General features: G+C 68.4%; 53 protein-coding genes and 1 riboswitch (2 of these 54 only partly in view). Of the genes, 39 read left to right on the top strand and 14 right to left on the bottom strand.

The window, feature by feature from the left end; translation table 11 throughout:
* From folK to M3C25_RS00490, 9 genes are all read left to right on the top strand, one after another.
* Positions 1–256 carry the 3' end of a 2-amino-4-hydroxy-6-hydroxymethyldihydropteridine diphosphokinase gene (gene folK / locus M3C25_RS00530; protein ID WP_259854526.1) on the top strand. Its footprint begins 713 nt before the window's first position, so 256 of the gene's 969 nt are visible here — the last part of the coding sequence; the start codon falls outside the window, past its left edge; it ends in the stop codon at positions 254–256.
* Complete coding sequence (locus M3C25_RS00525; RefSeq protein WP_102161292.1) at positions 253–714, top strand: DUF3180 domain-containing protein; 462 nt, start codon at positions 253–255, stop codon at positions 712–714. Before folK ends, M3C25_RS00525 begins: the two co-directional genes overlap by 4 nt.
* Complete coding sequence (locus tag M3C25_RS00520; RefSeq protein ID WP_165884587.1) at positions 711–1265, top strand: PH domain-containing protein; 555 nt, start codon at positions 711–713, stop codon at positions 1263–1265. The genes M3C25_RS00525 and M3C25_RS00520 overlap by 4 nt, the downstream gene beginning before the upstream one ends.
* The gene (locus tag M3C25_RS00515) at positions 1265–3100 is read left to right on the top strand and encodes a PH domain-containing protein (protein ID WP_170273207.1); all 1836 of its coding nucleotides are present in this window, start codon (positions 1265–1267) and stop codon (positions 3098–3100) included. Before M3C25_RS00520 ends, M3C25_RS00515 begins: the two co-directional genes overlap by 1 nt.
* Positions 3097–3996, top strand: a complete 900-nt coding sequence (locus tag M3C25_RS00510) for a Rossmann-like and DUF2520 domain-containing protein (RefSeq protein ID WP_170273208.1) — start codon at positions 3097–3099, stop codon at positions 3994–3996. Before M3C25_RS00515 ends, M3C25_RS00510 begins: the two co-directional genes overlap by 4 nt.
* Positions 3997–4093: 97 nt before the next feature.
* Positions 4094–5626 carry a lysine--tRNA ligase gene (gene lysS, locus M3C25_RS00505; RefSeq protein ID WP_259854524.1) on the top strand — a complete coding sequence of 511 codons (1533 nt, stop codon included), beginning with the start codon at positions 4094–4096 and terminating at the stop codon, positions 5624–5626.
* Positions 5627–5758: 132 nt separating this feature from the next.
* On the top strand, positions 5759–6019 hold the full coding sequence (locus tag M3C25_RS00500; RefSeq protein WP_102161302.1) for a hypothetical protein: 261 nt from the start codon (positions 5759–5761) through the stop codon (positions 6017–6019).
* A 22-nt stretch (positions 6020–6041) separates the two neighbouring features.
* A complete protein-coding gene (locus tag M3C25_RS00495; protein ID WP_102161304.1) occupies positions 6042–6383 on the top strand; it encodes a histone-like nucleoid-structuring protein Lsr2 in 342 nt (113 codons plus the stop codon).
* Between the two features lie 236 nt (positions 6384–6619).
* On the top strand, positions 6620–9241 hold the full coding sequence (locus M3C25_RS00490) for an ATP-dependent Clp protease ATP-binding subunit (protein ID WP_259854521.1): 2622 nt from the start codon (positions 6620–6622) through the stop codon (positions 9239–9241).
* A 61-nt stretch (positions 9242–9302) separates the two neighbouring features.
* Here M3C25_RS00490 and M3C25_RS00485 read toward each other — a convergent pair whose 3' ends face one another.
* A complete protein-coding gene (locus M3C25_RS00485) occupies positions 9303–10334 on the bottom strand; it encodes a hypothetical protein (protein WP_259854519.1) in 1032 nt (343 codons plus the stop codon).
* Between the two features lies 1 nt (position 10335).
* A complete protein-coding gene (locus tag M3C25_RS00480) occupies positions 10336–13155 on the bottom strand; it encodes a hypothetical protein (RefSeq protein WP_259854517.1) in 2820 nt (939 codons plus the stop codon).
* 223 nt (positions 13156–13378) lie between these two features.
* Here M3C25_RS00480 and M3C25_RS00475 point away from each other — a divergent pair, with 223 nt between their 5' ends.
* Both M3C25_RS00475 and M3C25_RS00470 read left to right on the top strand, forming a co-directional pair.
* Positions 13379–14155, top strand: a complete 777-nt coding sequence (locus M3C25_RS00475) for a hypothetical protein (RefSeq protein WP_257995050.1) — start codon at positions 13379–13381, stop codon at positions 14153–14155.
* A gap of 257 nt (positions 14156–14412) precedes the next feature.
* On the top strand, positions 14413–14913 hold the full coding sequence (locus M3C25_RS00470) for an amino-acid N-acetyltransferase (RefSeq protein ID WP_257995082.1): 501 nt from the start codon (positions 14413–14415) through the stop codon (positions 14911–14913).
* Positions 14914–14947: 34 nt separating this feature from the next.
* Here M3C25_RS00470 and M3C25_RS00465 read toward each other — a convergent pair whose 3' ends face one another.
* Positions 14948–15949 carry an iron-sulfur binding domain-containing protein gene (locus M3C25_RS00465; RefSeq protein ID WP_259854515.1) on the bottom strand — a complete coding sequence of 334 codons (1002 nt, stop codon included), beginning with the start codon at positions 15947–15949 and terminating at the stop codon, positions 14948–14950.
* Between the two features lie 38 nt (positions 15950–15987).
* Between M3C25_RS00465 and M3C25_RS00460 the strand changes: the two genes are divergently transcribed.
* Positions 15988–16746, top strand: coding sequence for a hypothetical protein (locus M3C25_RS00460; protein ID WP_259854513.1), 759 nt, complete (start codon positions 15988–15990; stop codon positions 16744–16746).
* 57 nt (positions 16747–16803) lie between these two features.
* Here M3C25_RS00460 and disA read toward each other — a convergent pair whose 3' ends face one another.
* Together disA and radA are read right to left on the bottom strand one after the other, a co-directional pair.
* A complete protein-coding gene (disA, locus tag M3C25_RS00455) occupies positions 16804–17916 on the bottom strand; it encodes a DNA integrity scanning diadenylate cyclase DisA (protein ID WP_259793665.1) in 1113 nt (370 codons plus the stop codon).
* A 143-nt stretch (positions 17917–18059) separates the two neighbouring features.
* Entirely contained in the window at positions 18060–19451 is a 1392-nt protein-coding gene (gene radA, locus M3C25_RS00450; RefSeq protein WP_259854512.1) for a DNA repair protein RadA, read from the bottom strand.
* Between the two features lie 367 nt (positions 19452–19818).
* Here radA and M3C25_RS00445 point away from each other — a divergent pair, with 367 nt between their 5' ends.
* Positions 19819–22011: an HNH endonuclease signature motif containing protein gene (locus M3C25_RS00445; RefSeq protein ID WP_259854508.1), complete on the top strand. Its 2193-nt coding sequence runs from the start codon at positions 19819–19821 to the stop codon at positions 22009–22011.
* Positions 22012–22135: 124 nt separating this feature from the next.
* Here M3C25_RS00445 and amaB read toward each other — a convergent pair whose 3' ends face one another.
* Both amaB and M3C25_RS00435 read right to left on the bottom strand, forming a co-directional pair.
* Positions 22136–23668 (bottom strand): L-piperidine-6-carboxylate dehydrogenase, encoded by a 1533-nt coding sequence (gene amaB / locus M3C25_RS00440; RefSeq protein ID WP_259854505.1) that lies wholly within the window; start codon positions 23666–23668, stop codon positions 22136–22138.
* Positions 23669–23719: 51 nt separating this feature from the next.
* The gene (locus M3C25_RS00435; RefSeq protein WP_259854504.1) at positions 23720–24877 is read right to left on the bottom strand and encodes an NAD(P)/FAD-dependent oxidoreductase; all 1158 of its coding nucleotides are present in this window, start codon (positions 24875–24877) and stop codon (positions 23720–23722) included.
* Between the two features lie 243 nt (positions 24878–25120).
* On the opposite strand from M3C25_RS00435, the gene M3C25_RS00430 reads away from it, so the two are divergent.
* On the top strand, positions 25121–26011 hold the full coding sequence (locus M3C25_RS00430; protein WP_239557130.1) for a LysR family transcriptional regulator: 891 nt from the start codon (positions 25121–25123) through the stop codon (positions 26009–26011).
* A 4-nt stretch (positions 26012–26015) separates the two neighbouring features.
* Positions 26016–26615: a class I SAM-dependent DNA methyltransferase gene (locus M3C25_RS00425; RefSeq protein ID WP_170273221.1), complete on the top strand. Its 600-nt coding sequence runs from the start codon at positions 26016–26018 to the stop codon at positions 26613–26615.
* Between the two features lie 12 nt (positions 26616–26627).
* Here M3C25_RS00425 and M3C25_RS00420 read toward each other — a convergent pair whose 3' ends face one another.
* The 4 genes from M3C25_RS00420 to M3C25_RS00405 form a co-directional block, all read right to left on the bottom strand.
* Positions 26628–27431, bottom strand: coding sequence for an energy-coupling factor transporter transmembrane component T family protein (locus M3C25_RS00420; protein ID WP_165884607.1), 804 nt, complete (start codon positions 27429–27431; stop codon positions 26628–26630).
* Positions 27428–28912 (bottom strand): ABC transporter ATP-binding protein, encoded by a 1485-nt coding sequence (locus M3C25_RS00415; protein WP_259844191.1) that lies wholly within the window; start codon positions 28910–28912, stop codon positions 27428–27430. The genes M3C25_RS00420 and M3C25_RS00415 overlap by 4 nt, the downstream gene beginning before the upstream one ends.
* Positions 28912–29553 (bottom strand): ECF transporter S component, encoded by a 642-nt coding sequence (locus tag M3C25_RS00410; protein WP_257995052.1) that lies wholly within the window; start codon positions 29551–29553, stop codon positions 28912–28914. Before M3C25_RS00410 ends, M3C25_RS00415 begins: the two co-directional genes overlap by 1 nt.
* 29 nt (positions 29554–29582) lie before the next feature.
* A riboswitch (TPP riboswitch) is annotated at positions 29583–29688 on the bottom strand.
* A complete protein-coding gene (locus M3C25_RS00405) occupies positions 29689–30228 on the bottom strand; it encodes a DUF4916 domain-containing protein (protein ID WP_102161330.1) in 540 nt (179 codons plus the stop codon).
* A gap of 100 nt (positions 30229–30328) precedes the next feature.
* On the opposite strand from M3C25_RS00405, the gene M3C25_RS00400 reads away from it, so the two are divergent.
* The 11 genes from M3C25_RS00400 to proC all read left to right on the top strand — a co-directional run bounded on the left by M3C25_RS00400 (position 30329) and on the right by proC (position 40910).
* The gene (locus tag M3C25_RS00400) at positions 30329–31270 is read left to right on the top strand and encodes a hypothetical protein (protein ID WP_170273225.1); all 942 of its coding nucleotides are present in this window, start codon (positions 30329–30331) and stop codon (positions 31268–31270) included.
* A gap of 270 nt (positions 31271–31540) precedes the next feature.
* Entirely contained in the window at positions 31541–33037 is a 1497-nt protein-coding gene (locus M3C25_RS00395; RefSeq protein ID WP_217006953.1) for an MmgE/PrpD family protein, read from the top strand.
* Positions 33037–33942 (top strand): methylisocitrate lyase, encoded by a 906-nt coding sequence (prpB, locus tag M3C25_RS00390; protein ID WP_165884613.1) that lies wholly within the window; start codon positions 33037–33039, stop codon positions 33940–33942. The genes M3C25_RS00395 and prpB overlap by 1 nt, the downstream gene beginning before the upstream one ends.
* Positions 33939–35063 carry a bifunctional 2-methylcitrate synthase/citrate synthase gene (locus tag M3C25_RS00385; protein ID WP_259854503.1) on the top strand — a complete coding sequence of 375 codons (1125 nt, stop codon included), beginning with the start codon at positions 33939–33941 and terminating at the stop codon, positions 35061–35063. The genes prpB and M3C25_RS00385 overlap by 4 nt, the downstream gene beginning before the upstream one ends.
* Before the next feature lies 1 nt (position 35064).
* Positions 35065–35856 (top strand): enoyl-CoA hydratase/isomerase family protein, encoded by a 792-nt coding sequence (locus tag M3C25_RS00380; protein ID WP_102161340.1) that lies wholly within the window; start codon positions 35065–35067, stop codon positions 35854–35856.
* Positions 35857–35976: 120 nt separating this feature from the next.
* Positions 35977–36351, top strand: a complete 375-nt coding sequence (locus M3C25_RS00375) for a GntR family transcriptional regulator (protein ID WP_102161342.1) — start codon at positions 35977–35979, stop codon at positions 36349–36351.
* Positions 36348–37271 (top strand): ABC transporter ATP-binding protein, encoded by a 924-nt coding sequence (locus M3C25_RS00370; RefSeq protein WP_259854502.1) that lies wholly within the window; start codon positions 36348–36350, stop codon positions 37269–37271. The genes M3C25_RS00375 and M3C25_RS00370 overlap by 4 nt, the downstream gene beginning before the upstream one ends.
* Positions 37268–37963 (top strand): hypothetical protein, encoded by a 696-nt coding sequence (locus tag M3C25_RS00365; protein ID WP_259854500.1) that lies wholly within the window; start codon positions 37268–37270, stop codon positions 37961–37963. Before M3C25_RS00370 ends, M3C25_RS00365 begins: the two co-directional genes overlap by 4 nt.
* Before the next feature lie 179 nt (positions 37964–38142).
* On the top strand, positions 38143–39120 hold the full coding sequence (locus tag M3C25_RS00360; protein ID WP_259854495.1) for a Ppx/GppA family phosphatase: 978 nt from the start codon (positions 38143–38145) through the stop codon (positions 39118–39120).
* A 22-nt stretch (positions 39121–39142) separates the two neighbouring features.
* Entirely contained in the window at positions 39143–40072 is a 930-nt protein-coding gene (locus tag M3C25_RS00355) for a sugar phosphate isomerase/epimerase family protein (protein ID WP_259833880.1), read from the top strand.
* 22 nt (positions 40073–40094) lie between these two features.
* Positions 40095–40910 carry a pyrroline-5-carboxylate reductase gene (proC, locus tag M3C25_RS00350; RefSeq protein WP_259833877.1) on the top strand — a complete coding sequence of 272 codons (816 nt, stop codon included), beginning with the start codon at positions 40095–40097 and terminating at the stop codon, positions 40908–40910.
* 28 nt (positions 40911–40938) lie between these two features.
* On the opposite strand, the gene M3C25_RS00345 is transcribed toward proC, so the two are convergent.
* From M3C25_RS00345 to M3C25_RS00335, 3 genes are all read right to left on the bottom strand, one after another.
* Positions 40939–42600: a SulP family inorganic anion transporter gene (locus M3C25_RS00345; RefSeq protein WP_375545084.1), complete on the bottom strand. Its 1662-nt coding sequence runs from the start codon at positions 42598–42600 to the stop codon at positions 40939–40941.
* Positions 42601–42740: 140 nt separating this feature from the next.
* Positions 42741–43418 carry a potassium channel family protein gene (locus tag M3C25_RS00340; protein WP_259793641.1) on the bottom strand — a complete coding sequence of 226 codons (678 nt, stop codon included), beginning with the start codon at positions 43416–43418 and terminating at the stop codon, positions 42741–42743.
* Complete coding sequence (locus M3C25_RS00335; protein WP_259854487.1) at positions 43411–44814, bottom strand: TrkH family potassium uptake protein; 1404 nt, start codon at positions 44812–44814, stop codon at positions 43411–43413. The genes M3C25_RS00340 and M3C25_RS00335 overlap by 8 nt, the downstream gene beginning before the upstream one ends.
* Before the next feature lie 112 nt (positions 44815–44926).
* On the opposite strand from M3C25_RS00335, the gene M3C25_RS00330 reads away from it, so the two are divergent.
* The 13 genes from M3C25_RS00330 to resB all read left to right on the top strand — a co-directional run.
* Positions 44927–46129 carry an acetoin utilization protein AcuC gene (locus tag M3C25_RS00330; protein ID WP_170273236.1) on the top strand — a complete coding sequence of 401 codons (1203 nt, stop codon included), beginning with the start codon at positions 44927–44929 and terminating at the stop codon, positions 46127–46129.
* Between the two features lie 143 nt (positions 46130–46272).
* Positions 46273–46371 carry a 30S ribosomal protein bS22 gene (locus tag M3C25_RS00325; RefSeq protein ID WP_005504750.1) on the top strand — a complete coding sequence of 33 codons (99 nt, stop codon included), beginning with the start codon at positions 46273–46275 and terminating at the stop codon, positions 46369–46371.
* Between the two features lie 90 nt (positions 46372–46461).
* The gene (locus tag M3C25_RS00320; protein WP_102161359.1) at positions 46462–46728 is read left to right on the top strand and encodes a glutaredoxin family protein; all 267 of its coding nucleotides are present in this window, start codon (positions 46462–46464) and stop codon (positions 46726–46728) included.
* A gap of 60 nt (positions 46729–46788) precedes the next feature.
* Complete coding sequence (locus tag M3C25_RS00315) at positions 46789–47502, top strand: redox-sensing transcriptional repressor Rex (protein ID WP_259854485.1); 714 nt, start codon at positions 46789–46791, stop codon at positions 47500–47502.
* Positions 47499–50000 carry a glutamyl-tRNA reductase gene (hemA, locus tag M3C25_RS00310; protein ID WP_259854484.1) on the top strand — a complete coding sequence of 834 codons (2502 nt, stop codon included), beginning with the start codon at positions 47499–47501 and terminating at the stop codon, positions 49998–50000. The genes M3C25_RS00315 and hemA overlap by 4 nt, the downstream gene beginning before the upstream one ends.
* Positions 49997–51601, top strand: coding sequence for a bifunctional uroporphyrinogen-III C-methyltransferase/uroporphyrinogen-III synthase (locus tag M3C25_RS00305; protein WP_259854483.1), 1605 nt, complete (start codon positions 49997–49999; stop codon positions 51599–51601). Before hemA ends, M3C25_RS00305 begins: the two co-directional genes overlap by 4 nt.
* A gap of 8 nt (positions 51602–51609) precedes the next feature.
* Positions 51610–52659, top strand: a complete 1050-nt coding sequence (hemB, locus tag M3C25_RS00300) for a porphobilinogen synthase (protein ID WP_259854481.1) — start codon at positions 51610–51612, stop codon at positions 52657–52659.
* Entirely contained in the window at positions 52656–53186 is a 531-nt protein-coding gene (locus M3C25_RS00295) for a MarR family winged helix-turn-helix transcriptional regulator (RefSeq protein ID WP_259854480.1), read from the top strand. Before hemB ends, M3C25_RS00295 begins: the two co-directional genes overlap by 4 nt.
* Before the next feature lie 65 nt (positions 53187–53251).
* Positions 53252–54592 carry a glutamate-1-semialdehyde 2,1-aminomutase gene (gene hemL / locus M3C25_RS00290; RefSeq protein ID WP_259854479.1) on the top strand — a complete coding sequence of 447 codons (1341 nt, stop codon included), beginning with the start codon at positions 53252–53254 and terminating at the stop codon, positions 54590–54592.
* Positions 54589–55263, top strand: coding sequence for a histidine phosphatase family protein (locus M3C25_RS00285; RefSeq protein ID WP_259854478.1), 675 nt, complete (start codon positions 54589–54591; stop codon positions 55261–55263). Before hemL ends, M3C25_RS00285 begins: the two co-directional genes overlap by 4 nt.
* Entirely contained in the window at positions 55260–55856 is a 597-nt protein-coding gene (locus M3C25_RS00280; protein WP_259854477.1) for a TlpA family protein disulfide reductase, read from the top strand. Before M3C25_RS00285 ends, M3C25_RS00280 begins: the two co-directional genes overlap by 4 nt.
* Positions 55853–56617 (top strand): cytochrome c biogenesis CcdA family protein, encoded by a 765-nt coding sequence (locus tag M3C25_RS00275; RefSeq protein ID WP_102161374.1) that lies wholly within the window; start codon positions 55853–55855, stop codon positions 56615–56617. The genes M3C25_RS00280 and M3C25_RS00275 overlap by 4 nt, the downstream gene beginning before the upstream one ends.
* Before the next feature lie 33 nt (positions 56618–56650).
* A protein-coding gene (resB, locus tag M3C25_RS00270) for a cytochrome c biogenesis protein ResB (RefSeq protein ID WP_259854474.1) crosses the window boundary here: on the top strand, positions 56651–57671 show its 5' portion. 533 nt of this gene lie beyond the right edge of the window; the window shows 1021 of its 1554 coding nt (coding positions 1–1021); it begins with the start codon at positions 56651–56653; its stop codon lies off the right edge, out of view.

Here is a 57671-nt window from a genome sequence, read left to right as displayed (position 1 = left end):
CGACATCGACCTCATCCGCTGCACCCGCACCGGCAGCCTCGACGACGCGGCCGCCGAGATCACCTGCGAGACCGGCCAGCTCGTCCTGCCTCACCCGCGGGCCGCCGAACGCGCCTTCGTGCTTGCCCCCTGGGCCCAGCTGCGCCCTGATGCCACGGTGGCCACCGCCTCGGGCACGGTGCCGCTCAGCACCGCCCTCACCCGCGCTGACGACGGCGGCGGGCTGCGCGATACCGGTGAGGCGATCGGGTTATGACGCAGACGAAACCGGCCCAGCTGCTGACCTGGGGGATCCTCGGCATCATAGTGGCGCTCGGCTTCAACTACATCTGGGAGTCCCTCGGCCAGGCGCTGCCGGGCCTGCCGTGGCCGGCGATCATCGGCATGCTCGCACTGTCGATCGTGCTGCTGATCCTCGGCTGGCCGATCAAGAAATGGAACGACGGTGACCGCACCAAGGAACTCGACCACGTCAAAGCCGCCCGCGTGGCGATGATGGCCAAGGCCGCAGCACTTGCCGGGTCGCTGCTGACCGGCTGGTACCTCGGAGGCACCATGTACCTCGTCGTCAGCGCCGCCGGCGTGCGCGCCGAACAGGCCGGCGGGATGCTGCTGGCCGTCGCAGCCGCCGCCATCGTCATGGTCGTCGGGCTCGTCGTCGAGTCCTTCTGCCAACTCCCACCCGACGACACTGCAGGAGCAGATACCGCATGAGCATCCCCGCCCCACCACCGCAGCCGCCCCGCCAGCCGGAGCCACCCCAACGCCCGGTGCAGCCGGGCCCGCTGCCCCCGCCCGAGGCCGGGGTCGCCTTCCAGCCGGTGGACCGCAAGTACGCCTACGCCCGGCTGCTGACCGAGGCGATCTTCCTGGTCGGCGCACTCATCGTCGTCCTCGTCGTCGGCATCCTGTTCTGGAAGCCGCTGATGTGGATCGGCCTGCCGGTCATCGCCGCCTGGGCGATCTTCGCCGTGTGGCTCATCTTCCGGCAGACGAAGGCTCTCGGTTACGCCGAACGCGCCTCCGATCTGCTCGTGCGCCACGGCATCATGTTCCACACCACCTCAGTCGTGCCCTACGGCCGGCTGCAGTACGTCGAAGTGTCCTCCGGGCCGATTGAGCGGATGTTCGGCCTGGCTGGCGTCGAGCTGCACACCGCCTCGGCCTCAACCGACGCGACGATCCCCGGCCTGCCGCGCGCCGAGGCCGAACGGCTGCGCGATGAGCTGGCCACTCGCGGTGAGTCCCAGCTGGCAGGCTTGTGATGGCCCATCCCGAACCCGGCCAGCCCCAGAACGTCCAGCCGGACGTCCCGCCGTCGGTTGTCGACGCCCCGACCGGTGACGCCGGCTGGACGCGCGTCCACCCGCTGACCCCGGCGATCAACCTCGTCGCGATCATCGTGGCGGTCATCGCCGGCCTCATCGCCTTCGGCCAGTCGGTCCTCGACTCGATCATCCGGGCGATCCGCGAAGGCCGCCCACCGGACATGGGCTTCTTCGCCTGGATGGGCCAGAACGGGCTGCTGTGGGTGGCCGCGGCAGCACTGGCTGTCCTGCTCATCATCGGGCTGCTCAACTACCTGCTGTGGCGGGCGATGGCCTACCGCGTCGACGACGAAGCCGTCTACCTGCGCGAGACCCTCATCAGCCGCAAACTGCGCTCCGCCCGCCTCGACCGCGTCCAGTCGATCGACGTCTACCAGAAGATCCTCCCGCGCATCTTCGGGCTGGCCGGCCTCGTCTTCGACGTCGCCGGCGGCTCGGATTCGAAGATCGAGATCGCCTACCTCACCCGCAGCCAGGCCGAGAGCCTGCGCGCGGAGATGCTCACCCGGGTGCGGGCAGCCAAGCAACGCACCGCGCCCGAGGCGCCGGGCACCCAGGCAGGCGCGCCCACCCCCGCAGACGGTGCCGTCGACGGCCAGGTGCCCACCGCCTCGGGAACGGGGGAGGGGACCGCGATCACCCAGCCGGATGTCCATGCCCGTGAGCTGCGCACCGGCGACACGCTCGGTGCGCGCGTCATGCGCGCCGTGCACGGGGCCGCCGGCGAGGTGACCGCCGATGCCGAGCAGACGCTGCACGAGGTGCTCGCCCCGTACCGGGTGAGCCCGCGCACCGATGCCGAGGGGCGGATCGTGCGGATCCCCGCCCACATCGTCATCCTCTCCCAGCTCTTCACCCTCGGGGTGATCCTCTTGGGGCTGCTGCTCATCGCCGCGGCCGGGTTCTTCATCGTCATGGCCGTCTTCTTCCCCGGCCGGATCAGCCTCACGATCGCGCTGAGCTTCCTGCCGGCGATCTTCGGCCTCCTCGCCTACGCGCGGAGCACCTTCACCAACGCGAACTTCTCCGCCAGCCTGTCCGAGGACGGCCTGCAGGTGGCCCGCGGGCTGCTGTCGACCTCCCGGCGCACGATCCGGCTTGAGCGCATCCAGGCGGTGCGGATGAGCCAGCCGCTGCTGTGGCGGCTGACCGGCTGGTGGAAGGTCGAGTTCAACATGGCCGGCGGGGAGACCGGCGACGGGGACGGCGACAACGTGCTGCTGCCAGTCGGCAGCCGCGAGCAGGCGCTCATGATGCTCGCCCTCGCCCTGCCCGATCCGCAGCCGTCCGACGGCATCGACGCCCACACTCTCTTCGCCGCCGCGATGTACGGCGATGAGGCTGCCAAGATCACCGATGCCGACCCGGCTGCGCTCGCCACTGTCGAGCAGCGCTTCGTCGGCCAGCCGCCCTCCAGCCGGTGGCTCGACCCGCTGACGTACAAGCGCAACGGGTGGACGGTGACCGGTTCGATGCTCATCATCCGCTCCGGCTGGCTCACCCGCCAGGTCACCTGCACCCCGCACGCCCGCGTGCAGTCGATGCGCTGGCACCAGGGCCCGCTGCAGCGCCGCTTCGATCTCGCCAGCATCAACCTCGACTCGACCGCCGGGCCGATCGCCGCCTGCGTGCTGCACCAGTCGATCCCGGTCAGCTGGCAGTTCTTTTTCGACCACGCCGAACGCACCCGCTCCGCCCGCGAAGTCCTCGACGGCCGGACACCGGCAGCAGCACAGCAGACGACACCACAGCACGAGGGAGGAACGGTATGAACCACGAGGACCAGACCCGGCTGGGCATCGGCATCGTCGGCTGCGGACGAGTCGGAGCCGTCATGGGCAATGCGCTGCGCGCAGCCGGACACGCGATCATCGGCACGACCGCCTCCTCCCAGGCCTCCCGCGACCGCGCCGAGGCGATGCTGCCCGAGGTGCCGATCCTCGAGATCGAGACCCTTGTCGAACGCGCCGAACTCGTCCTGTTCACCGTCAGCGACGATGTGCTGGCCGAACTCGTGGCCGGGCTGGCGAAGCTCGGCTGCTTCAAACCCGGCCAGATCGTCATGCACTGCGCGGGCATGTACGGCACCGAGGTGCTCGGCCCCGCCGCCGCATCCGGAGCCTTCACCATCGCCCTGCACCCCTCCCTGTCGTTCACCGGCACCTCCGTCGACCTGCCGCGCCTGCGGGAGGCGACGATCGCAGTGACCGCGGCCAAGCCGGTGCTGCCGATCGGACAGGCGCTCGTCGTCGAGATCGGCGCTGAGCCGATCATCGTCGCCGAAGCCGACCGGGCGCTCTACCACGCGGCCATCGCCCATGCCGCCAACCACACCGTCGCCACCCTCAGCCAGTCACTCGACGTGCTCACCAGCCTCGGCATCGACGACCCCGCCCGGGTGCTGCGCTCACTCGTCGAAGCGAGCGTGTCCAACACCCTGCAGGCCGGGCCCTCGGCACTGACCGGGCCGGTCAGCCGCGGCGACACCGGCACGGTGGCCGCCCACCTCGACGCCCTGGCTGAGTACAGTGTCGCCGCAGGCTCCCTCGACGTCGCTGACGCCTACACCGCGATGGCCAAGGCCACGATCGCCCGGGCGCTGACCAACGGAACCATCACCACCGAGCAGGCCCGGGCCATGCACGAGCTGCTGACCGAACGCGACTGACCTCCCGAACGTGACCCACGCCTCGGGCGCGGGCCCCGCAGCGGCAGGCGAACCTGTGGATTCGTTGACAGGCGGGCGCACTTAGTACCCTGGAGGCATGCCAGAGAACGTCACGGCACCGGCTGGTGCGCCCGAAGAGATCCCAGAACATCTCGACCCCGAACAGCAGCGCATCCGCAAGGCCAAGCGCGCCCGGCTGCTCGAGTCCGGTCAGCAGGCGTACCCGGTCACCGTCAACCGCACCCACACGCTCGCTGAGGTGCGCGCTGCCCATCCGAATCTCGAACCCGGTGAGGAGACCGAGGACGTCGTCGGCGTGGCCGGCCGCGTCGTGTTCGTGCGCAACACCGGCAAGCTGTGCTTCGTCACGCTGCAGTCCGGCGACGGCACCCGCCTGCAGGGGATGCTCTCGCAGAAGGTCGTCGGCGCCGAGCGGCTCGAAGACTGGAAGTCCGACGTCGATCTGGGCGACCACGTGTTCCTGCACGGCAACGTCATCAAGTCCAAGCGCGGCGAGCTCTCCGTCATGGTCGACGAGTGGGCGATCGCAGCCAAGGCGCTGCGCCCGCTGCCGGCCCTGCACACCGAGCTGACCGACGAGACCCGGATCCGCCAGCGCTACCTCGACCTCATCACCCGCGAGCAGGCGCGCTCGACCGTGCAGACCCGGGCGAAGATCGTCAAGTCGCTGCGCTCGACCTTCGACGACGCCGGCTTCACCGAGGTCGAGACGCCGATGCTGCAGACGCTGCACGGGGGAGCGGCGGCCCGGCCGTTCCGCACGCACATGAACGCCTACGACATCGACCTGTTCCTGCGCATCGCCCCGGAGCTGTACCTCAAGCGCGCTGTCGTCGGCGGGCTGGAGAACGTCTTCGAGATCAACCGCAATTTCCGGAATGAGGGTGCTGATTCCACGCATTCCCCGGAATTCGCAATGCTGGAGGCATATCAGGCATACGGCGATTACCATTCGATCGCCAAGCTCACCCAGGAGCTCATTCAGAATGCCGCCAAGGATGCCGTGGGATCGCTCACCGTCACCTTGTCCGACGGCACCGAATACGACTTCGGCGGTGACTGGGCTGTCGTGAGCATGTACGAATCGCTGTCCGAGGAAGCCGGGCGCGATGTGACTCCGGACACAAGCATTGAAGAGCTCTCTGCTATTGCCGATGAGCACAATGTCGATCTCGAAGGCGTATTCCGCTCACACGGCAAATACGTCGAAGAGCTGTGGGAGCACTTCTATTCCGACCGTCTGTGGGCACCGACGTTCGTCGTCGATTTCCCCGTCGACACCTCACCGCTGGTCCGCGCCCACCGGGACAAGCCCGGCGTGGTGGAGAAATGGGATCTCTATGTGCGCGGCTTCGAACTGGCCACCGGCTATTCCGAGCTCGTCGACCCGGTCGTGCAGCGCGAGCGCTTCGAAGCCCAGGCCAAGGATGCCGCGCGCGGCGACGACGAGGCGATGCGCCTGGACGAGGACTTTCTCATGGCGATGGAATACGGCATGCCGCCCAGCGGCGGAATGGGCATGGGAATCGACCGCCTCATCATGGCGCTCACCGGCCTGGGAATCCGCGAGACCATTCTCTTCCCATTCATCAAGCCGATTGAGAATTGAACCCAGCCGGGCAGATGAAAGACCAATGCACATTGAGTCAGGCGACCGGGAGCTGAACGATATTCGTGTGATTCACACCCCGACATTGTCGATAAAGATATGCACAAGAGCCGTTAAGGGTTAGGATCAGTTGTGGAATACATCAAAGTCCTTCTGCCATCGCTGTGTGTGGCGCTGCTGTTCTGGTACGTTATTCGTGCCATCATCCGCGCCGACAGCATCGAACGGCGGGAAATGGACCGGTATTACGCCGATCTAGAAGATTCGGAGAAACAGGGCGAGAACCGCCCGGGCGATTCCGCTGCTGCAGCGCCGAACACGGTGACAGAAACAGAACCTGAACCTGAATCCGGCTCCGTGACCCGGGATGCAGAGGACACCTCGCCTCATTGATCAGCATCGACGAAAGGCTCTTATGGCACGCGAAATGAAGCTTGTGCTCACCGACGACTTCGACGGCACGGACGCAGCCGAGACGGTGTCGTTCTCCATCGACCAGGGACACTACGAGATCGAGCTCTCAAGCGAGAACGCAGCCAAGCTGCGTGAGGCCCTCGCACCGTTCATCGAGCGCGCCCGCCGGGTCGCCAACCCGGCACGCGGCACCCGCGGCGGCAGCGGACGCAGCCGCCGCTCGGCCGGCTCGCGCTCGGACACCGCCCAGATCCGCAAGTGGGCTCAGGACAAGGGCTACGAGGTCTCCGACCGAGGCCGGATCCCCAGCGAGATCATCGAGGCCTACGACAACGCCCACTGACCCCAGGCCAGCGGCACCTTCTGTGCCGGCCTGAGCACCGCCTCGGGAACGGAGCCTGACGTACGCGGGCCCAGCCACTCCGGCTGGGCCCGCTGCGGTGTTCTCAGGGCAGATTCCCAGCCGATCCGCACTGAATTTCGCCATGAGCCGAATGGCGTTCGGCTGACGGCGAAACGGCAATAAATCCGGCGCCGCCTTGGTTAGAGTCAGAGGAATCGACAGACCGAGGAGGGCAAATGTTTGAGCGGTTTACGGATCGTGCCCGTCGCGTAGTGGTGCTTGCGCAGGAAGAGGCAAAGATCCTCAAGCACAACTACATCGGCACGGAGCACATCCTGCTCGGCCTCATCCACGAGGGTGAGGGCATCGCAGCAAAGGCTCTGGAAGGTATGGGCATCTCACTCGAGCAGGTGCGCGACCAGGTCACCGAGATCATCGGCCAGGGCCAGCAGGCTCCCAGCGGCCACATCCCCTTTACCCCACGGGCCAAGAAGGTCCTGGAGCTCAGCCTGCGCGAGGCGCTGCAGCTGGGCCACACGTACATCGGCACCGAGCACATCCTGCTCGGCCTCATCCGCGAAGGCGAAGGCGTCGCCGCCCAGGTGCTCGTCAAGCTCGGCGCGGACCTGGCGCGCGTACGCCAGGAAGTCATCAAGCTCATCTCCGGCTATCAGGGCAAGGAGCCCGTCGGCGCGACCAGCGGCGGCCGTGAAGAGGGAACCCCCTCCGGCTCGCTCGTGCTCGACCAGTTCGGCCGGAACCTCACCGCTGCCGCCCGCGAGGGCAAGCTCGACCCGGTCATCGGCCGCACCGAGCAGATGCAGCGCGTCATGCAGGTGCTCTCGCGCCGCACGAAGAACAACCCCGTCCTCATCGGCGAGCCCGGCGTCGGCAAGACCGCCGTCGTCGAGGGCCTGGCCCAGGCGATCGTGCGCGGCGACGTGCCCGAGATCCTCGAGGACAAGCAGCTCTACACGCTCGACCTCGGCTCGCTCGTCGCCGGCTCCCGCTACCGCGGTGACTTCGAGGAACGGCTGAAGAAGGTGCTCAAGGAGATCCGCACCCGCGGCGACATCATCCTGTTCATCGACGAGATCCACACGCTCGTCGGCGCTGGCGCTGCCGAGGGCGCGATCGACGCCGCCTCGATCCTCAAGCCGATGCTCGCCCGCGGTGAGCTGCAGACGATCGGCGCGACGACCCTTGATGAGTACCGCAAGAACATCGAGAAGGACGCGGCCCTCGAACGCCGCTTCCAGCCGATCCAGGTGCCGGAGCCGACCCTGTCGGATGCGATCAAGATCCTCAAGGGACTGCGCGATCGCTACGAGTCGCACCACAAGGTCACGATCACCGATGCCGCACTGGCTTCGGCGGTCAACCTCTCCGACCGCTACGTCAACGACCGGTTCCTGCCGGACAAGGCGATCGACCTCATCGACGAGGCCGGAGCGAAGCTGCGCATCTCGCGGCTCTCCGCCCCGCCGGAGCTCAAGGAGCTCGACGAGAAGATCGCTGAGGCCCGCCAGCGCAAGGAAGCTGCGATCGACAAGCAGAACTTCGAGCTGGCCGCCGATGAGCGCAACACCGAGATGCAGCTGCAGGCCGAGAAGGACAAGGCTGAGAAGGAGTGGCGTTCGGGCAAGAAGGACCAGTCGGCGATCGTCGACGAGGAGCTCATCGCCGATGTGCTCGCCTCGGCGACCGGCATTCCGATCTTCAAGCTCACCGAGGAGGAGTCCTCGCGTCTGCTGCGGATGGAAGACGAGCTGCACAAGCGCATCATCGGACAGAACGATGCCATCAAGTCGGTCTCGCGTGCGATCCGCCGCACCCGTGCCGGCCTGAAGGACCCGAAGCGCCCGTCCGGTTCGTTCATCTTCGCCGGCCCGACCGGCGTCGGCAAGACCGAGCTGGCCAAGGCGCTGGCGGAGTTCCTGTTCGGCGACGAGTCCGCGCTCATCTCACTTGACATGAGTGAGTTCTCTGAGAAGCACACCGTCTCGCGGCTGTTCGGTTCGCCTCCGGGCTACGTCGGCTACGAAGAGGGCGGCCAGCTGACCGAGAAGGTCCGCCGCAAGCCGTTCTCCGTGGTGCTCTTCGACGAGGTCGAGAAGGCGCACAGCGACATCTTCAACTCGCTGCTGCAGATCCTCGAAGACGGCCGCCTGACCGACTCGCAGGGTCGTGAGGTCGACTTCAAGAACACGATCATCATCATGACGACGAACCTCGGCACCCGCGACATCGCCAAGGGCCAGCAGATGGGCTTCCAGGTCGAGGGCGACACGACGACGAACTACGAGCGCATGAAGCAGCGCGTGAACGAAGAGCTCAAGCAGCACTTCCGCCCGGAGTTCCTCAACCGTGTCGATGACACGATCGTGTTCCCGCAGCTGAAGAAGGAGGAGATCGTCCGCATCGTCGATCTGTTCCTCGCACGCCTCGACGAGCGGATGGCCGACCAGGGCATGCGCATCGAGCTGACCCAGAAGGCCAAGGACACGCTCGCCGACCGCGGCTACGACCCGGTGCTCGGTGCGCGCCCGCTGCGCCGCACCATCCAGCAGGAGATCGAGGATCAGCTCTCCGAGCGGATCCTGTTCGACGAGCTGCGCTCGGGTCAGACGGTCTACGTCGACGTCGAAGGCGAGGGCACCGATGCGGTGTTCACCTTCCGCGGCGTCGAAGAGGACCGCGCCCCGGTCAAGGTCGGTGCGGATTCGGCCGAGGACGAGGAGGGCACGGGAGCCATTCCCGAGGCGGACACCGCCAATGCCGCTGCCGCCCGGTCCGATGACACGCCCGGTGACGGCGGCCAGGCGCACGCCGAATCGGCAGGCACCCAGGAGCTGTAAGCCTGAGCAGTGAGAAGGGGCCGGTGGGGTTCATCCCCGCCGGCCCCTTTCGCGTGCCCGCTCAGCTGTCGTCCGTGTCGATCCTGAGGGTGACATCGCCGTTCTCATCGAGCATGGCGGTGCCCTCTGGCCTGATGTACAGCTCTTGTTCGAAGCGCTCGGGAGCATCGCCGAACCGGCTGCGCAGGCCGCTGATCTGTGCCGTGCCGGAACGCTCCCCGCTCAACCGCCAGCCGTCCTCGGCCGACTCACCGCGGAGCTCGGAGGCCGCTCGCAGACCGACGGTCGGATACTCCTTGACGGACCACCTGAGATCGGAGAGATCGTAGCGCTCAGCGTCCGGCCATGTCAGCGGGCACCCGGCCGGATTGGCCTCATCCTTCCGCGCGCAGTCGTCGATGATCGCGCGCACCTCAGCGTTGACCGCCTCGGTGAACCGCTCGGTCGGCTCCGCGATGAGAGAGTAGGAGTCCTGCGGCTCACTGGCGGTGGGGAAGGCCGAGTAGACACGGACCTCCTTGGCGGTGACGAACTCGTCGTCCTCCGGGACTCCGACGGTGTAGATCCCCGGGAACGCCGGCAGCGAGATCTGCTGCCGAAACGCCGACACCGTCACCCCGTTGATCGCGGCTTCGGACAGATGCGGCGTGTCGATGACGAGCCGCTCCAGCTCCGGCGCTTCGAGCCTCCAGTCGCTGAAGAACAGTCCCTTCGGCCCCGCCCTGTGCAGCGTGAACTCAGTCGTGCGCAATCCGACACCGAGGCGGTAGTCAGCGGTGACGACGGCAGTGTCACCCCTGGTCTCGGTGCCGGTGATCTCGACCTGCTCGATCCGGTCAGCGCCCGCGAGCACCTCGTCGGTCAGCAGCGTGGACTCCCCGGCGGGAATGTCGTGCTCGGCCATCGCCAGGGCCCCGGCTGCGTCTCCGGCAGCGAGCTTCGAGAGATAGTCACGCACCGTGCCGGCAGGGCTGCTCTCACGGCTGAGCCCCGTGAACCACGTGATGCCGGCGATGAGCGCCACGACCACAACCCCGGCCACGCCGATCACCAGCAGCGCGCGCCGGCGGCGGGAGGTCGGCTGGCGTGCCACCTCAGTATCCGCTGTTCTCCTCGACGCTGATGACGACCTTGCCGTCGACGATCTCGGCGGTGCCGGAGACGTCGAAGCTCACGGTGTTGTCATAGCTCTCCGAATCCCCGAACAGGCTGTACGTGCCGGTGATGAGCGCAGAGCCGGTGGACTCGGAGGTGATGCGCCACTTTGAGCCGTCGTTCGGCTCGGAGTCGCCGTAGCCGTATCCGTAGCTGCCGCTGTCGCTCAACGAGATGTCCGGGTACTCCTCGATCGACCACTTGACGTTCGTGACGTCGGAGTAGCTTGCCGACCGCGAGCCGAACGGGCAGCCGGCCGGTTCGGTCTCGGCCTTGCCTGCGCACGAGTCGAGCAGACTGCGCACTTGCTTGTTCACCTCATCGGTGAACGCCTGCGTCGGCGTGGCCTGCAGCACCGGCAGCTCCCCGCCGGCTTCCTCTGCGGAGGTGCCTTCGAAGAACGCCCGCGTCTGCACCTCGTCGGCCTCCAGATAGTCCGAGGAGTCGGCGAGGCTGACGGTGTAGAGCGCCGGGAAGGCCGGCAGGCTGAGCATCCCGTCGGTTGTCGGGACGGTCACGCCGTTGACGTTGACCTGGCTGAGGTTCGGGGTCTCGACGACGACCTGGCCCAGACCCGGGGAGGCCAGCCGCCAGTCGTTGAAGAAGATTCCGCGCTTGCCGACCTTGCGCACGTCCATCGTGACGTCGCTCTTCGAGCCGCCGAGGTCGAACTCGGCGGTGACGACGGCGGTGTCGCCGTCGACCTCGGTGTCGGTGATCGAGATGCTGTCCGGACGGGCTGCGGCGTTGCCGAGCACCTCGTTCGTCAGCAGTGTCCGCTCCTCGACCGGCACATCGACATCGGCCAGCGCGAGTGCCCCCTCGGCGTCACCGCTGGAGAGCTTCGACAGGTAGGAGCGCACGACCCCGTCGGGGCCGTAGAACCGCGAGTTGATCTGCCCGACGGCGATGATGCTGGCGACCAGTGCGAGCACGAGCGCCCCGGCGGCAATGCCCCAGATCTTGGCCTTGCGCCGGTCGATCGGCTGCGGTGGGCCCATCGGCGCGGCCGCGTATCCCGGCGGTGGCGGCGGGGTGGCCTGCACCGGTTCCGAGGCGGTGTAGGGTGCCGCTGCTGCGGCCGGTGCCGAGGTGGCCGGTGGGGTGCTCGGCGGAGGCGGCGTCGCTGATCCGCCTGGGGGTGCGACCGGGGGAGGAGGGGTCTTCATGTCCGGGTGGCGCAGCGCACCGCGCGGTTCGCTGATGCCCAGCGGCTGACCCCAGTACGGGTGGACGGCGCGCCCGCCGAGCCACGCGGCCAGCTGCGGCATCGTCAGCACGATGCGGGGTGCGATCGTGATCGCGAGGACCTCGATGAGCAGGCCCCAGAGGGCGAAGATGAGGAACGTCCACGGCAGCAGGCCGACACTGAGATTCAGCATCGCCGGGATGTCGCTGCCGAGCAGGTCAGCGCCCTGTCCGCTGGCCCGGCCGCTGACCTTGACCGGCAGCAGTACGACCGAGAGCAGTCCCCACAGCAGGCCGAAGGTCACCGGCAGCTGCCAGATCGAGGTCCACGGACTGGAGACGCCGGGCTGGTGGGCCCAGCTCGGCCGGCGTGTGACGGCTGCGGCGATCGCGGCGATGAAGGCGGCCAGCAGCACGGCGAGGAGGCCGAGCCACAGGGTGCCCGGGATCGTGTCGCTGAACATCGTCACCGCTGTCGAGCCGCCCTCGTGGCTGTCTCCGGCCAGTGCGCGGCCGCTGGCGGACAGGCCGCCGAAGTGGGTCAGCGCTGCCATCATGAGTGCGGCGGTGCCGGCGAGCAGCGGCACGAAGCTGCCGTGGACGTCGAAGTGCAGCGGCAGGACGAAGAAGCTAACGATGAGGAAGATCGCGCCGACGATGACGAGATGCAGCAGCGCGGTGCGCGCAGGGGCAGCGGCGTAGCGCAGCCACGGGAGGCCCGCGGCATCGCAGCCGCGGTAGTGGCCGAGGATCCGGCCGATGGTCGTGGCGATGAGGATGAAGATGAGGGGGAGGAAGAACGTCCGCGGGGTCACGGCGGAGAATTCGAGGGAGGCTGAGAAGTAGTCCTCGGTGATGTTCGAACGCGAGGCGAAGATGAGCTGGAGCAGGAACAGCACGGTGGTCAGCGACAGGGTCGTCAGGCCGATGCGGATCCAGAATGCCGCGACGGTGCGCGAGGGGTGGCGCCGTTCGCTCAGCATCGACCACCACACGAGAGCGGTGGTGAACACGGCAGTGATGAGCAGGGGAGCTCCGGCGAAGTGCACTGCCGCTGAGGCGCTCAGCTCGTCGAAGGCCTGACCGCTGAAGCGCAGTGCGGCCGACCCGCCGAGGGCGAGGGCGAAGAGGATGAAGGGCAGAGTGAAGCCGAGGGAACCGGTCGGCATGCCGTCAGCAGCGTCGGTGATGGCGTCGTTGATGGTGGAGACGACGATGAGGGAGATGATGAGCGAGGCGATGAAGCCGGCGGCCAGCCCGATGGCAGCGGTCACGAGGCCTTCGCGGATCGTCAACCCGTCGATGGGGCTCTGGCGGGCCGGCCACGGGCCGGTGGGATAGCTGTAGGTCCCCTGCTGCGGCTGCGAGCCCAGGTAGGATCCGGCGGGCTGACTGTAGGCCTGCTGCTGTCCGTCGGCCTGCTGGTGATAGACCGGCTGCGGTCCGGCGGCCGGCTGCGGCCCAGAAGTCGACCGAGGCGGTATGGAAGGCGGCGACGGGATGCCCTGCCGACCGGGATTCGCGCCGGGCGGGTTCGCAGGTGGCTGTTCCGGTGGCGGCTGGTCGGTCATGACGGCTCCTTGGCTCAGTCGCCTTCGCTGGGGAGGGGCGAAGCTTCTGCGACGTCGATTCAGTTCTCGTTTCCCACTGATGGCCCAGCGACGCTGACGAGGATGAGCGGATCACAAGGCTCCTCGGTGCCCACCATAACAAGAACCTGAACGTACTGTGTATGGTTCATAAGAGAACAGTCAGTCCATGGGTGAGGTGCCGCCGAGGACAGGAGACAGAGCCATGAGTGTTCCGCCCCAGGGAGATCCGCAGCACAACGGCTGGAACCAGCCGCAGAGCCACTGGCCAGCGCCGCAGCAGCCCCAGCAGCCGCAGTGCCACTGGCCGACGCCCCAGCAGCAGCCCCCCGGCCAGCCCTACACTGCCGGCCCACAGCCCCCGCAGCAGCGCCGCAAGCGCGGTCCATGGCCGGTGATCCTCGGCATCCTGCTCGTACTGGCACTCGGCGGCGGCCTCGGCTGGGGAGCCATTCAGCTGTTCGACTCCGACGACGACTCCGATGCCACCGCAGCCCCGAGTGCGCCGCCGTCTGCCGCCCCCACCGAGGATCCGACCGGCGGGGAGACCAGCGATGAGGGCGACGACCCCACCGCCGAGGCGAGCGACGGCGCCCTGCCCGACGACCCAGCCGAGGCGCTCAGACAGCGCATCGACACCGACGCCTCGGAGGTGGCCGCCGACATCGAGGGCAGCTGGGTGCCGCAGCTGAGCTCGAAGAAGGTCGGCCTCGAAGCCGAGGGCCGGACGTGGGACGAGCAGGCGATCCTCGATGAGCACGAGCGGCTGCGTGAGGAGCATCCGCGCGTCAAGCTGCTGTGGTCCGGGGACTACGCGAGCTTCAAGAGCAAGGACTTCTACGTCACGATCGTCGGCATCACCTTCGACGATCCTGACCAGGCGCTCGCCTGGTGCGGTTCGCACGGCCTCGATGCCGACTCCTGCTACGCGAAGAAGATCAGCACCACCGGCGGCCACGACGGCACGACAAAGACGCGCTGATGACCACCCGCAGCCAGGACACCGCGGCGATCGCACGCGCCACCGGCCGTCAAGACACGGCGTGAGCACGTGCGCAGTCCGCTGGCTGGCAGTGAGCGGGCAGTGACCGGTGCCGGGACTACCATGACGACATGAGTGCCGACCCGACCAGCCAGCAGATTCCCGCGAACGAGCCTCCCGCCAGTGAGTCGACCGCCTCGGCGCCAGCTTGGGCCGAACGCGACTTCGCTCACCGTGCGCTGCCCGGCGGGCTCGTCATGCGCCGGGCGCGCACGAGTGACGTACACGCGATCCGCGGGCTCGTCCAGCCGCTGGTCGATGAGCGGATCCTCGTGGCCAAGGAAGCTGTCAACTACTTCGAGGGTCTGCATGAGTTCCGGCTTGTGACCGACCCGCGCGCCGCCGGTGGAGAGCGGGTCGTCGGCTGTGCGGCGCTGCACGTGCTGTGGGAGGACCTCGCCGAGGCACGCACCGTGGCGGCCGACCCGGACTACCGGGGGCGGGGGATCGGACGGATGCTCATGGAGCAGCTGCTGGCCGATGCGCAGGCGATCGGGGTGCGGCGGGTGTTCTGCCTGACGTTCGAGACCCGGTTCTTCGCCTCGCTCGGTTTCGAGGAGATCACCGGCACCCCGGTCTCACCGGAGGTCTACGTCGAGCTGCTGCACAGCCATGACGAGAACACCGCCGAGTTCCTCGATCTCGCCCGCGTCAAGCCGAACACCCTGGGCAACTCGCGGATGATGAAGCACCTCTGAGCCGCCGGTGCCAGGGCCCCGGGGCCCTGCGGCTTCAGTGCGGCAGGTGCAGCCCGGCTCGGCTCTCGGCGGCCAGCCCGTCGGCGATGAGTGCGTCGATGAGCCGGCCGATCCGCTGCCCATCGCCGAGCTCGCGCACCCGCAGGATCGCCGTCTCCGCCGCCTCGTGCGCGGCGCCCTGCGCATCGAACGTGCCATCGGGCCCGCCGTCGAATTCCGTCGCCGAGGCGGTGAGCAGGTCGCGGGCGACCGGCGCCTCGGCGGCCTTGAGGACGGCCATGATCGCCCCGCGCAGCTGCCGGTCCGTGCCGTGCCACGCCTGGGTTTTGGGTTTCCGGGCCGGGTCGTCGCCGGCGGGGCGGCCGGCGGCCAGCCAGCGGCACTGCTCGGCCAGCGGGCAGACCTCACACGCCGGGTTGCGGGAGGTGCACACGAGCGCGCCGAGCTCCATGACCCCGGCGTTCCATGCTACGTGGCGGGCGTCCGGTCCGTCGGCGGGCACGAACTGGGCGGCCCAGGCGGTCTCGGACTTGGTCAGCGCGCCCTTGGGGTGGGCGTGGCCGTCGAAGACGCGGGCGAGCACGCGGCGGATGTTGACGTCGAGGACGGTGGTGCGCCGCCCGCAGGCGAACGAGGCGACTGCGGCGGCGGTGTAGGCGCCGATGCCGGGGAGTGCGCGCAGCGTCTCCTCATCACACGGCACCCGGTCGCCGTGCTCGGCGGCGATGACGGCCGCGCACTCCTTCAGGCGCAGGGCCCGGCGCGGGTAGCCGAGCGAATCCCAGGCGCGCAGCACCTCGGCGGTGGGCGCGGCAGCGAGGTCGGACGGGGCCGGCCAGCGGGCCATCCAGTCCCGCCACCGGGGCACGACGCGGGCAACCGGGGTCTGCTGGGACATGATCTCGGAGACGAGCACCGCCCACGCCGAGGTGCCCTGCGCCCGCCACGGCAGGTCGCGGGCGTGGGCGTCGAACCAGGTGAGGACCGCCTCGTGCGCGGCGGCGAGGTCGGTTTCGGCAGGTGTCCGGTGTGTCATCGTCGTCGCTTACAGCTGCAGCCCGTAGGCTTCAGGTGATGTCTCCTTCTGCGCGTGGTCAGGGTTCCCAGCGGCGCCGGCCGGGTTCGGCTCGCGGCGCGCGCCCGGCAGCCCGCTCGACGGCTGGCTCCGGTGGCGGCGGCCCGCGCCGCCCCGACCCTGCAGTCTATCGCCGCCGGCGCATCGTCGTCGGCGTGCTCGCCCTCATCGTCGTCTGCCTGCTCGTGCTCGGCATCGTGCTCATGGTCAAGGCGATCCAGAAGGTGCGCCAGGACTCCCGCGATCAGGCCGCAGCCGAGGCGGCGGCCGCCCAGTCGCCGGAACCGACCCTCCCAGCCCCGACCGGGGACGAGGCCTCGGGCGCCTGCCCGGCCGATGCCGTGGAGATCATCGCCGGGACCGATGAGGGATCCTACGCGCCCGGCGCCTCGGCGACCCTGGAGCTGACGGTGAAGAACAACCACGACGTCGCCTGTGCGATCTCGGTGGGCCCGGAGCATCAGGTCTTCGAGATCCGCCAGGACGGCAAGACGCAGTGGTCGACGGAGTACTGCACGCCGGGTGGCGACGAGGCGGATGAGGACGTGCGCGTCTTCGCCCCGGGCACCGAGCGCAAGTCGACGCTCAAGTGGCAGATGATCCCAACCGACAAGAACTGCAACCGCACCGGTGACTCGTTCAAGGCAGGCGAGTACGAACTGGTGACGAAGCTCGGTGAGGTGGAGAGCAAACCCGCGCGGTTCACCGTCGAGGAGTCGTCGCCGGAGCCGACCGAGAAGCCCGAAGACGAAGGCTGATTGCAGTGCTGAGGTGCGGCCTGACGTCGCAGGCTGACGGACGTGCAGGAGGCTGCGTCAGTTCTCGTGGACTTCCTCTTCGATGCGGTTGAGGCCCTCGCGCACGATCCGTGCACGGTGCTCGCCGACGCCCTCGACGGACTTGAGCTCTGAGAGCTCGGCTGCCAGCAGCTCGGTGAAGCGGCCGAAGTGCTCGGCAAGCCGGTCGACGACCATCGGCGGGACGCGGCGGATCGTCGAGAGCAGCCGGTAGCCCAGCGGGTAGACGTAGCGGTCGAGGGATTCGCTGGCGGCTGAGGAGCCGATGGTGCGGGCGACGATGTCGATGTCGATGAGGTCGTGGCCGGGCAGCGCGGCGAGGTTGTGCAGGACATTGTCGATCGAGTCGTGCTCGGGGATCGCGTCGATGTAGTCGCGCAGCAGGTGATACTGGCTGTCGCTGCGGGGCCCGACGAGCTCATCGTGCTGCAGGGTGATGAGGCGGGCGTCGTCGCCGAGTTCGAGGATGTAGGTCTGGATCTCCTTCGAGATCCGGCGCACCATCTCCTGGCGCTGTAGAACGACGAGCATATCGGCCAGGGTGGCCCGGTCGACGATCTCCAGGTACGTCAGCGTTGCGGTGACCTCGTCGAGGCGGTGCTTGTAGCGCTCCAGGGTGTCGAGGGCCTGGTTGGCGCGGGCGAGGATCCTGTCGGAGGTCTCGAGCACGTGCCGGATGCTGTGCACGTAGACCTGGATGATCTGCATCGACTGGCTGACGGAGATGACGGGGAATCCGGTCTGCTTGGCCACGCGCTCAGCGGTGCGGTGGCGGGTGCCGGATTCCTGTGTGTCGATCGAGGGATCGGGCAGCAGCTGCACGCCTGCGGTGTGGATGTGGGAGGCGTCGCGGCTGAGCACGATGGCGCCGTCGAGCTTGGCGAGCTCGCGCAGGCGGGTGGCGGAGAATTCGATGTCGATGTTGAACCCGCCGGTGGAGATCGAGTCGACGACCTTCGATGAGCCGAGCACGATGAGCGCACCTGTGCGGCCGCGCAGCACTCGTTCGAGGCCGTCGCGCAGCTCAGTGCCCGGAGCGACTGCTGCGAGAGTGGAGAGGACGAGATCGTAGCTGGTCTGGTCGACCTCGCGCTGAGCGTCAAGGAAAAGGGGATTTCTCGCCGCGCGCACCTATGCTCTCCGATCAATGTCTACGGTCCTCTCAGTAGGCTAGCGAACCGTGTGGCACCCCGGCGGGGAATACTGTTGCGAATGAGCAACAGTTGTGTTGCCGATCTGCCGCAATCCTCGGGGCAAGGGGTGTTGTTGTGTGGTCAGCGCGTCGTGTTGTTGAGTTCGAGGCCCATGGCAGCTTCGACGGCCTGCCGGATGCTGTCGCATTCGCTCACATCCATCCCGCGCGGGACGGTGACTTTGTTGAGCCCGCCGGCGGCGACGATCGCATGGCTGACGCCCTGCCGGTATGCCTCTTCCAGCCGCTGTTCGATGCCGGGGACATTGCGGATCTCACCGGACAGGCTGATCTCCCCGATGGCGATGACGCGGTTCTCTAGCGGCCGGAACTGCCAAGCGGACTCCAGCGCGAGTGCCAGCGCCAGGTCGGCCGCCGGCTCGATGACTTTGGCACCGCCGACAGTAGAGGCGTAGACATCGCATTCGGCGAAGCTGTGCAGCATCGGCTCGCTGTTGAGCACTGCGAGCGTCATCGCGAGCCGGTTGGCATCGAGCCCGCTGACCGTGCGCCGCGGCGCCCCCTTCGTCTGCTTGTCGACAAGCGTCTGGATCTCAACGAGCAGATGGCGCTTGCCCTCCCGCACGACCGTCAGGCACGAGCCCGGCGCATGCCCGCTGCCGCGTGAGAGGAACAGACCGGTGGGGTCGGGCACCGACTGGATGCCGAGCTCGGTCATGTCGAAGCACCCGACCTCATCGGTGGGCCCGTAGCGGTTCTTCACCGCGCGCAGCAGCCGTAGGCGCGAGTGCTTATCGCCTTCGAACTCGCACACAACATCGACGAGGTGTTCCAGCAGCCGCGGGCCGGCGACGGTGCCGTCCTTGGTGATGTGCCCGACGAGCACGGTCGGCACGTCGAGCGACTTTGCTGCGCGGATGATCGCCGCCGCCACCTCGCGCACCTGCGTCACGCCGCCGGGCACGCCCTGCACCTCGGCGGAGGCCAGCGTCTGCACCGAGTCGATGATGAGCAGCTCCGGCTGGATCTCGACGATCATGCCGAGCACGGTCGCGAGATCGGATTCTGCGGCCAGCAGGAGGTCGGGATGCATGGCGCCGATGCGCTCAGCGCGAAGCCGCACCTGACCGGCCGATTCCTCACCGGTGATGTAGAGGGCGCGGCGCCCCTCTCCCGACTCGCGCGAGGCCCGCCCGGCCACGTCGAGGAGAAGAGTGGACTTGCCGACGCCCGGCTCGCCGGCGAGCAGGATGACCGCACCGGGGACGACGCCGCCGCCGAGGACCCGGTCCAGTTCGGAGACCCCCGTGCGGAATGCGCGGGTGCGAGTGCCGTCGACTTCGGTGATCGGCTTGGCGAGCTTGCTCGCCGGCACTTCCTTGGCCTGCGTCTTGATCGCTGTTGCGCCGCCGGCAGCTTCCGACTGCTCGAGAGTTCCCCACTCGCCGCAGCGAGAGCATCTGCCCAGCCACTTGATGCTGCTGTAGCCGCATTCCGTACAGGTGTATGACATGTGCTCAAGTCTGGCATGCGCCACGGACATCGCAGCCTCCGCTGTGGATAACCGCTGGTCAGGAAGCGATGTCAGTGCCCTCGCCTAGTGTGGGAAGCAGATCGGAAGCCGGTTGTTTCCGGCCGTCGACAACAGGGGAAATACACCTAGACATCACACATAAGCACGATTATAATCGAACTAAAGAGGTGCTCTTCACCTCTTGATCGTCCACGAGGAGGTGGCGGCAATGAGAACTCGGACTCCTGATCCTGAGGAAACAGTGCCATTGATCGAGGCCGCCCTCCGTTCGCACATCAGCCGCCCGCGGTACAGAGGAGTTCTGCCCGGCCGGGCTGCCACGGGGCGCAGAAGTCACGGCGAGGCCGTGCGCGGAGACCTCGATGACCGGCTCAACCGGCTGCACGCCAGCCGCGTCGCCCAAGGACTGCTCAAAGTGCACGAGTTCGAGGACGTGCTCGCGAGCTACAGTGCGCGCCTGGACCGTGAGCCTGAGTACCGCGAGCTCGCCGCCACCGTAGACACGTGGATCAAGTACCGGCCAGCGCGATTCCGGCACGTGCCACCGGCTTCTACGTCCTCAGAGACGATCGAGTGGACGGTCCCCTGCACCGAAGAACAGCTCATGGAGTTTATGCGAGGCCACCAGGGGATGGAAGATGCAGACGTCGAGACCTTGAAGTCAGGCAACGAGGCGATGGATCACGTCACCTTCGTCATCGATCCCTCCGCAATGCATCGCATCGAGGCGGACCTCAGCTGGGATCGCGGACTGCCCGACCTCAGCGATACCGACAGCATCCACAGCACGCTGATCCACCAGAACCTCGACATCCGCCCCCGCCGCAAAGGCAAGCTGCGACCGCGTACGATCATCGGCCACAGCGCCCACGGACGCTTCTCACGCCTCGGCGCTGTCAGTGCGGATGACCGCACGCGCGGCAAGAAGAAGGCGAAGAGCCAGTTCCGCCCGATCGCCGACGGGGTCAAAGCGCAGATCGCAGAGAGCATGGCCGCCGCACTCGCCCAGGTTGAGGACACCTTCACAAGTGAGCTGCTCCTCGGCCTCACCGAAGTGTATGACTGCACCACGCAGTCGGCCGTGACCAAGGTCAAGCGCGCGGCACGCGCCATCCTCGGCACACCCCGGTTGCTGTCGATGGTGCGCGCAGGTGAGCTCTCCTTCGATCGTCTGGAATATGCAGTGCGTGCTGCAGGCAAGCTGCCGGCGCGCAAGATGCCTATCTTCGACGACAAGATCTCCCAATGCCGGGCGACGAAGATGGTCTACTTCCGCCGCGCAGTCAACGAGCTGATCGCCGCGCTCATGACCGATGATGAGCGCAACGAGGAAGCCTTCTCCAGACGCCGCGTCGTCACACACCACAACGCCAACGGCACCAGCGAGATGACGCTCATCGGCCCCACACACTCTCTCGTGCTCCTGGAAGCGCGTCTCGCAGGCATGGCCAAAGCGATCCGGCGCGGCCAGCTCTCAGTCTTCGGCGAAGAACTGCCAGAAGGGCACGTCTCGGTCGAGGAGCGCACACTCGAGCAGCTAAAATTCGACCTGCTGGCCGGCGCGATTCTCGCCACCGAGTCCGAATGCGCCCCGGCTGACGAAGCAGGCGCGGAGTCCATCCCCGGTGTCGAATCAGACCGCACGCGCGTGCGCTTCACCTGCCCAACCGACACCGAATGGCTGCGCCGCCAGGCGCGCGTGAACATGACCGTGCCGATGATGACGCTGCTGAACGAGGACGCCGATATCCCCGGCACGCTCAACGGCATCCCCATCAATCCCGAGGCCGCACGCCACATCGTCGGGTCCGGGCCGAAGACCGTCTATCGCATCCTCACCGACCCTGAAACCGGAAAGGTGCGCGACGCGCAGGCGCAGACCTACACCATTCCCGAGGCGATGCGCATCGCTTTGGTGGAGAAGTGGCAGTACTGCACCGCGCCAGGTTGCCACCAACCAGCGCGCAAGGCTGAACTCGATCACCAGCGGCCTTTCGACCACAGGCACCCGGCAGCCGGTGGGCTCACGACGATGAAGAACCTGCACCCGCTGTGCAAGATGCACCACCAGCTCAAGACACAGGGCGTGCTGCGCCTCTCATCCTGCGGAAACACCGAGATGATCTGCTGGGAGATGGAGGGCCGCACATGCAATCCGGTGACCATTCCCGAAAGCCTGCTCGGAGTCCTCAACGCTGAGCACTTCGCCGCTATGGCTGAAGGGCGGCTGCCCAATCCCAGCCCGGAACCGGTTCTGCGAATACCGGATCGCTCCGGCGGAGACGATGACCCAGACGATTCCGCCGGATCAACCACCGCGCGGACATACCGACCTGCTGATTCCACACCAGCAGCTGATCCAGCGTGCCCACCGCGTCAGAAGCGGCAGGAGAAGTCGGAAAGTCCGGACGATGCAGCGTCTGCCCCGCAGACTAAGCCAGGTTCCGAACAGAAACCCCAGCCGCGGAACGTCGTCGACTACCTCAAGGGTGAACCGACCGGCGGCTGGGAGAACTCGATTGACCCACCGCCGTTCTGATCGATTCCCACCACCCGGATACGTCCATCGCCCCGGTCCGAACTCAATGCTCGAACCGGGGCGATGACAGCGGTGATCAGCCCACCTGCAGCTGAAGCTAGCCGCTGATCAGGTCAGCTCCAGATCAGAGGAACTTCACTCCCTGGGCCAGCGGCAGCTCACCTGAGTAGTTGACGGTGTTCGTCGCTTGGCGCATGTACGCCTGCCATGAATCCGCGCCGGACTCGCGTCCGCCACCGGTCTCCTTCGTGCCACCGAAAGCACCGCCGATCTCAGCACCGGAGGTGCCGATGTTGACGTTGGCGATGCCGGTGTCCGAACCGGCGAGGAAGCGCTCGGCCTCAGCCTGATCCTGCGTGAAGATCGCTGACGACAGGCCCTGCGGCACAGCGTTGTTCAGCTCGATCGCATCGTCGAGATCCGTGTACTCCATGACGTAGAGGATCGGTGCGAACGTCTCCGCCTCCACGATCTCCGTCTGACCAGGCATCTTCACGACCGCCGGCTCGACGTAGTACGCATCCGGCGCGTCATCGGCGAGCACGCGGCCGCCGCCGCACAGCACCTCGCCGCCCTGAGCCTTCGCGGCCTCAAGCGCCGACTGCATGTCATCGAAGGCCTTCTTGCCGATGAGCGGCCCGACGAGCACACCATTCTCCGTCGGCGCACCGATGCTGAGCGTGCCGTAGGCGTTGACGATCTTCCCGACGAGCTCGTCGACGATATCGGCGTGCACGATGAGGCGGCGCAGCGTCGTGCAGCGCTGACCGGCCGTACCGGCGGCAGCGAAAACCGCACCGCGCAGCGACAGATCCATGTCCGCGCTCGGGGCGACGATCGCAGCATTGTTGCCGCCGAGCTCCAGCAGCAGACGGCCGAAGCGCTGCTGCACCTTCGGGCCGACAGCCCGGCCCATCGGCACCGAACCGGTCGCCGAGAGCAGCGCGACGCGCTCATCCTCGACGAGCACCTCGCCCACAGACCGATCGCCGACGAGCAGCAGATTGAGGTTCTCTGGTGCGCCCTCTTCCTTCGCGGCCTGCGCCAGCAGCGCATTCGCGCCCAGGGCCGACAGCGTCGATGCCTCCGAGGGCTTCCAGATCACCGTGTCACCGCAGGCGATCGCCAGCGCGGTGTTCCACGCATACGGGGCAACCGGGAAGTTGAACGCCGTGATGATGCCGACGACACCGAGCGGATGCCAGGTCTCCATGAGCCGGTGACCCGGACGCTCACTCGGCATCGTCTTGCCGTACATCTGCCGCGACTGGCCGACGGCCAGCTCGCAGATGTCGATCATCTCCTGCACCTCGCCGGCCGCCTCGGACGGGGTCTTGCCGGCCTCGACGGTGACGAGCTTGGCCAGCTCGTCCTTGTGCTCTTCGAGCAGGCGGCCCCAGCGCTGCACCACCTTGCCGCGCACGGGAGCCGGCACGTCCTTCCACTGGCGGAACGCCTGCTGGGACTTGGCCACCGCCTCGGCGGCGGATTCCGGGGTGTCGACGGCGATGTGGCCGAGGATCTGGCCGGTGATGGGGGAGGGCAGCGGCATCGACTGCGCCGACTGCTCGGTCAGCAGCGAATCGAAGTCGATGCCGCAGGCTGCCAGTCCTTCGCGGGTGAGCTGGATGATGGCGTCCTGGCTGGGAAAGGTCATGGATGCTCCTTCTCTTGTGGGGGTGTCTTCAGTGTGTCGCAGATCGCTGGCTTATACGACGTTCATCTCGACGCGCAGCTCCTCGCGGTCGAACCGCTCGACGCTCAGGCCGCTGACGTCGACGAACGGTTCGCGGCCGAGGTAGAGGTCGCGCACGACCTCGCCGACGGCCGGGCCCTGCAGGAACCCGTGGCCGGAGAACCCGGTCGCGTAGATGAATCCGGGCAGCTGGGCGGCGGTGCCGATGAGCGCGTTGTGATCGGGGGTGCACTCGTACAGGCCGGCCCAGCCCTTGCCGATTCCGACGTCGCCGAGGGCCGGCGCGCGGTGCTCGATGAGCTCGGCGAGCCGGTCGAGCCAGGCGGGGTCGGTGTGCAGATTGAAGTCGCGGACGTCCTCGACCTCCGGGGCGCCCATGAGCAGTCCGCGGCACTCGGAGTGGAAGTAGAACGAGGTGGTGAAGTCGATGGTGAACGGCAGCTTCGTCGCATCGAAGTCGACCGGCTCGGTCACCGCGACGTGCCGGCGCAGCGGGGTGACCGGCAGGTCGACGCCGGCCATCTCGCCGATCCGCTGCGACCACGCACCGGCCGCGCACACCACGCGCGAGGTGGCGATCTCGCCCTTCGACGTCGTCACCCCGTGGATCTCGTCGCCGGTGGTGACGATGTCGGTGACCTCGCAGTTCTGCACGAACGTCACCCCGCGCTTGCGCGCCGCGCACGCGAACCCGCTGACCGCCGCCTCGGGCGTGCAGTGGGCGTCCTCGGGGTTGAAGGCGGCTGCCACCAGGCCCGAGGTGGAGATCACCGGGGAGAGCTCGTGGGCTTCGGAGACGGTGAGCATCCGCGAGGACTGGCCGAGGGAGCGCTGCAGCTCGACGTTGCGCTCGAACGCTGCAGCATCAGCGTCGTTGTCGAGCAGGAACAGGTAGCCGCTGGTGACGAGATCGAGGTCGGTGTCGAAGTCGGTCTCGAACCGGCGAAATGTCTCCAGGCTGCGGGCGCCGAGCATGATGTTGGTCTCGTCGGAGAACTGCGTGCGCAGGCCGCCGGCGGCTTTGCACGTCGATCCGGAGCCGAGCTGGTCGCGTTCGATGACGACGATGTCCTCGACACCGGCCTCGGCCAGGTAGTACGCGGCTGCCACGCCCATGATGCCGCCGCCGATGATGACGATCGAGGCGCTCGGGGGCAGGGGAACAGTCATGGTGAACCTCCTCCTCTTCAGGCCGGCGCGGCCTGCCGGGACCGTGTGGGTCCGCCAGTCTGCGCCGGGAGCACAGGCCCGACGACTGTGTCGGGTCTCACAACTGCGTGTGCTGTCATCTTCCGCCAGCCAACCGGCTCCAGGCAACGTCCTGACAGCGATGAACTGTGAATGCAGCGTTTAGTATTACTGAAAGGCGGCCGGTGCGGCCGATGGAGAATGTGGCAGAACGGGGGAGTGCCGATGGCGATGAACTGGACGCTCGTGCAGCTGCGCGCCTTCGTCGCCGTCGCCGAGCTCGGCACCATGAGCGCGGCCGCCCGCGCGCTCGGCTACACGCCCGGGGCGGTGAGCCAGCACATGGCGACCCTGCGCCGGGTCATCGGCGCCGATCTGCTCGTCGCCGCCGGTCGCGGCTTCACCCTCACCGAGGCCGGCCGCACCCTGCTCGAGCGTGCGCGGGCGGTCATCGCCGCTGAGGAGCAGGCCGCCGAGGCGGTGCGCGGTCAGGACTTCGGTCGCGTCGGCGCGGTGACCCTGGGGGTGTTCGGCTCGGCTTCGGTCGTCGCCTTCGCCGCCGCGGCCAGCCGGTTGACCGGCTCGGGCGTGCAGGCCCGTGAGATCGATGTCGAGCACATGCCCGAGGCGGTGCTCGCCGGCCGCATCGACGTCGGCATCGGCATCGATTATCCGGCCGCTCCGATTGCCCCGCAGCGCGGGTTGCGGGTCAAGCGCGTGCACAGCGAGGAGTTCTCCGTCGTCGCCCCTGCCGGGCAGGCGCCGTCGCATGAGGAGCTTGCCGGTGGCACGTGGATTCTGCCGCCGAGCCGGTCGCTGCAGGGCCGGGCGGTCCGCTTCGCGATCGCAGGCCTCGGGTTCGCCGCCCGCGAGACCCACATCATCACCGACACCTCCGTGGCCCTGGCGATGGTGCACTCAGGGCTCGGCTACACGCTCGGCACCCCGGTCATGATGGCGCTCGCCCCGGGCGGGCTGCAGCTGGTCGACGGCACCGAGGCGGGCGGCCGGCACATCGTCGTCATCAGCCGGGAGGAGCAGGCCGACCGGCCCGACATCACCGCCGTCACCGATGTGCTCACCGAGGTCTTCGCCTCGGGCGCGGGGATACGATGAGCCCATGAGCTACCAGCACCAGTGGGCGCAGATGATCGCCAAGGATCCCGAGCACTCGCACCGCTACGCCGAGCGCTGGCGCAGCCTCGCTGCCGCCGGCCACGACCTCGACGGCGAGGCCCGGCTCATCGACGCGATGGCCGAACGCGGAAGCCGCATCCTCGACGCCGGCTGCGGCACCGGCCGAGTCGGAGCATACCTGGCTGAGCGCGGGCACAGCATCGTCGGCATCGACCTCGACGAGGTGCTCATCAGCGAGGCGCGCGAGACCTGCCCGGCAGGCGAATGGCACGTCGGCGACCTCGCCGAGACCGGCCCCGAGCAGCTCGGCGACGGCTTCGACATCGCCGCCAGCGCCGGCAACGTCATGACCTTCCTCGACCCCGCCTCCCGCTCAGCCGTCATCGCGAACCTCGCCTCCGTGCTCGCCCCCGGCGGGCGGCTCATCACCGGCTTCGGCGCCGGCCGCGGCTACGACTTCGACGAATACGCCGACGACCTCACCCAGGCCGGCCTGCGCATCGAGCACCGCTTCGCGACCTGGACGCTGCAGCCGTTCGCAGCCGACAGCGACTTCCTCGTCTGCGTCTCCGTCCGGGCCTGAACACGGCGGGTGTCACGACCCGATCGTGAAGATGAAGTTCCAGGTCCCAGCCGCCACCGCCGCACCGATCGTGACGGCAGCGGCGATGATCGCACCGGCGACGAGGGCTCCGTCGCGGGGATGGAATGTCGAGACCCGCGCCCACGTGCGGTTCTGCGCACCGAAGCCGCGGCCCTCCATCGCCATCGCCAGCCGGGTGCCGCGCCGGATCGCCTGCACGAGCAGTGCGAACGAGGTCTGGAAGAACCCGCCGATCCGGGCGAACACGTTCCCGCCGGCCACACCTCGGGCCCGGCGCGCCTGCGCAAGCGTCTGCCATTCGGCGATGAACAGGGTCACGAGCCGGGCGGCGGCGAGTGCCGCGAGCACGAAGGTCGCCGGCAGCCGCAGGTGCTGGATGAGGCTGTCGGCCAGGTCGGTCGGGTCGATCGTCGCGATGAGCATGACCGCCGGCAGCGCGAGCGCGAGCGCGCGCAGCGCCACCGCAGCACCCATCGTCAGCGAGTCGCTGGTGAGCAGCAGAGGGCCGGCATCGACGATGACGGTGCCGGTCTTCTGCGACAGCAGCGCGGTGCCCCAGCCGGCCATGAGCGCGGCCAGCGGCAGGAACCACAGCCGCTTGACGAGCACGGCCAGGTCGAGGCCGGTGAGCGGCAGCATGAGGATGACGAGTCCGAGCATGACCGCGGCGGAGACGACGTCGATGCTGAGCACGACCGCGATGGCGAGCACTGCACCGGCGGCGAGCTTGGCGACTGGATTGCAGCGCACGAGCGGGGTCTCCCGGACGACGGGGACGAGGAGGTCGGCGTTCATGCGCGCACCGCCTGTCCGCGGCCGAAGAGCATCCGCTCAGCGGCGATCGCCTGGAGGAACTCCGCATCATGGCTGACGGTCAGCATCGCGGTGCCGGCGTCGAGCAGCTCGCAGCTGAGCGCCGCGAGCTCCCGCCACGTGTTCGCATCCTGGCCGAAGGTCGGTTCGTCGATGATGAGCACCGGCGGGCGGGTCGCCATCATGCACGCCACCGACAGCCGCCGCTTCTCCCCACCGGAGAGCGTGTGCGGATGCGCATGCGCCAGCCGGGTCAGCCGCAGGCGTTCGAGCAGCTCGGCCACCCGCGCCTCGGTTTCGGCTTGGGCACAACCGGCCTGGCGCGGACCCAGCCGCAGCTCATCGGCGACCGTGGTCGTGAGGAACTGATGCTCCGGCTCCTGGAACACCGTGCCGATCCGGGCGACGAGGTCAGCCGCCGGCCACCGGTGCGGGTCGTCGCGGCGGGGCGCCCCGCGCCCGAGGTCGAGCAGCCGCGGCGTGGCCCGCACCCTCCCAGCACGGGCAGGCAGCAGGCCGCCGAGGGTGAGCGCGGTCGTCGACTTGCCAGCGCCGTTGTGCCCGACGAGTGCGAGCGCCTGGCCTTCGGCGAGGTCGACGCTGAGGTCACTGACGGCGACCGGGCCACGGCGGGAGCGGGCGACGGCGAGCTTCTCGGCCTCCAGCAGCACCGCACCCGCCGGCCGCGGGACGCGCGGCTGGGGGAGTGCGGCACCAGGCAGCCAGACCCCAGCGCCAGCCAGGATGCCGCGCAGCGCCGGGTCGTGCAGCACCGCATCGGGCGCACCGTCGGCGACCAGCCCGGACTCGCCGAGCACGATGATCCGGTCGACGTGATCGGCCCAGATGTCGACCCGGTGTTCGACGATGAGCAGGGTCGCACCAGAGGCGGCCTGCGCGTCGAGAACCGCCTGGCACACCTCGGGAACGGCGGCCGGATCGATGTTGGCCGTCGGCTCGTCGAGCACCATGAGCCCGGGAGCCATGGCGAGCACGCCGGCCAGAGCAAGGCGCTGCTTCTGCCCGCCGGACAGCGCCGACGTCGGATGATCCCACGGCAGATCGAGGCCGACGGTGGACAGCGCCTTGCGGGCGCGGGCGGGCATCGCGGCCGGGTCGACGCCGGTGTTCTCCATCCCGAAGCACACATCGTCGCCGAGCCGGGCGAGCACCACCTGCGCGTCCGGGTCCTGCAGGACGAGCCCGGTGGTGCCCGAGGTGGGATCCGGTGGGCGGCCGCCGACGAGCAGCTCGCCGGTCCGGTACCCGGACTCGGCCGGCAGGACTCCTGCGATCGCATGCAGCAGCGTCGACTTCCCAGCCCCTGAGGAGCCGAGCAGCAGGACGCGCTCACCGGCCTCGATGCGCAGGTCGATGTCGCTGACAGCGGCGCGCTTGCGCCCGGAGTGCCGCCAGCCGAAGCCGCGGGCGAGGACGTCGACGCCGCGGGTCGCGGCGGCCATCAGACTTCTCGCGCGCTGCGTCCGGACGCGAAGGCGCCCAGCGCACCGGTGCGGGCGATCGCCTTGAGCGCGAACCACGAGACGAGGCCGGCGAGCACCATGCCGGAGATGCCGGCGAAGACGGTGTAGAGCGCCTTGTGCTCAAACGTCCAGGCGGCGTTGTAGAGGATGTTCTCGCCGATCGCCAGCGACAGCCCGGCACCCAGGCCGGCGAGCAGCGTGGCGATGAAGGTGTAGCGGCGGTAGCGTAGCGAGGCGAAGATGATCTCAGCGCCGAAGCCCTGGATGAGCCCGGAGACGATGACCATGAGCCCGAAGTAGTTGCCCGGCACCGCCGAGACAATCGCAGCGAGCACCTCGACGTACAGCGCTGCACCGGGCTTGCGGATGATGAGCCCGCCGAGCACGCCGCCGAGCACCCACACGCCGGTCAGCAGTCCCTTCGTCGGCGGGTAGAGGGCCTGGAACGGGGCGCTGATCGTCTCCCAGGAGTTCGACCAGGCCCAGAACACGATGCCGATCGCGACGGCGAGCACGGAGGCGACGACAATGTCGACGACCCTCCAGCGCATCGTCGCCGGAACTCCGGCAGGCATGTTGTTGGGTTCGTGATGGGTGTGGCGGGTCTGGACGTCAGACATCGCAAATCCTCCTTCAATCAGGCAAGGAGGGGTGAAGAGACTCGACTTCCTCCGGCGGTATGAACCGCGTCAGGTTCGAGGGTCTGCAACTGTGCACTCTCAGCGCTCCTCATGAGCGCTCCCCTGTCGTCGCGTCTACGGTAGCAGACCCATGTACGCCAGGGCGGCTTTGACGATGTGCTCCTGTCCGTGGTTCATCTCCGCCACGATGTCCTCGCGCAGTGCTTCGTCCGGGGTCAGCCAGTCGAGGCTGAGCGCATCCTGGCGCGGTGTGCACTCACCCTGCACCGGCAGGATGTAGCACAGGGCGATCGCATGCTGGCGCGGATCGTGAAGCTTGGAGGCACCTTCGGTCGGGAAGTACTCGGCGACGTGGAACGGGTTGAGCGAGCTCGGCAGCGACGGAAACGCCAGCGGCCCGAGGTCCTTCTCGGCATGGCGCATGAGCGCATCGCGCAGGGTCTCGTGGAAGCGCACCCGCCCGCCGATCACCTCGCGCACGAGCGAGCCGTCATCGCCGGTGCGCAGCAGCAGCCCGACCTTCTCCGGCACACCGTGGTCGTCGAGCAGCACCGGCACCGCATTGATGTAGGCCATCGGCAGGCGTCTGCGCAGCCGGGCCAGCTCATCGGGTTCGAGCCAGTTCTCATCGAAAGCCAAAGCGGTGCGTGTCATAGTCCCATGGTTCCACACGGGCTCTGGTCAGGCCAGACTCCAGGCGCATGTCCGCAGGAGCGGGAAGCGTGAACCGCCGGGGCTGCGATAGGTTCGGGGCATGAGCGATGACATGAACGAGCAGCCCACCGGCGCCGACCAGCATCTCGCCGACGAGATCAGCGCCCACTACCACCCGATCGCCATGACCCTCTTCGGCCTCCTGGACGCCGAGGACCAGATCGACCAGCCCGAATCGCAGGCTGTCGACGCCGCCCAGATCGCCGAGGTGTCGGTCGTGGCCGCCGCGCTGCGGATCTGGCACTGGGTCGCCTCCGGTCCGAACGCGCAGCGCCCGGCCGCCGAGACCGGCGAGCTGAGCGGTGAGGAGCTCGCCGCTGTCGCCGAACTCGCCGGACTCGAAGAGGCCGGTGGCGCCAAGACGCTGGCTGAGCTGCCGCTGACCGAGCGGGCCTGGGCGACGCTGCTGCTGACCGGCATGCTCGAACAGGCCGGGTCTGAGTCGGTGACCGTCGGCCTGCCCGAGCTGTTCGGCCCCGTCGCCGAGGCGGTGGCTGCCGGCCGTGCGATCGAGCCCAGTGACGAGCAGGCCGGGGCGCTCGCCCGCTGGCTCAGCGTCTGGGCGCTCGCCGCGGCGAACCACTGGCAGCAGGTCAACACCCAGGTCACCGGCGCCGGTGACCTCGATATCCCGCTGTTCTCGACCCTGGCGATGTACCTCGGTGCCGGCGGGCGGGTGAGCCTGCCCGAATCCGAGCAGATCCACGCTGTGCTCGAGACCGACGAGCGGCTCAAGGCCCACACCGCCGAGTTCTTCCGGCTCCTCGGCTACGCCCCGGAGACGATCTCCGGGGAGAGCTTCGCCCATGTCGTGCTCGCCGGCACGTCTGAGACCCTGCTGCGGATCCTCGGCGACTGGCGCTCCGGCGGCGTGCTCATCGACGCCGGAGACAGCAAGCTCCGGGCGCATCCGGGAGCCCGGCTGTCGCTCATCACCCTCGTCTCGATCATCCAGGGCACCGGACAGCCGGCAGAGGACTGAACCGGCAGGGCATCAGCGCAGGCCAGCGGGCTGGCCGCGCAGCTGGGACGGGACCCGGTGAGCGAGGCCACATGTGCGCGTGGCATCCTAGAGAACGTACGGCGTTTGTGCTGCCCCTGCTCATGTTTTATCTTGATATCAAGATAAAGTGTGGCGTGGCGCTCAGCCCGCGCCGCTCATACAGTTGAATGCAGCCCGCGAACACCTCGGGCCCTGACGGTCAGCGTCGCCGACACCTCGGCTGCCGACGTCGAGATAAGGAGAATCTCCATGATCAACCATGAAGTCCGCACGTATAAGAGCTCGGAAAACCTCCCCCGCGAAGATCAGCTGGCCTGGAAGATCGCAGAAGTCGCATCCGATCCCGTCGCCGTCGAAGCCGACGTGACCGACATGGTCATCAACCGCATCATCGACAACGCCGCCGTCGCCGCCGCCTCGGTCCGCCGTGACGCACCGACCCACGCCCGCGAGCAGGCGCTGCCGCACAAGTCCAAGCCCGGCGCCACCGTGTTCGGCCAGCCGCTCGACGACACCGTCTCCCCGGAATGGGCCGCCTGGGCCAACGGCGTGGCCGTGCGCGAGCTCGACTTCCACGACACCTTCCTCGCCAAGGACTACTCGCACCCCGGTGACAACATCCCGGCCATCCTCGCTGTCGCCCAGCACCTCGGCGTCGACGGCAAGGACCTCGTCAACGGCATCGCCACCGGCTACGAGATCCAGGTCGACCTCGTCAAGGGCATCTGCCTGCACGAGCACAAGATCGACCACGTCGCCCACCTCGGCCCCTCTGCCGCAGCCGGCATCGGTGCGATGCTGCACCTGCCGACCGAGGTGACCTTCCAGGCCGTGCAGCAGGCACTGCACGTCACCACCGCCACCCGCCAGTCCCGCAAGGGCGAGATCTCCTCGTGGAAGGCCCACGCACCGGCATTCGCCGCCAAGATGGCCGTCGAGGCCGTCGACCGCGCGATGCGCGGCGAAGGCGCCCCGAGCCCGATCTACGAAGGCGAGGACGGCTTCATCGCCTGGATCCTCTCCGGCCCCGAGGCCCGCTACACCGTGCCGCTGCCCGAGAAGGGCGAAGCCAAGCGCGCGATCCTCGACACCTACACCAAGGAGCACTCGGCTGAGTACCAGGCCCAGGCGCTCATCGACCTCGCCCGCAAGATGGGCAAGGAGATCGACGATCTGACCAAGATCAAGAAGATCGTCATCCACACCTCGCACCACACCCACAACGTCATCGGCACCGGCGCCAACGACCCTCAGAAGATGGACCCGAAGGCCTCCCGCGAGACGCTGGACCACTCGATCATGTACATCTTCGCCGTCGCCATGGAGGACCAGGGCTGGCACCACGAGGACTCCTACGCTCCCGAGCGCGCCGCCCGTCCCGAGACCGTCGCGCTGTGGCACAAGATCGAGACCACCGAAGATCCCGAGTGGACCCGCCGCTACCACTCGACCGACCCCGACGAGATGGCCTTCGGCGGCCGCGTTGAGATCGAGTTCGAGGACGGCTCGACGATGGTCGACGAGATCGCCGTCGCCGACGCCCACCCGAATGGTGCGCGCCCGTTCGTCCGCGAGAACTACGTCGAGAAGTTCCGCACCCTGGCCAAGGGCATCATCGCCGACGAGGAGCAGGACCGCTTCCTCGACCTCGTCCAGCGCCTGCCGGAGCTGTCTGCCGATGAGGTCCGCGAACTGTCCTTCGTCGTCGAGGGCCTCGAACACACCGGATCGAAGGGAATCTTCTGATGCTCGGCGCCACAACACCAGCAGCTCAGCGCCGCCAGCGGTTCCGTGAACTGCTCGCCGGCAGCGAGATCGTCCAGTTCCCGGGCGCGATCAACCCGATCAACGCCCAGATCATCGAGCAGCTCGGCTTCGAAGGCGTCTACATCTCCGGCGGTGCGTTCTCCGCAGCGCAGGGCCTGCCCGACATCGGGCTCACGACGCTGACCGAGGTCGTCGCCCACGGCCGCAACATCTCGCGGGTGACGAACCTGCCGACCTTCATCGACGCCGACACCGGCTGGGGCGAGGCGATGAACGTCGCCCGCACCGTCCAGGAGTTCGAGGACGCAGGCCTGGCGGGCATGCACCTGGAGGACCAGGTCAACCCCAAGCGCTGCGGCCACCTCGACGGCAAGGAGGTCGTGAGCACCTCCGAGATGGTCAAGCGGATCTCCGCGGCCGTCAAGGGCCGCCGGGATGAGAACTTCGTCATCTGCGCCCGCACCGACGCCCGCGCCGGTGAGGGCCTGGATGCCGCGATCGACCGGGCGAAGGCCTACGCCGACGCCGGCGCGGATCTCATCTTCCCCGAGGCCATGCGGGACCTGTCAGAATTCGAGACCTTCGCCTCGGCGGTGGACGTCCCGATCCTGGCCAATATGACCGAATTCGGCAAGAGCGAGCTGTTCACCACCGAACAGCTCGCCGGTGCCGGCGTGCGGCTCGTCATCTACCCGGTGACGACGCTGCGCATCGCGATGGGCGCCATCAAGCGCGGACTCGAGACGATCCGCGCCGAAGGCACCCAGGAAAGCATCGTCGAGGGCATGCAGACGCGTGCCGACCTGTACGAGACCATCGACTACGGTGCGTACAACGACTTCGATGCAGACATCTTCAACTTCTCACAGGAGGGTCACCAGTGACCGAGAACGACATCAAGAAGGGCCTGGCAGGCGTCGTCGTCGACACCACGGCTGTCTCCAAGGTCGTCCAGGAGACCAACTCGCTGACCTACCGCGGTTACCCCGTCCAGGAGCTGGCCGCCAACTGCACCTTCGAGGAGGTCGCCTACCTCATCTGGAACGGTGAGCTGCCGACCAAGGACCAGCTGGCCGAGTTCACCGAGCGTGAGCGCTCCCAGCGCCAGGTCGATGACAAGCTCGTCGACCTCATCCTCGGCCTGCCGAAGGACTGCCACCCGATGCACGTCGTGCAAACCGCCGTCGCCTACCTCGGCGCCGTCGACCCGGAGGCAGACGTCGAAGGCGAGGGGGCCAACCGCGCCAAGTCCGAGCGCCTCTACGCACAGCTGCCGACGATCGTCGCCATCGACCACCGCCGCCGCCACGGCCTCGACCCGGTCGCCCCGACGACCGACCTGTCCTACGCCGCGAACTTCTTCAAAATGGTCTTCGACGAAGTCCCGGCCGAAGAGGTCGTGCGCTGCTTCGACATCTCGATGATCCTCTACGCCGAGCACTCCTTCAACGCCTCGACGTTCACCGCCCGCGTCATCACCTCGACGACGTCCGACCTGTACTCGGCCGTCGCCGGTGCTGTCGGTGCACTCAAGGGACCGCTGCACGGCGGCGCCAACGAGGCCGTCATGGCGATGCTCGAAGAGGTCGGCACCGCCGACAAGGCCTCGGCATGGATCGACAACGCCCTGGCCAACAAGCAGAAGATCATGGGCTTCGGACACCGCGTCTACAAGAACGGCGACTCGCGCGTGCCCACCATGCGCGCCGCCTTCGAGGACATGGTCCAGGCCAAGGGAGCAGACGACCTGCTCGCCCTCTACAACGCCTTCGAAGAGGACTTCGTGTCCCGCAAGGGCATCTACCCCAACCTCGACTACCCGTCGGGACCGGCCTACCACCTCATGGGCTTCGACACCGAGCAGTTCACGCCGATCTTCGTGATGGCCCGCATCACCGGCTGGACCGCCCACATCATGGAGCAGCAGGCCAACAACGCACTCATCCGCCCGCTCTCGGCCTACAGCGGCGAAGAGCAGCGCGAAGTCCCGGCAGACCGCGGCTGACATGAGCGTGCTGGACCAGCTGCGCCGGTCCATCGAGAGCATCGAGGGTTTCGGCTTCACCGTCACCGGTGGAGTCGGGACCCTCGTCCTCGATCGGCCCGAGAAGCGCAACGCCCTCTCCCGCCGGATGTGGAAGGCCCTGCCGGGGATCCTTGCGGCCATCGATGCTGCTGAGGAGATCGACGTCCTCATCCTCACGGGTGCTGGCGGGCACTTCTCGGCAGGCTCCGACATCCATGACCTCAATGTGCCGTTGGCGGACTTCTGGGAGACGAACTCCGCGGCCGAGGCGGCACTCGCCTCGGTCTCGATTCCCACCATCGCCGCGATCGAGGGCAATTGCGTGGGCGGCGGCACCGAGCTTGCGGCCGCCTGCGATGTGCGGGTGGCAGCACCCGGCACCATCTACGGGGTGACAGCCGCGAAGCTCGGGCTCGTCTACCCGCCGGGGCCCACCAAGCGGCTGGCGGCGATCATCGGCGATGCATGGGCGAAGTACTTCCTGCTCACCGCCGAGATCATCGACTTCGACCAGGCCGTCAACCTCGGCTTCATCCACACCGTCTCCGACCACCCGCTGGAGACGGCCCGGGAGATCGCTGCGACGATCGCCAGCCGCTCGCCGCTGTCCCAGACCGGGGCCAAGCGAATCCTCTCAGGCGAGGTGCCCGACGTCTCTGACGGTTCGTGGCTGGCTGAGGCGTATGCCACCGAGATCGTCGAAGGGCAGGAAGCGTTCTTCGCCAAGCGCCGGCCCGACTTCTCGTTCACCCGCCAGGACTGGCAGGACTGACCCGCTCCCGAGGCGATTCTCCCGTCCCGGCCGACGCCCCCGCATCCGTGCGGGGGCGTTCTTGTATCTCCTCGCGTTGAATGGTTTACTAGTTGAGTAGCTAACCAAGGAGGAAGATCGATGATCGAAGAAGGCCGCGCGCTGTTCCTGCAGATCGCAGAGAACATCGAGAACACCATCGTTGACGGCTCACTGGCCGAGGAGTCCCGGGCTCCGTCGACGAACGAGCTCGCCGCCTTCTACCGCGTCAACCCGGCCACCGCCGCCAAAGGGCTGACGGTGCTCGCCGACAAGGGCCTGCTGACCAAAAAGCGGGGGATCGGCATGTTCGTCACCGCCGGCGCCCGCGAGAAGCTGCGGGCCGAACGCCGCGCAGTCTTCGCCGAGCGCTACGTTGAGCCGCTGATGGTCGAAGCCGCCACCATCGGGCTCAACGCCGGTGAGGTCATCGCCATGGTCAAGGACCGCGCAACGTCGGTCGGAGCCCAGGCATGAACCCCGTCGTCAGCGTCCGCGACCTCGTCAAGACCTACCCGTCGGGCAATGCTCTCGACGGCGTGAGCTTCGACCTGGAACCCGGCGCCATCTACGGCTTCCTCGGCCGCAACGGCGCCGGCGAGTCGACGACCATGGCGATCCTCACCAGCCAGCTCTTCGCCACCTCGGGCACAGTGCGCGTCTTCGGCGAGGACCCCTATGAGAACCCGCGCGTGCTCGGCCGGATGTGCTTCGTGCGCGAGAACCAGAAGTACCCCGAATCGATGACCTCCGCCCAGGCGCTGCGCGCAGCCAGCCTCTTCTACCCCGGCTGGGACCACGACTTCGCCGAGCGCCTCGTCGCCGACTTCCGGCTGCCTCTCAAAACGAAGGTCAAGAAGCTCTCGCGCGGCCAGCTCTCGGCTGTCGGCGTCATCATCGGGCTGTGCTCACGCGCCGAGATCACCTTCTTCGACGAGCCCTACCTCGGACTCGACGCCGTGGCACGGCAGATCTTCTACGACCGCCTTATCGCCGACTACGCTGAGCACCCGCGCACCATCCTCATGTCCTCGCACCTCATCGATGAGATCGCCAGCCTTATTGAGCGCGTCCTCGTCATCGATGCCGGCCGCATCATCATGGACGAGACCGTCGAGGAGGCGACCTCGGCCGTCACGCGCGCCTCGGGACCCACTGCCGCACTCGACCGGCTCGCCCGCGGCCCCCGGGTACTCGAGCGCAGGACCATGGGCAGCGCCGGCGCGCTCGTCTTCCACGGCATCCCCAACGAGTCCGAGTCGGACCTGACCGCCCAGTCCGGCGTGCGCCTCGAACCAGTCGGGCTGCAGGAGTCGATCGTCCACCGCACTGCGGCCGCCGCCGCGGCGACCGGCCCCGAGCTGACCCCCTCCAGCATGGAAGGAGCACTGTCATGAGCCAGACCGTGCGCATCGTCAATGTCATCCGCCTGCAGTTCGTCAACCGGCAGCCGTTCCTGTGGGTGCCGCTCATGGTCTTCGGCTTCGCCATTGCGCTGTCCCTCGTCATCTACGCGATCATCCCCGAATCCGGGCCCAAGTACGGCGGGGCGAGCCAAGCGCCGATGTGGTCGTTCCTCTTCGTCGGCGTGTCGGCGATGACCCTGACCTTCCCGTTCTCCCAATCGGTGGGCCTGGCCCGCTGGGAGTTCTACCTCGGCAGCCTGGCAGCGGCGGCTGTCACCTCCGCCGTGCTGGCCACGGCGCTCGTCATCCAGGGCGTCATCGAACAGGTCACCGACGGCTACGGCATGGGCGGCTTCGTCGCCTACCTGCCGTGGGTGTGGGAATCGGGCTGGTGGAGCGCAAGGCTGACCTTCTTCGTCTTCACGCTCATGGCCTTCGTCCTCGGCTTCTGGGGTGCGACCGTGTTCAAGCGGTGGGGGATGACGGTGCTCGTCGCCGTCCTCGGCAGCCTTGGTCTCGCTCTCGCTGCTGTGCTGCTCGTCATCTCCCGCCGCGAAGCCTGGGGTGAGGTCATCGCCTGGTTCGCCACCGCCGGCTCCCTGCAGCTGACCGGCTGGCTTGCGCTGCTGACCGCCGTCCTCGCCGGCTTGTCCTACCTCACGCTGCGCCGCGCGGTGCCCTGAGCATGCGCATCGACTCGGCCGCCCGCGCCGCTCACATCCGGGCCAGCGGGCGGCCGGCGGCACCGGTTCCTGCTCCAGTGCCCCGTGCCCGAGGCGGAACCCGCCTGCGCAGATGGGCAGGTCGCCTTGTGCGACGGGCACCGGATGAGCGGAGAGCCATGTGACGGTAGGATGAACCCGTGCGCCTTGCAGTTCTCGATATCGGATCCAACAGCATCCACCTCCTCGTCGTGGATGCCCACGTCGGTGCCCCGCCGATGCCGGCCACCTCGCACAAAGAGGTGCTGCGCCTAGCCGAGCACCTCAAAGACGACGGATCGATCACCTCGTACGGCCAGCAGCGCCTCGTTGACTTCTGCAAGGAGTCGATCACGATCGCCGAAGAGCAGGGCTCCGAGCAGATCCTCGCGTTTGCCACCTCGGCGATCCGCAGCGCACCCAACGGCGATGAGACGATCGAGCGGATCCACCGGGAATCCGGGCTCACCCTCAACGTCATGAGCGGGGAGGAGGAAGCCCGCATCACCTTCCTCGCCGCCCGCCGCTGGTTCGGCTGGTCAGCCGGCAACATCCTGCTCCTCGACATCGGCGGCGGCTCCCTGGAGATCGCCGCCGGCACCGACGAATACCCCGACATCGCACTCTCCCTGCCGCTGGGGGCTGGGCGCATGCACAGCCGGTTCCTCTCAGCCGACCAGCCCAGTGAGGACGACATCGCAGCCCTGCGCCACCTGGCCCGCAAGGAGATCGGCCGGATCGCCGGTGACGTCAACCGCGTCGGCAAGCCGGAGAAGATCGTCGGCTCGTCGAAGACCTTCCGGTCCCTGGCCCGCATCGCCGGTGCCGCGCCGAGCGGCGACGGCATCTACGTGCCGCGCAAGCTGCAGCGCAAGGACATGTCCGGCATCATCGACACGCTCCTCTCACGCACCCCAGCGCAACGCGCCGAGCTGCCCGGCGTCTCCGTCGCCCGCTCCGGCCAGGTGCTCGCCGGCGCGATCGTCGCCGATGTCGCCTTCACGATCTTCGGCATCGAATCGATGAAGATCAGCCCCTGGGCGCTGCGCGAGGGCATCATCATGCGCAAGCTCGACCTGCTCGACTCCTCGGAGTCCGTGTCCATCCCGCGCGGCCGTCCGCTCGCCCTCGACCTGTAGGCCGCGTACTAGACTGGTCGGTGTGACACCGAGAGCATCGCGACCCCGACGGACGTTCCGCAAGGCGCTGACGACGCCGAACTCCGCGCGCGCGAACTCCCGCCGCCACCGCGAGTTCTTCGAACGTGTCCCGGTCTACGAGTTCGGCGTCAGACACGTCTCCGACCACCCGATCCGGCTGGGCCTGTCGACGTCCTCGGTCTATCCGATGACGGTCACCACCTGCTTCGACACCGCCGCACGTCTGGGCTACGAGGGCGTCGAGATCATGATCACCAACAGAGCCGAGACCCAGGACGTCGATTTCATCCGCTCTGAAGTCCAGCGCACCGGTCTGCCCGTTCTCTCGCTGCACGCCCCGACCCTGCTGTTCATGCCGCGGGTGATGACGAGCGATCACTGGGAGAAGCTGCGCATCACCTGTCGCATCGCAGCCCAAGTCGGCGCCCGCTCAGTCGTCCTCCACCCGCCGTTCCGCTGGCAGGGCGACTACGCCCGCAACTTCGTCACTGGGGTGCGTGAGATCAGCGAGGAGACCGGCATCACCCTGGCCGTGGAGAACATGTACCCGTGGCGGGCCGGCATCCGCGAGGTCCAGGTCTACCTGCCCGACTGGAACCCGATCGGCTACGACTACGACGCGGTCACCTTCGACTTCTCACACGCTGCGACCGCCGGGATGAACGCACTCGAAGCGGTGAAGGAGCTGTTTCCCAAGCTGCGCCAGATCCACCTGACCGACGGCGCCGGATCTCTCAAGGACGAGCACCTGGTGCCCGGTCGCGGCCATATGCCCGTCGCCGAGGCGCTGCAGTACTTGGCCAAGGAGAACTGGTCCGGCGATGTCATCGTCGAGGTCAACACCCGCTTCACCACCAGCTCCCGCAAGCGCGAGGAGATGCTCATCGAATCGCTCGAGTTCGCCAAGCGCCACCTCGGCCTGCGCGATTGAACCGAACCGACAGGAGGACCTCATGACACTGGCATTCATCGGCACCGGATCCATGGGCACCGCCCTGCTGGCAGGAGTCATCGCCGGCGGCTTCGATCCGGCTGAGATCATCGCGACGACGAAGTCCGCCGACAGCGCTCGCCAGCTCGAACGCGCGCACGGGGTCCGCGCCCTGGCCCTTGACGACGATCCCGGCGCCAATCGCAGCGCTGCCGCCGAGGCGGACTGCGTTCTCCTCGGCGTCAAGCCGTGGATGGTCAAGGACACCGCCGCCGAGGTGGGTGCTGCGATGGCATCCGACGCGATCCTCGTGTCGATGGCCGCAGGCGTCACCCTCGATCAGCTGGCAGCCGCCTCCGGGCGCGAGGCGGTCGTGCGGATCATGCCGAACACGCCCTGCCAGATCGGCTGCGGGGTCATCTCGCTGTCCCCAGCTGACGCGGTCAGCCCGGACAGGGTCGAGACCCTGCGTCAGCTGCTGTCCGGTGCCGGTGATGTCGTGCCCCTAGACGAAGATCTCATCCCGGCGATGACCGGAATCTCCGGTTCGGGAGTCGCCTACTTCTTCCTGCTCGCTGAGGAGATGGTCAAGGCCGGTGTGGCGATGGGCCTCGATGAGCAGACCGCCGCCGGCATGGTCGTGCGCACCGCCGAGGGCGCTGGACGGCTGCTGGCCGAGCACCCGGACCCTGCGGCGCTGCGCACGGCGGTGACGAGCACCGGCGGGACGACCCACGCGGCGATCACGACATTCGACGACGCCGGATTCGCAGACCTGGTCGCACGCGCGGCCCAGGCCGCCGGGCAGCGGGCCATCGAGATGGCCGAGGAGTACTGAACCGAGGAGTACCGAGCCGGCGAGCCGGTCAGCCGGCGCGACCCTCCCGCTCGATGTGGCTGCGCGCGTGCGCGACTGCGGCGTCGAGGTCGTCGAAGAGGTGATTGGGGTGCCGCAGAGCCGCTGACAGCCCGCCGGTGCGGGCAAGCCGCTCATGGCGGGCCTGGATGCCCTTGACGAGCACCGTGATGCCGCGGCGCTCGAGTGAGGTGACGAGTTCGGTGATGACCCGGGCGCCGGTCGAGTCGAGCATCCGGATCTGCGACATCCTGAGGATGACGACCGAGACGTCTTCGATATCGGCCAGCTCGGTCAGCAGCCGGTCGCCGACACCGAAGAACAGCGCCCCGTCGAGCCGGAACAGGGCGATGCGCTCATCGCCGGGCTGCGCCGCGCCCGGCAGCTCCTCCCGCGTCGTCGTCGACTGCGCCGACAGGGTGCGCAGCGCGAAGAACGCGGTGACGACGATGCCGATCCCGACCGCGATGATGAGATCGAAGGACACGGTGATGAGCGCGGTGAGCCAGAAGACGAGCGCATCGGCACGCGAGGCGCGGCACACCTCGGCGGCCACAGGCACATTCACCATCCGCACCGCCGTCAGCAGCAGCACCCCAGCCAGCGCGGCGAGCGGGATCTGGGAGACGAAGCGGGCGGCGAAGAGCACCACACCGATGAGCACGAGAGCGTGGACGACGGCCGCCAGACGCGTCTGCGCACCGGAGCGGATGTTGACGGCCGTGCGCGCGATCGCACCGGTGGCCGGCATGCCGCCGAAGAACCCGGCGCCGATCGACGCCAGCCCCTGGCCGACGAGCTCCCGGTCTCCGTTGTAGTGCCCGACCGGGCTGAGTGTCGACGCGACGCGGGCCGAGAGCAGCGACTCGATCGCCGCCAGTGCTGCGACCGTGAGCGCGGGACCGGACAGGGCGGCGATGAGGTGCAGATCGAAGGCCGGCAGATGCGGCAGCGGCAGCGTCTCGGGCAGGGTGCCGATGCGCTCAAGCGGAGCGTCGAGCCAGGCGGCGAGCAGCGCGGCAACGATGATCGCGATGATCGAGCCGGGCAGCTGCGGGTGGATGAGCGGGGCCAGCAGCATGATGCCGATGACGAGGACCACGGTGCCCAGCGTCCAGCCGAGCTGCGGCCAGCTGGCCCCGGCGGCGGCCTGCACGGCGTGGACGACGGCGTTGCGCGACTGCCCGGTGTCACTGCCGAGGGCAGCCGGGATCTGCTGGAAGAAGATGATCGTCGCAATCCCGAGCGTGAAGCCCTCGATGACGGGAAACGGGATGAACGCGACGCTGCGGCCCAGCCGCAGCAGCCCGGCGAGGACGACGAGGGCACCGGCCATGAGGGCGACGACCGGGATCGCGGCAGGACCGTGGGCAGCGGCGATCGGGGCGAGCACGACGACCATCGCGCCGGTCGGCCCGGACACCTGCACATGCGAACCGCCGAAGACCGCGGCAATGAGGCCGGCGACGATCGCCGTGACGAGTCCGGCCTCGGCGCTGAGCCCTGAGGAGATCGCGAATGCCAGCGCCAGCGGCAGCGCGACGATGCCGACGGTGAGACCGGCGAGCAGATCCCGCCGCCACGTCTGCGGCAGCCGCCGGTAGTCCGCCGCATTGGGCAGCAGCGAGGCGCGCGGCAGCCGCGCGCGCAGGCGGCTGGGCTCAGGGGACACAGGCACCGTCACACCTCCGGCAGTCGACACAGGCACCCCCAGCGACCCGCTGGGGGCCGAGCATCCTCATCAAAGCACACCGGCGGCCGTGGCGGGGGCAGTGTCAGGAAGCTGAGACCGCCGGGCTCGGCGCGTGGGGTTCAGGGGCGGCCGGCGAAGCGGCCGAGCAGCTCGACGTGACCGGCGACGATGAGGACATCCTGGCTGCCGACGCGGGACGACGGCTCCGCATAGGTGAAGTCCCGCCCGGGGCTCTTGATGCCGACGACGGTGACGCCGTAGGTGTCGCGGATGCCGGATTCGGCGAGCGTGAAGCCCTGCACCTCCTTCGGTGGGCGCATCTTGACGACGGCGAAGTGGCCGTCGTCGAACTCGATGTAGTCGAGCATCTGCGAGGACACGAGGTGGGCTACGCGCGCTCCGGCCTCGGATTCGGGGAACAGCACATGCTCAGCGCCGATGCGGCGCAGGATCTTGCCGTGGGAGTTCGAGATCGCCTTCGCCCACACCTGGTCGATGCCGAGGTCGACGAGATTGGCCGTCGAGAGCACACTTGCCTCGATTGAGGTGCCGATGCCGACGACCGCGGTCGAGAAGTCCTGGACACCCAGCTGGCGCAGCGCTTCGATGTTCGTCGCATCCGCCTCGACGACGTGGGTGAGCCGGCCGGACCACTCCTGGACCACCTCCGCATTTCGCTCGACAGCCATCACCTCGCGGCCGAGCCTGATGAGGTTCTCAGCCGTCGAAGCGCCGAAGCGGCCGAGGCCGATGACGAGGATCGCATCGTTCGCGGGCTTTCCCGACTGCTTAGCCAATGATCGGCCTCTCCTCCGGATAGCGGAACAGACGTTGCTGGTGTCTGGCGGACAGCGAGGCCGCCAAGGTAATCGTACCGAGCCGGCCGAGGAACATGAGAGCACTGAGGACGTACAGACCGGCATCAGGGGACTTCTCCGTCACACCGGAGGACAGCCCGCAGGTGGCGAAGGCGGAGATGACATCGAAGATGACATCGTCGAGCGGCAGCCGCGTGATGTGCAGCATGAGCAGAGTGCCGACGAAGACGAGAGCGGCGCCGGCGAGCGTGATCGAGATCGCCACGCGCACCGCTGCCGGGTCGATGCGCCGGTGGAAGACGGTGACGTCCCTGAGCCCGCGCGCCTCGGCGAGCGCGGCGAGGACGAGCACCGCGATCGTCGTGACCTTGATGCCGCCGGCGGTCGAGGACGAGCCGCCGCCGATGAACATGAGGACGTCGATGAGCAGATGGCTGGTGCCGTACATCTCGGTGACGTCGATCGAGGCCATGCCCCCAGACCGCGGCATCGCAGCCATGAACAGGGTGTTGGTGATCGAGTCGCCCAGGCTCAACCCGCCGATCGTCTTCTCGTTGCCGGATTCGAAGATGTACAGCAGCACGAAGGACACGAGCAGCAGCAGTCCGGTGGTCGCCAGCGTCAGCTTCGTGTGCAGGTCCCAGCCGCGCGGGCGATTCCACGTGATCGCGACCATGAGCACCACCGGGAAGCCGAGCGAGCCGATGAGCATCGAGACCATGAGCACCATGAGGATCCACGGATCGTCGGCGAAGTACTCGATGCCCCCGGTGTGCAGCGTGAACCCGGCGTTGTTGAAGGAGGTCACGGCATAGAACAGGCCGTGCCACAGCGCTTCGCCCAGCGTCTCGCCGCGGATGAGCAAGCGCGGGGTGAGCAGGGCCATGATGACAGCTTCGACGGCGAAGATCGTGATGAGCACTGCGCGCAGCAGCGTGCCGACCTGGCCGATCTGGAAGGTGTTCGTCGCCTGTGCGGCGATGAGCCGCTGACGCACGCCCAGCCGTTTCGACACCGCCATCCCGAGCAGCGACGCCAGTGTCAGGATGCCGAGGCCGCCGACCTGCATCGCCGCGACCATCACCCAGTGGCCGAACGTCGACCAGTACTCCTCGGTCACGACCGGGGTCAGGCCGGTGACGCAGACGGTGGAGACGGCGACGAACAGGCTGTTGGCGAACGAGTAGTCGGACGTGTCGGCGTGGGCGACTGGCAGCGACAGCAGCACCGTGAAGATCGCGATCGCGATGACGAACGAGGCGATCGCCAGCCGTGCCGGCGAGGCCTCGGCGACCTCGTCGAGGACGTCGCGCAGCCGCCGCCCCGGGTGGAACACCCGGTCGGTGAAGGTCGTCTTCGGTCGCTGATGAGCCACAGCGTCAGTGTAGCCGGGGACGGTGCGGCTGCCGCGGCGCTGGCGGGCAGGCGCATGGCGGCTGTGGCGGGGCGCTGTTCCGCAGCTCACACCGAACCAGTAGAGTGTGGCCATGGCCAAGCGAGAGACAGAAGTCTTCGTCATCTGGGACGAATCCTTCACGCAGTACAACTTCGGACCGACCCATCCGATGAACCCGCTGCGCCTCGACCTGACCGCGAAGCTCGCGACCGAATTCGGTCTCTTCGACCACCCTCGCATCCACATCTCCGGCGTCGGCGGCGTCGACGAGGACGCGCTCGCAGCCCTGCACACCCAGGACTTTATCGACGCAGTCAAACGCGCCGAAACGACCACGGACATCGCCCCTGATGTTGCGCAAACCTTCGGAGTCGGCACCGATGACGTGCCCCGCTTCGACAGGATCCACGAAGCCTCCGGACGGATCTTCCAAGGCAGTCTCGAAGCCGCCCGCGCCATCACCTCGGGACGCTATGAGCGGGCGGTGAACTTCTGCGGCGGGATGCACCATGCGATGCCGGGCAGGGCCGCCGGATTCTGCATCTACAACGACCTCGCCGCCGCCATCCAGCATTTCCTCGACCACGGCTATGAGCGGGTCTGCTACATCGACCTCGACGCCCACCACGGTGACGGCACCGAGCGCTTCTACTGGGACGACCCGCGGGTTATGACGATCTCCGTGCACGAGAACGGCCGCTTCCTGTTCCCCGGCACCGGCTTCGCCAACGACATCGGCGGACTCGACGCCGCCGCCTCAGCGGTCAACATCGCCCTGCCCCCGCGCACCGACGACCACGACTGGCTGCGCGCCCTCGACGCCGTCGTCCCGGCCGTCATCCGCGAATTCGACCCGCAGGTCATCGTCAGCCAGCACGGCTGCGACGGTCACTCCGCCGACCCGCTCACCCACCTGCGGCTCAGCGTCGACGCGATGCGGGTGGCCACTCAGTGGGTGCGCGACCTTGCCGACGATTACGCCAACGGCAAGTGGCTGGCCACCGGCGGCGGCGGATATGCGCTCGTCGAAGTGGTGCCGCGCGCCTGGACGAACCTCGTCGCGATCGCGGCTGGAGCCGACATCGACCCCGCCACCGCGCTGCCGGAGCGCTGGCGGACCTACGTCGAGGACGTCACCCGCATCACCGCCCCGCATATGATGACCGACGGCCACGACGGCACCTTCGACCCGTGGGCCAACGGCTACGATCCCGAATCCGACCTCGACCGCACAGTCATGTCGACACGGAAGAACATCTTCCCCTTCTACGGCCTCGACGCCCACTTCGACTGACATCCGACCCGCCGCGCAGGCGGCCTCCTTGACTCGAGTGCGCAGTTTTGGAATAGCTCCAGGCAACGATAGAATTAAGCGGTTACGTCTGACAGGCGAACGATCAGTGTTCGCCCCGATCGCCTACCCGTGAGGATTTATCTATGGGCTCAGTCATCAAGAAGCGCCGCAAGCGGATGTCGAAGAAGAAGCACCGGAAGCTTCTGCGCAAGACCCGCCACCAGCGCCGCAACAAGAAGTAAGCGGCTGCGTGCGTCCCCGTCGTTTCGTGCGGCGGGGTTTCGTGCTGATAAGGCCCCGGCACGCAGGCCGACAGCGAGGAGGATGACCGGATGAGCGTCGAGCTGACGTTCCTCACCCGCCCCGGATGCGGGCTGTGCGTCACCGCCATGGACGTCATCGAGGACACCCTCGGCGAGCACATCGCCGCAGGCGACGTCACGGTCACCACCGTCGACATCGAAACCGACGCCGACCTTATCGCCCAGCACGAATGGGACATCCCCGTCGTGCTGCTCAACGGCCGCAAGCACGCCAAGCACCGCATCGACGGGACCCGGCTCAAGCGCACCGTCGAGACACTGCTCGCCCACGGCTGAGACCGCCGGCGGGCCACACACCATACGGCATCGTGACACAGACAGGGGGTGAGGTCGTTGGTGAGCACCGCTTCGCAATCCGGCGGCACCGGACTGTCCTCCGTGCCCGCCCCGGTCGTCGCCCGCATGCCCGGCTACCTGCAGGCCCTTGACGAACTCGCCGCCGCCGGCCAGCAGACCGTCTCCAGCGAAGAGCTCGCCGGACGCTGCGCCGTCGGCTCAGCGATCCTGCGCCGCGACCTGTCCCACCTCGACTTCGCCGGCCGCCGCGGCGTCGGCTACGACACCGCCGCCCTCGGCGCCGCGGTGCGCCGCTTCCTCGGCCTCGACCGCACCCGCCGCATCGCCATCGCCGGTGCCGGCCGCCTCGGCTCGGCGATCGCCGACTACGCCGCCGTGCGCTTCAGCGGCTTCGAACTCACCGCAGTCTTCGACACCGCGCCCGAGGTGGTGGGCGCCACCGTCGGCGGCGCACCCGTCCTGCCGGTCGAGCAGCTCGCGTCCGTCACCACCGAGACCGGCATCGAGATGCTCATCATCGCCGTGCCCGCACCGGCCGCCCAGGCTGTGGCCGACGCCGCTGTGGCCGCCGGCATCACCGGGCTGCTCAACTTCGCCCCCACCATGGTCACCGTGCCCGAGGACGTGCACGTGCGCCATGTCGACCTCGCTACCGAGCTGCGGGTCCTCGCCCACTACACCGCCCCGGCCCAGCCGGCCGGAATCGACTCGACCGACCTCCGCAACACACGTCCTAGGGAGCATGCACTGTGACATTCCTCGTGCTCGGGATCTCACATCGGTCCGCACCGATGTCCGTCCTCGATGCCATCGCCCTTGACTCAGATGGAGTCGAGGCATTGGCCTCCGGGGTGCGCGCCGGTGACTACGTCGACGGCGCCTGCGTGCTCTCGACCTGCAACCGGCTCGAGGTCATCGCCGACGCCTCGGCCTTCCACGGCGGCCTGGCCGACATCGGCTCCGCCCTCGTCGACGCCACCGGCCTGGACTGGATGCGGCTGTCCGAGCATGTCTACGTCTACTACGACACCAAGGCCGTCGAACACCTCCTGACCCTGGCCTGCGGGCTCGACTCGATGGCCGTCGGCGAAGCCCAGATCCTCGGCCAGTTGCGCAGCGCCTACGTAACCGCCCAGCAGGCAGGGGAGCTGACGAAGGAGCTTGGCATCGTGCTGCAGCAGGCGCTGCGCGTCGGCAAACGCGCGCACGCCGAAACCGAACTCGACTCCGTCTCCCAGTCCCTGCTCGACAAGGCACTGACCTCCGCCGAAGCCCACATCGGCAGCCTCGAGCGCTCCCGCGCACTCGTCGTCGGCGCCGGGGCGATGTCCGGGCTGACCGTCGCGACCCTGCAGCGGGCGGGTGTTGCCCGCATCACCGTGATGAACCGGACCCTGGAGAAGGCCGAACGGCTCGTCGCCCCTGTCGGCGGCCGTGCTGTCGAGCTCAGCGCCGAGACGCTCACCGCCGAGATCGCCGATGCCGACCTCATCGTCTCCGTCACCGGTTCGCGCGGCACCGTGCTGAGCCGGGAGGACATCATCGCCGGCATGCAGGCCGACTTCGACCAGCAGCCCAACAAGTTCCTCGTCGACCTGGCACTCCCGCACGACATCGACCCGAGCGTGCGGGAACTGCCCCACATCCGGCTCATCGGCCTCGGGGAGCTGTCCGAGATGTTCGCCGAATCCGATCTGCGCAGCCCGTCCGGCGTCGTCGAGATCGTCGCCGAAGTCCGCAGCATCATCCGCTCAGAGCTCGCCGCCTACCGCGCCGAGCACAAGGCCCGCTCGATCGCCCCGACCGTCACCGCGCTGCGCTCGCACGCCGAGACCACCGTGGCCGGCGAGTTCGAGCGACTGAGCCGCAAGATCGGCGCGAAGGTCGACGCTGAGGTCCTCGACGAGATCCGCACCGCGCTCAAGCGCACCGCCGACAAGCTCGTCCACACCCCAACGGTTCGGGTCAAGCAGCTGTCCGTGCAGGACTCCGACGTCGACTACGCCGCAGCCCTGACCCAGCTCTTCGACCTCAGTGCCACCTCCGGCCGCCGAGGAGAGCCCCAGCGCATCGACCGGTCGAAGGTCTCGGTCACCGCTCCCGGTGTCGCACCGGTCAGCGCACGCGATGACCACCACGTCGAAGCCGACGGGCTGCGCCCGGTCGCCGACCACACCCTCGACGTCGTCGAACCGGCCCACTACACCGGCCGCACCGTCAAGCTCGGCACCCGCCGCTCCCGCCTGGCCCGCTCCCAGTCGACAGCGATCGCCCAGCAGATCGCCGCGCAGACCGGCTGGCGGGTCGAGATCGTCGAAGTCGTCACCGAAGGCGACGTGAATATGAGCCCGCTGGCCGCCATGGGCGGCTCCGGCGTCTTCGTCTCCGCCGTGCGCACCGCACTGCTGACCGGCAAGATCGACATCGCCGTCCACTCGCTCAAGGACCTGCCGACCGCCCCGGCCGCCGGCATCGACCTCGTCGCCGTGCCCCCGCGCGTCGACCCCTCCGATGTGCTCATCGCCCGCGACGGCATGACCTTAGCCGAACTGCCCGCCGGCGCCGTTATCGGCACCGGATCGCCCAGGCGCGCCGCCCAGCTGCGCGCCGCCCGGCCCGACATCGAAGTCCGCGGCGTGCGCGGCAACGTCGACACCCGCATCAAGCACGTCACCGACGGCCGCCTCGACGGCGTCGTCCTCGCCGCAGCCGGCGTGCGCCGCATCGGCCGGCTGGCCGAAGTCACCGACGTCCTCGACGCCGCCGTCATGCTCCCAGCCCCCGGACAGGGCGCCCTGGCCGTCGAATGCCGGGCCGCCAACGCCGACGTCGGCGAATTCGACACCGAGCTGCGCACAGCCTTGACCGGCATCCACGATGCCGACACCGCCCTGGCCGTGCAGGCCGAACGCGCGATCCTCGCCCACGCCGAAGCCGGCTGCTCAGCCCCGATCGGCGCGCTCGCCGAGATCGACGGCAATGCCCTCACCCTCACCGGCGTGATGGCAGACGACACCGGCCGCCTGCAGCGGGCGACCCGCACCGCCGACCTCACCACCGCCTCGGGCGCGGATGAGCGCCCGGTCATCGCCAAGGAGCTCGGCAGCGCGATCGCCGACGAGCTGCTCACCATCCTCGGTGTCGTCCCCGACACCGTCACCGGCGCCAACGCCCCGAGCGCGCACATCGACCCGCGCAGCGAACACGCCGCGGCAGCAGACCGGCAGTCAGTGAGCGAGGTGAGCCGATGAGCCGGGATTCCCGTCCCGAGGCGCAGCCAGCCGCCCGCCCGATCGTCTACTTCCTCGGCGCCGGCCCCGGCGACCCGGGGCTCATGACGTACAAGGGTGCTGAGCTGCTCGAGCGCGCTACCCTCGTCGTCTACGACGCCGGCGAACTCGACGATATCGTCAACGCCTACGTCCCGGCCTCAGCCACCCGGCTCGATTCGGCCGAACTCGGCTCGGCGGCGACCACCCGCGGGCGCAAGCTCGCCCAGCTGGCCCGCGAGCACACCCGGGTCGTGCGCATCGTCCCGCACGACGGCGTGCTGTTCTCCACCACCACCGATGAAGCCGCCGGCTGCAAGCGCAACGGTGTCGACTTCGAGATCGTGCCCGGCGTCGGGCTGACCTCGTCGATGTCGGCCTACACCGGCACCCCGATCACCACGAGCCGGGTGCGCTCGGTGCGCTTCATCGAGGCGAGCCCGCAGACCTACGTCGACGTCGCCCGCCACCGCAACACCGGCCACGTCATCACCGGCAGCGTCGACGAGGTCTCCGTGGCCATCGACAGCCTGCTCGGCGACGACTGGGATGCTGACACCCCGATCCTGCTCACGATCGAGGTCTCGACCCTCCAGCAGGTCTCCGTGGAGACGACGCTCGGGGATTCCGGCCCGCACCTGGCCAAAGCGCGCCCCGACCAGCGGGTCGTCATGCTCATGGGCCAGGGCATCGACATGCGCAAGGAGCTGTCCTGGTTCGAGACGAAACCGCTGTTCGGCTGGAAGGTGCTCATCCCGCGCACCCGCGAACAGGCCTCAGCCACCCAGGACCTGCTGGCCGAGTACGGTGCCGAGGGCACGATCGTGCCGACGATCGCGATCCAGCCGCCGCGCACCCCGAACCAGATGGAGAAGGCGATCCGCGCGCTCGTCGAAGGCGACTACCAGTGGGTCGGCTTCACGTCTGTCAACGCTGTGACCGTCGTGCGCAACTGGCTCGAGGACCTCGGTCTCGACGCCCGCTGCCTGGCCGGAGTCAAGGTCGCCGCCGTCGGCGACCAGACCGCTGCCAGCCTGCAGGAATGGGGCGTCATCCCCGACCTCGTGCCCTCCGGTGAGCAGTCCGCCCGCGGCATGCTCGAAGACTGGCCGCCCTTCGACGACGGCTACCACGCGATGAACCGGGTGCTGCTGCCGCGCGCCGATATCGCCGGTGAGGTGCTCGTCACCGGGCTGCGCGAGGAGGGCTGGGAGGTCGACGACGTCACCGCCTACCGCACCGTGCGCGCCGCCCCACCGCCGGCCCCCGTGCGCGAGGCGATCAAGCGCGGCGACTTCGACGCAGTGCTCTTCACCTCGTCATCGACCGTGCGCAACCTCGTCGGCATCGCCGGCAAGCCCTTCCACACCACCGTCGTCGCCTGCATCGGCCCGGCGACGGCACAGACCGCCGAAGACCACGGCCTGCGCGTCGACGTCATGGCAGATGAGGCCAACCTCGGCTCCGTCGTCGCCGGACTCGTCGAGCACGCCCGCGCCCGCCGCGAGGAGATGCTCGCCGCAGGCCGCACCCCGCTGCGCCCGTCGCAGACCCGCCGACGCAGCTCACGCCGCAAGAAGTGAGGATGCACATGACGCCCACCCCCTCCGCATACACCGCTGACCGCGCCATCGGCCTGGCCCCGGGCGCGATCCGCCCGCGCCGCCTGCGCACCACCCCGGCCCTGCGCCGGCTCGTGGCCGAACACCGCCTCGACCCCGCGCAGCTCATCCTGCCGATGTTCGTCAAGGAGACCCTCGACGCCCCCGTCGAGCTGCAGGGCATGCCCGGGGTCTTCCAGCACACCCTCGACTCGCTCGTCACCGCGGCCCGGCAGGCCGCAGCCGCTGGAGTCGGGGGAATCATGCTCTTCGGCATCCCCGCCGAACGTGACCCCGAGGGCAGCCAGGCGTGCGCCGCTGATGGGATCCTCAACCGCGCCATCACGGCTGTGGCCGAGGCGGTCGGCGAGGACACCGTCGTCATGGCCGATCTGTGCCTCGACGAGTTCACCTCCCACGGCCACTGCGGAGTGCTCGCCGAGGATGGCAGCGTCGACAACGACGCCACCCTCGACCTGTATGCCCAGATGGCGCTCGCTCAGGCCCGCGCCGGCGCCCACGTGCTCGGGCTGTCGGGCATGATGGACGGCCAGGTCGCCGCCGTGCGCGCCACCCTCGACGCCGCCGGATTCACCGACGTTGTGGTGCTCGGCTACACCGCCAAGTACTCTTCGGCCTTCTACGGGCCCTTCCGGGAAGCCGTCGAATCCCAGCTCGAAGGCGACCGCCGCACCTACCAGCAGGATCCGGCCAACGGCCGCGAGGCGATGCGCGAACTCGAACTCGACCTCGCCGAAGGCGCTGACATCGTCATGGTCAAGCCTGGTCTGCCCTACCTCGACGTCCTCGCCCAGGTCGCCGAGGCCTCCCCGGTGCCGGTGTGGGCCTACCAGATCTCCGGCGAGTACGCGATGGTCGAATTCGCTGCGCGGGCAGGAGCCGTCGACCGGATGCCGGCGATCCTTGAGAGCCTTACCTGTTTCGTGCGCGCCGGCGCCGATGCGGTGCTCACCTACTGGGCGACCGAGGTCGCCGAGCACCTCAACGCCGAGGCCGCTGGAAGGCGGGGCCGGCGATGATGATGGATCGTGACCGCGTGCGCGACGGCGAGCGGGTCCCGCACGTCTCACCCGTGACCGAGGCGCCGGATGAGCCGCGCTGGCTGAGCGAGGACCAGCAGGTCGCCTGGCGCAGCTTCCTCATCGCCCACCAGCTGCTCATGAGCCAGCTCGACAAGGAGCTGCGCGCGACCCACCGCATCGGGATGCCCGAATACGAAGTCCTCGTCCATCTCTCCGAACAGGCGGGCCGCTGCATGCGCATGGCGCTGCTCGCCGACGATATGGGCATGAGCCGGTCCCGGCTGACCCATATCGTCTCCCGGATGGAGAAGCGTGGACTCGTCGAGCGCACTGCGATCGCCGAGGACGGCCGCGGCATCAACTGCTCGCTCACCGAAGACGGCTGGTCGCTGCTCGAGCGCTCCGCCCCGTTGCACGTCGAAGGCGTGCGCCAGCACCTCATCGACCTGCTCGACGACAGTGAGGTCGAGACGATGCGCTCGATCTTCCTCAAAGTGAATTCCCATATGCGTGACGTACCGTAAGTGCCGCGTGCGCCCTGGCCAGCGGCCGGGCACCTGACCGTGACGAACTGCCGAAAAGGAGCTCCATGACCTCGCAGAACCTGACAGCCTCCCAGCAGCTCTTCGACCGGGCACTGGCCGTCACCCCCGGTGGCGTCAACTCGCCGGTCAGGGCCTTCGGAGCTGTCGGCGGCACCCCGCGCTTCATCGACTCGGCACAGGGTGCGACGCTGCGCGATGTCGACGGCAACGACTACATCGACCTGATCGGCTCCTGGGGGCCGATGATCCTCGGCCACGCCCACCCCCAGGTGCTCGCCGCCGCCACCGAGGCCGCGCAGAAGGGCTTCTCCTTCGGCACCCCGTCGGCCAACGAGGTGGCACTGGCTGAGGAGATCGTCGCGCGCGTCGAACCGGTCGACGAGGTCCGCCTCGTGTCCTCGGGCACCGAGGCGACGATGTCGGCGATCCGCCTGGCCCGCGGTTACACCGGCCGGGCGAAGGTCGTGAAGTTCGCCGGCTGCTACCACGGGCACGTCGACGCGCTGCTGGCCGCCGCCGGCTCCGGACTGGCGACCTTCTCCCTGCCCGACACCCCCGGTGTCACCGGCGCAAGCGCGGCCGACACGATCGTGCTGCCCTACAACGACCCCGACGCCCTGGCTGCCGCCTTCGCCGAACACGGCGCCGACATCGCCTGCGTCATCACCGAAGCCAGCCCCGGCAACATGGGTGTCGTGCCGCCGCGTGACGGCTTCACCCAGACGATCCGGTCGCTCACCCGCCAGCACGGGGCACTCATGATCTCCGATGAGGTCATGACCGGCTTCCGCGTCTCCGCAGCCGGCTGGTACGGCTACGAATCCGCAACCGCCGGCTACCCCGAAGGCCCCGCCGACCTGTTCACCTTCGGCAAGGTCATGGGCGGCGGCTTCCCGGCCGCAGCCTTCGGCGGCCGCGCCGAGGTCATGCAGCACCTCGCCCCGGCAGGCCCGGTCTACCAGGCCGGCACGCTGTCGGGGAACCCGGTCGCCACCGCCGCCGGAATCACCACGCTTAAGCTCACCACCGAACTCGACGTCTACACCCACCTCGAGCGCGCCGCCGACATCCTCCGCCCAGCCGTCAGCGAGGCGCTGACCGCCGCCGGTGTGCCGCACCGGATCCAGAGCGCGAACTCGATGTTCTCGGTGTTCTTCACCGACCGCGAGGTGCGCAGCTACGACGACGCCCGCGCCCAGGACTCCGCCGCCTACGGGGCGTTCTTCACCAGCATGCTCGAATCCGGCATCCACCTGCCCCCGAGCGCCTTCGAAGCCTGGTTCCTGTCCCTGGCCCACACCGACGAGGTGCTCGAGCGGATCATCGCCGCCCTGCCAGCCGCCGCCTCGGCCGCGGCCGCCCACAGCGCAGGAGAGAAGGCATGAGTCAGGTGCGCATCCACCTCACCCGCCACGGCGAGGTCCACAACCCCGACGGGCTGCTCTACGGCCGGCTGCCCGGTTACGGGCTCTCATCGCGCGGCCACGAGATGGCCGGCCGGCTCGCCGAGCACTTCACCAGCCCGGACTTCGCCGTTTCGGCACTTGTGAGCTCGCCGTTGCAGCGCGCCCAGGAGACCATCGCCCCGCTCGCCGGCGCCCTGGAGATGACCCCGCAGATCGATGAGCGGGTCATCGAGGCCGCCAACAGCTTCGAGGGCATGGTCGTCGACCGCTCGCATCTGACGCAGCCGGCCAACCTCGTGCGCCTGTACAACCCGCTGCGCCCCTCCTGGGGCGAGCCGTACCAGCAGCAGGTGATGCGCATGCGCGCCGCGATCGCCAGCCTGCGCCGCCAGCTCGAACCGCTCGCCGCAGGCGACGGCGTGGCCGGCGGCAACGGCACCGTCGACGGGGTCATCGTCTCCCACCAGCTGCCGATCTGGGTGACCCGCCGGGCCGCTGAGGGCCATCGGCTGTGGCACGATCCGCGCCAACGCGAATGCGCGCTCGCCTCCGTCACCACCTTCACCTATGAGGCAGGAGAGCTCACCGGCATCGAGTACACCGATGTGTGCGCTGACCTCCAGCCGGTCAAGGCGGTGCCCGGCGCATGAGGGACCAGCCGCTGAGCCGGCGCGGACTGCTGACGCTGGCCGCCTCGGCCGCCGGGACGATCGTGCTCGCCGGCTGCGCGAGCGAGAACGACGAACTCGCCCAGCAAGCCGGCAGCGAACAGGGATACGTCTCCGGCTCCGGAGTCATCACCCAGGTCGCCCCAGCCGACCGAGGCGAACCGCTCGACCTCGACTTCGAGACCCTCGACGGGGAGAAGCAGTCCCTGGCCGGGCTGCGCCCGAAACTCGTCGTCATCAACCTCTGGTACGCCGCCTGCCCGCCATGCCGCAAGGAGGCCCCCGACCTCATCGAGGCCTCCGAGAAGTTCGCTGACGACACTGTGTTCCTCGGCGTCAACGTCCGCGACCAGGCAGGGGCGGCCGAGGCGTTCATCAGGAACTTCGAGGTGCCGTACCCGAACATGCTCGACACCGACGGTGCGATGGTCGCCCTGCTCTCGGACATCCTGCCGCCGCAGGCCACCCCGTCGACCGTCATCCTCGACACCGAGGGCCGGGCCGCTGCCCGCGCTGTCGGCGCCGTCGACGCCTCGACGCTCACCGGGATGATCGAAGACGTGCTCGGCGAATGACCGATATCGGCAACACCTTCGCCCAGACGATCCTCGACGGGCCGCTGCTCATCGCGATGCTCGTCGCCGCGCTCGCCGGCGCGGTGTCCTTCGCCTCCCCGTGCGTGCTGCCGCTCGTGCCCGGCTACATCGGGTACGTCACCGGGCTGACCGGCACCTCGATCGAGGACAAGCGCACCTCCACGGTGCTCGGAGGAGTCGCCCTCTTCGTCCTCGGCTTCGCCGTCGTCTTCGTCGCCCTCGGCACCGCCTTCTCCGGGCTCGGCGCTGCAGCGGGGGAGTGGATCGGCCTGCTCACCCGGATCATGGGTGCCGTCGTCATCATCGCCGGCATCGTATTCATGGGCGGCTTCGGCTGGCTGCAGCGCGACCGCCGGCTTCAGAAGAAGCCCAAGGCCGGGCTGTGGGGCGCACCCGTGCTCGGGGCGACCTTCGCGCTCGGCTGGGCGCCGTGCATCGGCCCGACCCTGGCCGCTGTGCTCGCCCTGTCCACCGGATTCGGTGCTGAAGGGCAGGTGTGGCGCGGCACGCTGCTGACCTTCGTCTACTGCCTCGGCCTCGGCATCCCGTTCCTCATCGTCGCCTTCCTGCTCCACCGCGGCGCCGGCCGGCTGGCCTGGGTGCGCGAGCACCAGCAGACGATCGTGCGCATCGGCGGGATCATGCTCATCCTGCTCGGCCTGCTGCTCGTCACCGGGGTGTGGAACGCCTGGATCCAGCAGCTGCAGGGCACCATCGGCGACTTCGACCTGCTGATCTGACCGGCCCGACCATCTGCCACACTTGACGAGGATATGAGTACGAAGACCGCGAAACCCGCCCCGCCCGACATCGGCGCACTCGGCATGCTGCGCTGGGCCTGGCGGCAGCTGACGACGATGCGCACCGCACTCATCCTGCTGCTCATCCTCGCCCTGGCCTCGATCCCCGGATCCCTGCTGCCCCAGCGCATCCAGGACCCCGCCCAGGTCACCCAGTACATCGAGGACAACCCGCGGATCGGCCCGTTCCTCGACGCCGTGCAGCTCTTCGACGTCTACGCCTCCGTGTGGTTTGCCGCGATCTACATCCTGCTCATGGTCTCGCTCGTCGGCTGTGTGCTGCCGCGCAGCAAGCAGCACTACAAGGCGATGCGCCAAGCCCCGCCACCGGCGCCGCGTCGGCTGTCCCGGATGCCCGGCTACCAGGCCTTCACCGCCTCGGGCACGGCCGAGGACATGCTCACCGCCGCCGAGGCGCGGCTGAAGAAGCTCGGCTACCGCACCATCCGGCGCGGCGACGCAGTCTCAGCCGAGCGCGGCTACCTGCGCGAGACCGGCAACCTGCTCTTCCACATCTGCCTGCTCGGCGTCACCGTCACGATGGCGGTCGGCGCGCTCATCGGGTATTCCGGCCAGCGGATCCTCGTCGAAGGTGAGACCTTCACCAACTCGCTGGTCTCCTACGACTCCTTCGAACCCGGCTCCTACTTCTCCGCCGATAGGCTCGACGACTACCGGCTGCGGCTGAATAAGTTCGACGCCAGCTTCGACGACGCCGCCGCCGGTAACCAGTTCGGCCAGCCGCGCGCGTTCAACGCCGACGTCACCACCATCCAGCACGGCCAGGACACCGACCACAGTCTGCGGGTCAACGAACCGATCCGCATCGACGGCTCCCGGGTCTACCTCACCGGCAACGGTTACGCCCCGGTCATCACCGTGCGCGACGGTGAAGGCAACGTCACCTACTCCGGGCCGGTCGTGTTCCTGCCGCAGGACGGCGTCTACACCTCCCGCGGCGTCGTCAAGGTCCCCGATGCCAGCCCCGACCAGC

Origin of the sequence: Brevibacterium luteolum (assembly GCF_025147615.1) — a bacterium.
Classification (GTDB): domain Bacteria; phylum Actinomycetota; class Actinomycetes; order Actinomycetales; family Brevibacteriaceae; genus Brevibacterium; species Brevibacterium luteolum.
Note: the sequence above shows the minus strand (reverse complement) of the source record. Positions and strands in the feature narration are given on the sequence as shown.

Excerpts from the sequence above, each read along its gene's own strand:
- M3C25_RS00525 (WP_102161292.1), top strand. The coding sequence starts at position 253 with ATGACGCAGACGAAACCGGCCCAGCTGCTGACCTGGGGGATCCTCGGC.
- M3C25_RS00520 (WP_165884587.1), top strand. The coding sequence starts at position 711 with ATGAGCATCCCCGCCCCACCACCGCAGCCGCCCCGCCAGCCGGAGCCA.
- M3C25_RS00515 (WP_170273207.1), top strand. The coding sequence starts at position 1,265 with ATGGCCCATCCCGAACCCGGCCAGCCCCAGAACGTCCAGCCGGACGTC.
- M3C25_RS00510 (WP_170273208.1), top strand. The coding sequence starts at position 3,097 with ATGAACCACGAGGACCAGACCCGGCTGGGCATCGGCATCGTCGGCTGC.
- lysS (WP_259854524.1), top strand. The coding sequence starts at position 4,094 with ATGCCAGAGAACGTCACGGCACCGGCTGGTGCGCCCGAAGAGATCCCA.
- M3C25_RS00495 (WP_102161304.1), top strand. The coding sequence starts at position 6,042 with ATGGCACGCGAAATGAAGCTTGTGCTCACCGACGACTTCGACGGCACG.
- M3C25_RS00490 (WP_259854521.1), top strand. The coding sequence starts at position 6,620 with ATGTTTGAGCGGTTTACGGATCGTGCCCGTCGCGTAGTGGTGCTTGCG.
- M3C25_RS00480 (WP_259854517.1), bottom strand. The coding sequence starts at position 13,155 with ATGACCGACCAGCCGCCACCGGAACAGCCACCTGCGAACCCGCCCGGC.
- M3C25_RS00475 (WP_257995050.1), top strand. The coding sequence starts at position 13,379 with ATGAGTGTTCCGCCCCAGGGAGATCCGCAGCACAACGGCTGGAACCAG.
- M3C25_RS00470 (WP_257995082.1), top strand. The coding sequence starts at position 14,413 with ATGCGCCGGGCGCGCACGAGTGACGTACACGCGATCCGCGGGCTCGTC.
- M3C25_RS00465 (WP_259854515.1), bottom strand. The coding sequence starts at position 15,949 with ATGACACACCGGACACCTGCCGAAACCGACCTCGCCGCCGCGCACGAG.
- M3C25_RS00460 (WP_259854513.1), top strand. The coding sequence starts at position 15,988 with ATGTCTCCTTCTGCGCGTGGTCAGGGTTCCCAGCGGCGCCGGCCGGGT.
- radA (WP_259854512.1), bottom strand. The coding sequence starts at position 19,451 with ATGTCATACACCTGTACGGAATGCGGCTACAGCAGCATCAAGTGGCTG.
- amaB (WP_259854505.1), bottom strand. The coding sequence starts at position 23,668 with ATGACCTTTCCCAGCCAGGACGCCATCATCCAGCTCACCCGCGAAGGA.
- M3C25_RS00435 (WP_259854504.1), bottom strand. The coding sequence starts at position 24,877 with ATGACTGTTCCCCTGCCCCCGAGCGCCTCGATCGTCATCATCGGCGGC.
- M3C25_RS00430 (WP_239557130.1), top strand. The coding sequence starts at position 25,121 with ATGGCGATGAACTGGACGCTCGTGCAGCTGCGCGCCTTCGTCGCCGTC.
- M3C25_RS00425 (WP_170273221.1), top strand. The coding sequence starts at position 26,016 with ATGAGCTACCAGCACCAGTGGGCGCAGATGATCGCCAAGGATCCCGAG.
- M3C25_RS00420 (WP_165884607.1), bottom strand. The coding sequence starts at position 27,431 with ATGAACGCCGACCTCCTCGTCCCCGTCGTCCGGGAGACCCCGCTCGTG.
- M3C25_RS00415 (WP_259844191.1), bottom strand. The coding sequence starts at position 28,912 with ATGGCCGCCGCGACCCGCGGCGTCGACGTCCTCGCCCGCGGCTTCGGC.
- M3C25_RS00410 (WP_257995052.1), bottom strand. The coding sequence starts at position 29,553 with ATGTCTGACGTCCAGACCCGCCACACCCATCACGAACCCAACAACATG.
- M3C25_RS00405 (WP_102161330.1), bottom strand. The coding sequence starts at position 30,228 with ATGACACGCACCGCTTTGGCTTTCGATGAGAACTGGCTCGAACCCGAT.
- M3C25_RS00400 (WP_170273225.1), top strand. The coding sequence starts at position 30,329 with ATGAGCGATGACATGAACGAGCAGCCCACCGGCGCCGACCAGCATCTC.
- M3C25_RS00395 (WP_217006953.1), top strand. The coding sequence starts at position 31,541 with ATGATCAACCATGAAGTCCGCACGTATAAGAGCTCGGAAAACCTCCCC.
- prpB (WP_165884613.1), top strand. The coding sequence starts at position 33,037 with ATGCTCGGCGCCACAACACCAGCAGCTCAGCGCCGCCAGCGGTTCCGT.
- M3C25_RS00380 (WP_102161340.1), top strand. The coding sequence starts at position 35,065 with ATGAGCGTGCTGGACCAGCTGCGCCGGTCCATCGAGAGCATCGAGGGT.
- M3C25_RS00375 (WP_102161342.1), top strand. The coding sequence starts at position 35,977 with ATGATCGAAGAAGGCCGCGCGCTGTTCCTGCAGATCGCAGAGAACATC.
- M3C25_RS00370 (WP_259854502.1), top strand. The coding sequence starts at position 36,348 with ATGAACCCCGTCGTCAGCGTCCGCGACCTCGTCAAGACCTACCCGTCG.
- M3C25_RS00365 (WP_259854500.1), top strand. The coding sequence starts at position 37,268 with ATGAGCCAGACCGTGCGCATCGTCAATGTCATCCGCCTGCAGTTCGTC.
- proC (WP_259833877.1), top strand. The coding sequence starts at position 40,095 with ATGACACTGGCATTCATCGGCACCGGATCCATGGGCACCGCCCTGCTG.
- M3C25_RS00330 (WP_170273236.1), top strand. The coding sequence starts at position 44,927 with ATGGCCAAGCGAGAGACAGAAGTCTTCGTCATCTGGGACGAATCCTTC.
- M3C25_RS00325 (WP_005504750.1), top strand. The coding sequence starts at position 46,273 with ATGGGCTCAGTCATCAAGAAGCGCCGCAAGCGGATGTCGAAGAAGAAG.
- M3C25_RS00320 (WP_102161359.1), top strand. The coding sequence starts at position 46,462 with ATGAGCGTCGAGCTGACGTTCCTCACCCGCCCCGGATGCGGGCTGTGC.
- M3C25_RS00305 (WP_259854483.1), top strand. The coding sequence starts at position 49,997 with ATGAGCCGGGATTCCCGTCCCGAGGCGCAGCCAGCCGCCCGCCCGATC.
- hemB (WP_259854481.1), top strand. The coding sequence starts at position 51,610 with ATGACGCCCACCCCCTCCGCATACACCGCTGACCGCGCCATCGGCCTG.
- M3C25_RS00295 (WP_259854480.1), top strand. The coding sequence starts at position 52,656 with ATGATGATGGATCGTGACCGCGTGCGCGACGGCGAGCGGGTCCCGCAC.
- hemL (WP_259854479.1), top strand. The coding sequence starts at position 53,252 with ATGACCTCGCAGAACCTGACAGCCTCCCAGCAGCTCTTCGACCGGGCA.
- M3C25_RS00285 (WP_259854478.1), top strand. The coding sequence starts at position 54,589 with ATGAGTCAGGTGCGCATCCACCTCACCCGCCACGGCGAGGTCCACAAC.
- M3C25_RS00280 (WP_259854477.1), top strand. The coding sequence starts at position 55,260 with ATGAGGGACCAGCCGCTGAGCCGGCGCGGACTGCTGACGCTGGCCGCC.
- M3C25_RS00275 (WP_102161374.1), top strand. The coding sequence starts at position 55,853 with ATGACCGATATCGGCAACACCTTCGCCCAGACGATCCTCGACGGGCCG.